Annotated in this window: 46 protein-coding genes, 1 tRNA gene and 1 pseudogene (1 of these 48 cut by a window edge); 5 read left to right on the plus strand and 43 right to left on the minus strand. The window is 63.2% G+C overall.

What is annotated here, in order from left to right; translation table 11 throughout:
* The first annotated feature begins 226 nt into the window (after positions 1-226).
* Positions 227-883, plus strand: coding sequence for an HNH endonuclease (locus GGR73_RS07325; protein ID WP_184456245.1), 657 nt, complete (start codon positions 227-229; stop codon positions 881-883).
* Between the two features lie 369 nt (positions 884-1,252).
* A complete protein-coding gene (dxs, locus tag GGR73_RS07330; RefSeq protein ID WP_160954491.1) occupies positions 1,253-3,169 on the plus strand; it encodes a 1-deoxy-D-xylulose-5-phosphate synthase in 1,917 nt (638 codons plus the stop codon).
* Between the two features lie 136 nt (positions 3,170-3,305).
* On the opposite strand, the gene GGR73_RS07335 is transcribed toward dxs, so the two are convergent.
* From GGR73_RS07335 to thrS, 29 genes are all read right to left on the minus strand, one after another.
* A complete protein-coding gene (locus tag GGR73_RS07335) occupies positions 3,306-4,562 on the minus strand; it encodes a glycosyltransferase (protein ID WP_184456247.1) in 1,257 nt (418 codons plus the stop codon).
* Positions 4,552-5,163, minus strand: a complete 612-nt coding sequence (locus tag GGR73_RS07340) for a hypothetical protein (RefSeq protein ID WP_184456249.1) — start codon at positions 5,161-5,163, stop codon at positions 4,552-4,554. Before GGR73_RS07340 ends, GGR73_RS07335 begins: the two co-directional genes overlap by 11 nt.
* Positions 5,141-6,295: a glycosyltransferase gene (locus GGR73_RS07345; protein ID WP_184456251.1), complete on the minus strand. Its 1,155-nt coding sequence runs from the start codon at positions 6,293-6,295 to the stop codon at positions 5,141-5,143. The genes GGR73_RS07340 and GGR73_RS07345 overlap by 23 nt, the downstream gene beginning before the upstream one ends.
* Positions 6,286-7,245, minus strand: a complete 960-nt coding sequence (locus GGR73_RS07350; protein WP_184456253.1) for an NAD-dependent epimerase/dehydratase family protein — start codon at positions 7,243-7,245, stop codon at positions 6,286-6,288. Before GGR73_RS07350 ends, GGR73_RS07345 begins: the two co-directional genes overlap by 10 nt.
* Positions 7,242-8,090: an MBL fold metallo-hydrolase gene (locus GGR73_RS07355; protein WP_065031736.1), complete on the minus strand. Its 849-nt coding sequence runs from the start codon at positions 8,088-8,090 to the stop codon at positions 7,242-7,244. Before GGR73_RS07355 ends, GGR73_RS07350 begins: the two co-directional genes overlap by 4 nt.
* A 35-nt stretch (positions 8,091-8,125) precedes the next feature.
* Positions 8,126-9,157: a 3-oxoacyl-[acyl-carrier-protein] synthase III C-terminal domain-containing protein gene (locus tag GGR73_RS07360; protein WP_184456255.1), complete on the minus strand. Its 1,032-nt coding sequence runs from the start codon at positions 9,155-9,157 to the stop codon at positions 8,126-8,128.
* Positions 9,158-9,292: 135 nt separating this feature from the next.
* A complete protein-coding gene (locus GGR73_RS07365) occupies positions 9,293-10,312 on the minus strand; it encodes a TraB/GumN family protein (RefSeq protein WP_184456527.1) in 1,020 nt (339 codons plus the stop codon).
* Positions 10,313-10,404: 92 nt separating this feature from the next.
* Complete coding sequence (locus tag GGR73_RS07370) at positions 10,405-10,866, minus strand: cupin domain-containing protein (protein WP_184456257.1); 462 nt, start codon at positions 10,864-10,866, stop codon at positions 10,405-10,407.
* 35 nt (positions 10,867-10,901) lie between these two features.
* Positions 10,902-11,696, minus strand: coding sequence for a WecB/TagA/CpsF family glycosyltransferase (locus GGR73_RS07375; protein WP_184456258.1), 795 nt, complete (start codon positions 11,694-11,696; stop codon positions 10,902-10,904).
* 4 nt (positions 11,697-11,700) lie between these two features.
* Positions 11,701-12,495 carry a polysaccharide pyruvyl transferase family protein gene (locus tag GGR73_RS07380; RefSeq protein ID WP_184456260.1) on the minus strand — a complete coding sequence of 265 codons (795 nt, stop codon included), beginning with the start codon at positions 12,493-12,495 and terminating at the stop codon, positions 11,701-11,703.
* A 36-nt stretch (positions 12,496-12,531) separates the two neighbouring features.
* Positions 12,532-13,731 carry a glycosyltransferase gene (locus tag GGR73_RS07385; protein ID WP_184456262.1) on the minus strand — a complete coding sequence of 400 codons (1,200 nt, stop codon included), beginning with the start codon at positions 13,729-13,731 and terminating at the stop codon, positions 12,532-12,534.
* Positions 13,732-13,795: 64 nt separating this feature from the next.
* Complete coding sequence (locus tag GGR73_RS07390) at positions 13,796-15,280, minus strand: lipopolysaccharide biosynthesis protein (protein ID WP_024937923.1); 1,485 nt, start codon at positions 15,278-15,280, stop codon at positions 13,796-13,798.
* A gap of 17 nt (positions 15,281-15,297) precedes the next feature.
* Positions 15,298-16,347 (minus strand): glycosyltransferase, encoded by a 1,050-nt coding sequence (locus tag GGR73_RS07395; RefSeq protein WP_126965996.1) that lies wholly within the window; start codon positions 16,345-16,347, stop codon positions 15,298-15,300.
* Complete coding sequence (locus GGR73_RS07400; RefSeq protein ID WP_126965995.1) at positions 16,344-17,486, minus strand: glycosyltransferase family 4 protein; 1,143 nt, start codon at positions 17,484-17,486, stop codon at positions 16,344-16,346. The genes GGR73_RS07395 and GGR73_RS07400 overlap by 4 nt, the downstream gene beginning before the upstream one ends.
* A gap of 67 nt (positions 17,487-17,553) precedes the next feature.
* Positions 17,554-18,642: an acyltransferase family protein gene (locus GGR73_RS07405; RefSeq protein WP_126965994.1), complete on the minus strand. Its 1,089-nt coding sequence runs from the start codon at positions 18,640-18,642 to the stop codon at positions 17,554-17,556.
* Between the two features lie 13 nt (positions 18,643-18,655).
* A complete protein-coding gene (locus GGR73_RS07410) occupies positions 18,656-19,747 on the minus strand; it encodes an acyltransferase family protein (RefSeq protein WP_104568279.1) in 1,092 nt (363 codons plus the stop codon).
* Entirely contained in the window at positions 19,744-21,030 is a 1,287-nt protein-coding gene (locus tag GGR73_RS07415) for a polysaccharide biosynthesis protein GumE (protein ID WP_184456529.1), read from the minus strand. The genes GGR73_RS07410 and GGR73_RS07415 overlap by 4 nt, the downstream gene beginning before the upstream one ends.
* A 94-nt stretch (positions 21,031-21,124) precedes the next feature.
* Positions 21,125-22,579 (minus strand): undecaprenyl-phosphate glucose phosphotransferase, encoded by a 1,455-nt coding sequence (locus tag GGR73_RS07420; RefSeq protein ID WP_046343239.1) that lies wholly within the window; start codon positions 22,577-22,579, stop codon positions 21,125-21,127.
* 243 nt (positions 22,580-22,822) lie between these two features.
* Entirely contained in the window at positions 22,823-24,262 is a 1,440-nt protein-coding gene (locus tag GGR73_RS07425) for a GumC family protein (protein WP_179465573.1), read from the minus strand.
* Positions 24,244-24,942 carry a polysaccharide biosynthesis/export family protein gene (locus GGR73_RS07430; protein WP_016903310.1) on the minus strand — a complete coding sequence of 233 codons (699 nt, stop codon included), beginning with the start codon at positions 24,940-24,942 and terminating at the stop codon, positions 24,244-24,246. The genes GGR73_RS07425 and GGR73_RS07430 overlap by 19 nt, the downstream gene beginning before the upstream one ends.
* Before the next feature lie 473 nt (positions 24,943-25,415).
* A tRNA-Pro gene (locus GGR73_RS07435) sits at positions 25,416-25,492 on the minus strand.
* A 60-nt stretch (positions 25,493-25,552) separates the two neighbouring features.
* Positions 25,553-25,909 (minus strand): MerR family transcriptional regulator, encoded by a 357-nt coding sequence (locus tag GGR73_RS07440; protein WP_005995911.1) that lies wholly within the window; start codon positions 25,907-25,909, stop codon positions 25,553-25,555.
* Positions 25,890-26,189: an integration host factor subunit alpha gene (locus tag GGR73_RS07445; protein ID WP_002811076.1), complete on the minus strand. Its 300-nt coding sequence runs from the start codon at positions 26,187-26,189 to the stop codon at positions 25,890-25,892. The genes GGR73_RS07440 and GGR73_RS07445 overlap by 20 nt, the downstream gene beginning before the upstream one ends.
* A gap of 21 nt (positions 26,190-26,210) precedes the next feature.
* Positions 26,211-28,589, minus strand: coding sequence for a phenylalanine--tRNA ligase subunit beta (gene pheT / locus GGR73_RS07450; protein WP_184456264.1), 2,379 nt, complete (start codon positions 28,587-28,589; stop codon positions 26,211-26,213).
* Between the two features lie 115 nt (positions 28,590-28,704).
* Positions 28,705-29,700, minus strand: a complete 996-nt coding sequence (pheS, locus tag GGR73_RS07455; protein ID WP_016903312.1) for a phenylalanine--tRNA ligase subunit alpha — start codon at positions 29,698-29,700, stop codon at positions 28,705-28,707.
* A 262-nt stretch (positions 29,701-29,962) separates the two neighbouring features.
* Positions 29,963-30,322 carry a 50S ribosomal protein L20 gene (gene rplT / locus GGR73_RS07460; RefSeq protein WP_003484828.1) on the minus strand — a complete coding sequence of 120 codons (360 nt, stop codon included), beginning with the start codon at positions 30,320-30,322 and terminating at the stop codon, positions 29,963-29,965.
* Between the two features lie 10 nt (positions 30,323-30,332).
* Positions 30,333-30,530, minus strand: coding sequence for a 50S ribosomal protein L35 (gene rpmI / locus GGR73_RS07465; RefSeq protein WP_002811096.1), 198 nt, complete (start codon positions 30,528-30,530; stop codon positions 30,333-30,335).
* A gap of 239 nt (positions 30,531-30,769) precedes the next feature.
* Positions 30,770-31,312 (minus strand): translation initiation factor IF-3, encoded by a 543-nt coding sequence (infC, locus tag GGR73_RS07470; RefSeq protein WP_080591364.1) that lies wholly within the window; start codon positions 31,310-31,312, stop codon positions 30,770-30,772.
* 48 nt (positions 31,313-31,360) lie between these two features.
* The gene (gene thrS, locus GGR73_RS07475) at positions 31,361-33,265 is read right to left on the minus strand and encodes a threonine--tRNA ligase (RefSeq protein ID WP_046343264.1); all 1,905 of its coding nucleotides are present in this window, start codon (positions 33,263-33,265) and stop codon (positions 31,361-31,363) included.
* A 325-nt stretch (positions 33,266-33,590) separates the two neighbouring features.
* Between thrS and GGR73_RS07480 the strand changes: the two genes are divergently transcribed.
* Entirely contained in the window at positions 33,591-34,712 is a 1,122-nt protein-coding gene (locus GGR73_RS07480; RefSeq protein WP_179465570.1) for a LacI family DNA-binding transcriptional regulator, read from the plus strand.
* Between the two features lie 427 nt (positions 34,713-35,139).
* Here the strand turns inward: GGR73_RS07480 and GGR73_RS07485 are convergent, their stop codons facing one another.
* From GGR73_RS07485 to GGR73_RS07495, 3 genes are read right to left on the minus strand one after another with little or no spacing between them, the layout of a single operon-like run.
* Entirely contained in the window at positions 35,140-36,801 is a 1,662-nt protein-coding gene (locus GGR73_RS07485; protein WP_184456531.1) for an alpha-amylase family glycosyl hydrolase, read from the minus strand.
* 11 nt (positions 36,802-36,812) lie between these two features.
* A complete protein-coding gene (locus GGR73_RS07490; protein WP_184456266.1) occupies positions 36,813-38,291 on the minus strand; it encodes an MFS transporter in 1,479 nt (492 codons plus the stop codon).
* Positions 38,288-40,474: an alpha-L-rhamnosidase-related protein gene (locus tag GGR73_RS07495; protein WP_184456268.1), complete on the minus strand. Its 2,187-nt coding sequence runs from the start codon at positions 40,472-40,474 to the stop codon at positions 38,288-38,290. The genes GGR73_RS07490 and GGR73_RS07495 overlap by 4 nt, the downstream gene beginning before the upstream one ends.
* Positions 40,475-40,716: 242 nt before the next feature.
* On the opposite strand from GGR73_RS07495, the gene GGR73_RS07500 reads away from it, so the two are divergent.
* Both GGR73_RS07500 and GGR73_RS07505 read left to right on the plus strand, forming a co-directional pair.
* Positions 40,717-42,795 carry a glycoside hydrolase family 97 protein gene (locus tag GGR73_RS07500; protein WP_184456270.1) on the plus strand — a complete coding sequence of 693 codons (2,079 nt, stop codon included), beginning with the start codon at positions 40,717-40,719 and terminating at the stop codon, positions 42,793-42,795.
* 312 nt (positions 42,796-43,107) lie between these two features.
* Positions 43,108-45,867, plus strand: a complete 2,760-nt coding sequence (locus tag GGR73_RS07505; protein ID WP_184456273.1) for a TonB-dependent receptor — start codon at positions 43,108-43,110, stop codon at positions 45,865-45,867.
* An 813-nt stretch (positions 45,868-46,680) separates the two neighbouring features.
* Here the strand turns inward: GGR73_RS07505 and GGR73_RS07510 are convergent.
* The 11 genes and pseudogenes from GGR73_RS07510 to GGR73_RS07555 form a co-directional block, all read right to left on the minus strand.
* Positions 46,681-48,297, minus strand: coding sequence for an alpha-glucosidase (locus GGR73_RS07510; RefSeq protein WP_184456275.1), 1,617 nt, complete (start codon positions 48,295-48,297; stop codon positions 46,681-46,683).
* A 274-nt stretch (positions 48,298-48,571) separates the two neighbouring features.
* A pseudogene (locus GGR73_RS20295) lies at positions 48,572-48,930 on the minus strand (hypothetical protein); the annotation flags it as partial.
* 39 nt (positions 48,931-48,969) lie between these two features.
* Positions 48,970-50,265, minus strand: a complete 1,296-nt coding sequence (locus GGR73_RS07515; protein WP_184456277.1) for an XVIPCD domain-containing protein — start codon at positions 50,263-50,265, stop codon at positions 48,970-48,972.
* 105 nt (positions 50,266-50,370) lie between these two features.
* On the minus strand, positions 50,371-51,174 hold the full coding sequence (locus tag GGR73_RS07520) for an XAC2610-related protein (RefSeq protein ID WP_456362928.1): 804 nt from the start codon (positions 51,172-51,174) through the stop codon (positions 50,371-50,373).
* Between the two features lie 21 nt (positions 51,175-51,195).
* Positions 51,196-51,690, minus strand: coding sequence for a DUF4189 domain-containing protein (locus GGR73_RS07525; protein WP_166770841.1), 495 nt, complete (start codon positions 51,688-51,690; stop codon positions 51,196-51,198).
* Between the two features lie 22 nt (positions 51,691-51,712).
* A complete protein-coding gene (locus GGR73_RS07530) occupies positions 51,713-52,786 on the minus strand; it encodes a type IV secretion system protein (protein ID WP_184456279.1) in 1,074 nt (357 codons plus the stop codon).
* Between the two features lie 88 nt (positions 52,787-52,874).
* Entirely contained in the window at positions 52,875-53,624 is a 750-nt protein-coding gene (locus GGR73_RS07535) for a hypothetical protein (protein ID WP_104600356.1), read from the minus strand.
* Between the two features lie 64 nt (positions 53,625-53,688).
* On the minus strand, positions 53,689-56,142 hold the full coding sequence (locus GGR73_RS07540) for a VirB4 family type IV secretion/conjugal transfer ATPase (RefSeq protein WP_184456281.1): 2,454 nt from the start codon (positions 56,140-56,142) through the stop codon (positions 53,689-53,691).
* Positions 56,143-56,243: 101 nt separating this feature from the next.
* Complete coding sequence (locus tag GGR73_RS07545) at positions 56,244-56,555, minus strand: type IV secretion system protein VirB3 (protein WP_166770838.1); 312 nt, start codon at positions 56,553-56,555, stop codon at positions 56,244-56,246.
* Positions 56,548-56,955: a TrbC/VirB2 family protein gene (locus GGR73_RS07550; RefSeq protein WP_166770837.1), complete on the minus strand. Its 408-nt coding sequence runs from the start codon at positions 56,953-56,955 to the stop codon at positions 56,548-56,550. Before GGR73_RS07550 ends, GGR73_RS07545 begins: the two co-directional genes overlap by 8 nt.
* 59 nt (positions 56,956-57,014) lie before the next feature.
* A protein-coding gene (locus GGR73_RS07555; RefSeq protein ID WP_166770973.1) for a lytic transglycosylase domain-containing protein crosses the window boundary here: on the minus strand, positions 57,015-57,671 show its 3' portion. It continues 168 nt past the right edge of the window; 657 of the gene's 825 nt are visible here — the last part of the coding sequence; the start codon falls outside the window, past its right edge; its stop codon occupies positions 57,015-57,017.

A 57,671-nucleotide genomic window follows, 5' to 3' on the forward strand; every position in this document is an offset into this window, starting at 1 on the left:
GCCGTCGTAGGAGCGGACCTGGCCGCGACGAGGCACTACCGATCGGCGAGACGTCGCGCCCAGGTGCGCTCCTACACGGCTAAGCAAGGCCTGCAAGGCGTCAGAACATGGTTGCGCAGCGGGGCGGCTGCGCGGAGACGTGCCGACCGATGATTGCAAGACGCGCACCAAAGCCGTTCGCTGCGATACACAAACTGTCAACGATCGGGTATAAGCTGTTTTCCCGATGGAGACAGACACGCACGTAGGTGATGTGATCTTCCCCGGAGGCTCTTCTGCTCCGGTCGCGGGCAGCGCTGTCGCTGCGATCCAGCAACTTCCCACCTTGCGCCTGCTGTCGCTCGATGCGCATGGCCGCGTGCTGGACTGGATCAATTGGCAGGATGCAGCCTGTCTGTACGCACGCGATGCGGTGTCCTGGACGCTGGGCGAGCCCTGCATGCAGATCCATGGCGGCATCTCGCGCCTGACCGGCGAGCGCAGCGTGATGGAACTGCATCCCATCATCGCCGCACGCGGGCACGCGCGTTCGCGTGCGCTGGACCCGACGCCGACCCTCAGCAACACCGCCCTGTTCGCGCGCGACGCGCAGCTGTGCATGTATTGCGGCCAGCACTTCAGTCGCCCGCAGCTGACCCGCGATCACGTCATGCCGGTCTCCAAGGGCGGCCGCGACAGCTGGGAAAACGTGGTCACCGCCTGCTTCCAGTGCAACTCGCGCAAGGCCAACCGGACGCCACAGCAGGCGCATATGCCGTTGCTGGCCGTGCCGTACCGGCCGAGCTGGATCGAACATCTGATCCTGTCCAACCGCAACATCCTCTCCGACCAGATGGCGTTCCTGCGCGCGCAGTTGCCCAAGCGCTCGAAACTGTCGCTGTAGTCCGCCATGCCGGCTCGGCGCGATGTTGCGAGCGCCAAACACGACCGTTGGCAATGGCCGATCGAGAGAGAGGCATCGTCGACGGTGTCGAGCGTATCGGCTCACGACGGCGCATTGCCCCGCATGGCCTCCTACCCGTTCTCCCCTGTGCGCCGGCTTCACCCGCGAGCCATACGACGGCCAGGCAACCCTGACCTATCCCCAGGCCACTGACCCAGGTGCGGCAGATTGCCGCAGCCCTGGAAACCCGGCGCGCCCGCCTGCGCTGCCAGCGCGCTCGGCCATCACTTCCCGCTGACAGCTGAACCGGTTTGCTTGCCGGGCCTTCGCATGGGGAGGACAATACGGCTTCAGAACATTGACACGATGATGATCGACTCCACCCGCTATCCGCGCCTGTCCCGCATCCAGACCCCCGACGATCTGCGCACTTTCGACGAGGCCGATCTGACCGCGATCGCCGAAGAGCTGCGCGCCTACCTCATCGAATCGGTGGGCAAGAGCGGCGGGCATTTCGCGGCCGGACTGGGCGTGATCGAGCTCACCGTCGCCCTGCACTACCTGTATCAGACCCCGGTCGATCAGCTGGTGTGGGATGTGGGCCATCAGACCTATCCGCACAAGATCCTCACCGGCCGTCGCGACCAGATCCACACGGTCAAGCAAAAGGACGGCGTGGCGCCGTTCCCCAAGCGCGAAGAGAGCGTCTACGACACCTTCGGCGTCGGGCATTCCTCGACTTCGATCTCGGCCGCGCTGGGCATGGCGATCGCCGCGCAGCGCAGTGGTGACGAGCGCAAGGTGGTGGCGGTGATCGGCGACGGCGCGATGACCGCCGGCATGGTCTACGAGGCGCTCAACCATGCCGGCGGCATGGACCCGGAGCCGAACCTGCTGGTGATCCTCAACGACAACCGCATGTCGATCTCCGAAGCGGTCGGCGGGCTGACCAAGATGCTGGGGCGTGCCAGCGGCAGCCGCACCCTCAACGCCATCCGCGAGGGCGGCAAGAAGATCCTTGGCGACAAGAAGAACAACCCCACCGCGCGCTTCGTGCGGCGCTGGGAAGAACACTGGAAGGGCATGTTCGTGCCGTCCACGCTGTTCGAGGAAATGGGCTTCCACTACACCGGCCCGATCGACGGCCACGACCTGCCCGGCCTGGTCGGCGCGCTGAAGACCCTGAAGACGCTCAAGGGCCCGCAGCTGCTGCATGTGATCACCACCAAGGGCAAGGGCTACGAACTGGCCGAAGGCGACCAGATCGGTTACCACGCGGTGGGCCCGTTCGATCCGAGCAAGGGCCTGGTCGCCAAGGCCGGCGCCAAGAAGCCGACCTATACCGATGTCTTCAGCGACTGGGTCTGCGACATGGCCGCGGCCGAACCCAGGCTGCTGGTGATCACCCCGGCGATGCGCGAGGGCTCGGGCCTGGTGCGTTTCAGCAAGGAATACCCGCAGCGCTATTTCGACGTGGCGATCGCCGAGCAACACGCGGTGACGCTGGCTGCCGGCATGGCGACCCAGGGCGCCAAACCGGTGGTGGCGATCTACTCCACCTTCCTGCAGCGCGGCTACGACCAGCTGGTGCACGACGTGGCGGTGCAGAAGCTCGACGTGCTGTTCGCGATCGACCGCGGCGGCGTGGTCGGCCCGGATGGCGCCACCCACGCCGGCAACCTGGACCTGAGCTTCCTGCGCTGCGTCCCGCACATGGTGGTGATGGCGCCGGCCGACGAGGCCGAATGCCGTCAGATGCTCACCACCGGCGTGCATTACGAAGGCCCGGCGGCAGTGCGTTACCCGCGCGGCACCGGCCCGGGCAGCGCACTCGATGCATCGCTCACCAGCCTGCCGATCGGCAAGGCGCAGCTGCGTCACAGCGGCACACGCATCGCCCTGCTGGGTTTCGGCGCCAGCGTGGATGCCGCAGAAGCGGTCGGCCGCGAGCTTGGCCTGACCGTGGTCAACATGCGCTTCGTCAAACCGCTCGATAAAGCCATGCTGCTGGAGCTGGCCAAGAGCCACGAAGGCTTCGTCACCATCGAAGACAACGTCGTTGCCGGCGGCGCCGGTTCCGGCGTGGCCGAGCTGCTCAACGCCGAAGCGGTCACCATGCCGATGCTGCACCTGGGCCTGCCGGACAGCTTCCAGCATCACGCCAGCCGCGAAGACCTGCTGGCCGAAGCCGGCATCGACCAGGCCGGCATCCGCGCCGCCGTGCTCAAGCGCTGGCCGCAGCTGATGGCAGGCAAGCCGCCCGCGTTGAATGCCGCTGCAGGCTGAGGCCTGCGCGGGTCACACACGGCGGCAGTTGCGGCAGGCGGTTACAGAATCGCCTGCCTGTGCCAGCAATGACGGATGCCGCGTGCTGACGCCGATGTAATGACCCGCAACACGACCGATCCCGCGCGATAACGCATCAGACCTGCGGCACCGCCCCGGTGCGTGCAAACGCCTCCACCAGCCGCAGGATGCGCGCCTGCGCATCGATGTCGTGCAGCTCCGTCTGCAATCTGCGCACGCCCGCCGGCAGCTCGGTGGCGGCCAGTGCCGCGCGCAACAGCGCAGGCAGGCCGTCCAGCTCGCGCAGCCACCACGACGCACCTGCGCGCTGCAGGCGCGCGGCATGGTCGAACTGATCGTAATCCAGCGGGTAGACGATCGACGGCAAGCCCGCGGCCAGGCAGGCATACAGGATGCCGGCACCGCCATGGTGGACGACCAGGTCGTAGCGATGCAGCTGCTGTGCGTAGTCCACGTATGGCAGGCGCTGGTAGTTGCCGTGCGTCTGCGCTGGCGGCGCGGCGGTATCGCCATCGCTGAAGTGGAAGATCACCTGCGGAAACTGCACTGCGACGGCACGCAGCACCTGGTCCATCCGCTGCTTGACCCATTGCAGATGGGTGCCCAGCGTCACCAGCACATGCCGACGACCGGGGACGAACTGCGGCGGCGCAACCGCCGCGGGCGGCGTGCACAGCTGCGGCCCGACGAAGCGCACCGCCGCCGGCCAGCGCCGTGCCAACTCGAACGACGGCAGCCCCAGGGCCAGGATGCAGTGCGGCGAATACACCGCCTCGCTGCGATCGCTGCGATAGATCGCCGGCAATCCGGATGCGCGCATCTGACGGCGGTAACACAGGTGCAGGCTCCGTTTGAAGCCACGCGTCAGCCGCCGCGCCATCGCCTGCCAGATCCGCTGCGCTGCCGTGGATGGCGGAAGCAGGCCGCCGAAATACGCCGGAGGCCCGTCGCCGGTTTCGATCACGCATGGCGACGGCATGCTGGTCCACCAGGCGATGCCCATCGCCTGCGCTGCCAGCCCCGCGCTGGGCAGGGTGAAATCGGCGATCACCAGGTCCGGCCTCCGCTCGCGCCAGCGCTGCCGTACCGCATCGCCCACCCGCGCCATCAGGCCAAGCGCGCTGTGTAACTGTCGGCGCAGCCGCAAGGGATTGTGGCCTACAGCATGCGGTGGATTGGCGATATCGAGCAACTGCCGGTCGGCTTGTGCATCCAGCACGCTGACCGCGCTCAGTCCGCATGCACGGATGCGCGCCAGTGCCGCCGGCGTGCTGATGACCTGGACATCGTGATGTGGCGCCAGCTGCCGGGCGATCGCCAGGATCGGATGCAGATGCCCGCTATACGGCGGCGCGATCAGATCAATGCGCATGTTCCCTCCCCTGCACTGCCTGCTCGACCTGGGCGATGAAGGCCTGGCACTCGGCCAGCACTGCCGCATCGCACAGATAATGCAGATGCCCGCAGGCAGGCGTCAGATCTGGCGCACCGGCGAACAGCGCGCGCGAGATCCAGTCGCCGCTGCCCTGGACGACGCGCAGCTGCCCGAACGTACCAGGCGTATTGCACACCGGGCCATAGGCGAACACCGCAAGACGCGTGCGCAGCGCCTGCGGCAGCCGTAAGGCTGTCAGCAGCTGCAGGCCACAACTGCCGGCCAGCAGCACCGTCGTCGGCACCTGCTCCAGCAGCGCCACCACGCGCATGCGATCTGCATCGGCAACGCGTGCGGCGCGCGCGGCCAGATACTGGCGCGCATTGGACACGCTGGCACGCCACAGCGGCATGTGCCGGTAAGTTGGACTAGCGGAACGATACGGATAATTGCAGTCGATCAGCCGCCGGCCCGGGCCTTGCAGCTGCTGCAGAAAATGCTGCTGTTGCATGCTCAATGCGCAACTCTCCGGATCGCTTTGCCCGGTGAGGAAGGCGATCTGCAGGCTGGCGCTGTCAGTCCGCACGAAAATGCCCATCCGGCAACACGCGATAACGCCGGGTGCGCCAGCGGATCGTGCGCACCAGCGCGGCATGCAGCAGATGCAGCGGCTGCAGGCACTCCGCAACGACCGACAGCAATGGACGGTGGCGAACCGCGCCGCTCACCCGCCATTGCACCAGGCACAGCAGCAGCGCACGCAGCAGCACGGTGCCCAGCACCCAGGCCAGCGCCGGCCAGCTCGCCTGCGCGCAGGCACAGACCAGCAAGGCCAGCAGCAGCAACGGCGGCAGCCCCTGCAGCACGCCGATCGCCGAACACACGCCGACGGTCTGCCGACGCAGCAGGATCAACGCGAACAGCATCCATCGATGCATCTGGCGTGCGTAGCTGGCCAGATCCGGCATCGCGGTGCGCATCGCCACCGGCGCAACGGATTGGCGGAGTCGCCCGCCGCGCTCACGCACCAAGGTGGCAACGGCCAGATCGTCGGTGAGCTGCTGCAGTAGCGCAGCAAACCCGCCCCAGGCACGCAGCTGCTCGGTACGCGCGGCATAGCACATGCCGTTGATGGTCAGCGGCGCGGCGAACGGCAGCCAGCCCAGATAGGTCAGCGCCGCGTTGTTGTTGACGAACTGCGACAACAGCCGGCCTGGCAGCGTGGTGCTGTCCTGGTAGTACGGCAGCGCGGTGACCATATCGGCGTCGGTCAGATCCTGCAGCAGGCGCGCGAGCGCGCTGGCGCTCAGCTGTGCATCGTCGTCGAGGATCAGGCTGATCGGCGCGCGCACATGCGCCAGCGCGTGCTCGAGCTTCCAGGCCTTGGGGTTGATGCCGGCTGGCGCGGCCGGCACCCGCATGCGCTGGATGCGTGCATGCGGATGCAGCGCGACCAAGGCATCGGCAACGCTATTTCCCGGAATATCGTCTGCATCCAGCAACCAGACAAACTGCGCGTCCGGCAGTGCTTGCAGGTTGGCCGCAAGCACCTGCTGCAAATGCGCATCGCCCCCCAGCACCGGCTGCAGGATCGCCACCTCGGCCTGGGTTGCGCTGGCGCCACCCGCTGGCAGTGTGCGCGCACCACGCAGCACCCACAGCACTGCAGCCGTCTTGACCATCAGCACCGCCAGGTAGGCAATTGCCATTATCGGAACGACTACGCCCACTGCGCCGCCTGCCAACGCACGAATGCCTCGATGCCTTGTTCCAGACTGACGCTGGGCGGCCCGAGATCGGCGAGCGTGCGGCGTGGGTCGAAGGTCTTGGAATAGGCAAACGCGCCCACGCCGAAGCGCGTGATCGGCGGCTCGCCGCGCAGGCGCAGCATGCGATACGCCGCCTCCACCACGCTGGCCATGCGCAGTGCGGTGGCGATGCGCACCTCGCGTTGCGGCAGCGGCAGCTGCAGGCGCGTGAGCAGGTCCAGCAGCAACTGCTGCAGATCCACCGGCTGCGCATTGGTGAGGTTGTAGGCCGGCTGCAACTGCGGCGCGGTCGCCGCGCGATAGAGGTAATCGCACAGCGTATCGATGTAGATCAGGTCGCCGATCACCGGCTGCGTCTGGCCGACGAAGCGTGGCAGCGCACCCTTGCGCGCAGCGGCGATCACGCGCGGGAACAGCACCGTGTCTCCCGGCCCGAACACCGCACGCGGGCGCAGCACGGATTTGTCGCCCGGATACTGCTGCAGCAGCGTTTCGCCAAGGTATTTGGTCTGCGCGTAGGTGTTGACGAACGCCGGCCCGATCGGGCTGTCCTCGCTGAGGTCGTATTGATGCTCCTCGCGATAGAACACCGAACTGGACGACACATACAGCAGACGCGGGCAGCCATGGCGCTTGCAGAAGTCGATGACGTTGGCGGTGGCCTGGACGTTGTGCAACTGGAACTGCGCACGCGTGCCCCACGGCGAGGCCAATGCCGCAGCGTGGATCACCACATCCGGCTGCCACTGCAACGAGAACGGCTGGCTCAGATCGATGCGATGGTAGTTGGGCAGATCGCTGGCGCGGCGCCCGATGCCGTGGATCTCCACGCCCGGCTGCCCCTGGAAACGTCGCAGGAAGGAACCACCGACAAAGCCGGATGCACCGGTCACGAGAATACGCAGGCTCATCGCCACTCCGGTTGATAACGGTCAAGACTGGGTTGGCAATGCGACGGCAGGATGGTCAACTCCGGGTGTGCATGCGACAGCGCGTGCAGCTGCTGCACGGTGCGCCGGAACGCGCGCCAATCGTGCATCAACAAACGTGTGGGCCAGGCAGGCCACTGCAGCGCAGACCAGGTCGCCGACGACCACACCGCGTCGGCGCACAGCAATACCTCGCGGTCGTGTTGATCGCGCAACCACAGACCCATCTGCCCGGGCACATGCCCGGGCAACGGCACGGCCAGCACGCTGCCGTCCTCGAACAGATCGTAGGCCGCGCCCAGACCTTGCCAGGCGCCGGTCAACGCACGCAACGGCGCCTGCTCGGCAAACTGCAGGCGCCGATCGAAATCCTCGGGGAGCAGCTGCGGCAACAAGGCACGCCGCAGTCCGCCGAGGCGCGAACAACTGCGCAGCTGTTGATAGTCGGCACGCAGGCACAGGAAGCGCGCGTTGGGCAGATCGCGCAGACCGCCGACATGGTCGGCATGGAAGTGCGAAATCAGGCACCAGGCGATCTCCTCCAGCTGCACGCCACGGCGTGCCAGCTGTGCGCCCAGCGTTTCGTGCGCGGGCAGGTGCACCGGCGTGGTCCAGCGATACAGGCGCTCGGGCCAGGGATCGGTCGCGCGGAAAAAATGCTCCGCATACCCGGTGTCGTACAACAGCGCGCCGCGCTGCGGATGCCGGATCAGCACGCTCAACGCGGGAAATTCCACCGCATGCCAGTGGCCGTCCGCACGCACCATGCGCTCGCAGTGGCGGCAGTGGCCGATGCGCAGCAACTCGAGCGACACGCGCGGCGGCATCAGGGCGCGACCTGGTCGGAACATGCGCACATGCCCTAGTACCGCAACACCATGCCACCGATCGCCAACCCGGCACCGGTGCCGAGCAGCGCAACCAGATCGCCACGCTGCATGCGCTGTTCGATCCGGGCGTGATGCAAGGCATGCGGCAGCGAGGCGGCGACCTGGTTGCCGGTGGCCTGCAGGATGCGAATCACCTGATCGGGGCGCAGCCCCAGCGCCTGCACCACATGATCCAGGCCGCCACCGGAGGCCTGGTGCGGGACCAGGCAGCGCAACGCTGCCGTGGTGGTGCCGGCCTCGCCCAGCAACCGTTCCCAGAATGCAGGCAGATGGCGCGCCGCGAACCGGTAGGCACCGCGCCCATCCATGCTGAAGCTGCGCAAGGCCTCGGACGACTGTTCTTCGCCGCGTGGATAGCGGGTGCCGCCGCCGCGAATGCGGCACAGCTCCGCGCCATCGCCGTAACTGGACAGGCGGCTGGACAGCAGTGCCGAGCCGTCATCGGCGGCGCTGCGCCCCACGACCACCGCGGCCGCGCCATCGCCAAACAGGCCGGCGGTGGCCGGCGTCGATGCATCCAGCCCGCCCGATGCCACCTCGCTGGAAACGATCAACACGCACCGGTAGCGCCCGAGCGCCAACGCATTCGCGGCCATGTCCAGCGCCACCAGAAAGCTCAGGCAGGTCGCATTGACGTCGAAGGCCGGAATACCCGAATCGCCCAGCCCGAGCGCGCGCTGGATCAGCACCGCCTGGCAGGGAATTGGCTGCTCCATGACGCTGCAGGCCGAGATCAGGCAATCGATCTGACCGGGGTCGATGCCCGCGCTTGCCAGCGCCTGGGTCGCCGCCGCCGCACCCATCGACGAAGCCGTCTCGCCCTCGCCCACGTAATGGCGCGTGGCCACTCCCGAGCGCGCCAAGGTGGTGCCTGCCGGCAGCTGCCAGCGTTGATCCAGCTGTTGCGAGGTCACCTCCGTGGCGGGGACATGGCGCCCGGTGCCCAGAATGCGCAGCGGCAATGCGTTCAACACGGAGGTCTCGTTGGACAAGGCGCGCAGCATACCGTGGCTGGCGTGGGCCGAGCCGATCGATCGCCGAAGCGCGCAATGCGCATCGCCCGCCTGCGAGGACGGCGATCGGTCAGTCGATTGCCACCGCGTTCCAGACCACAACCGCCGAGCAGTCGTGCCGACGTGTCAGGGCGCTTCCACCGCGTATCCCAGCGCCTGCAAGCGCGCCAGATAGCCATCGGCTGCGGTCAGTCGGCTGATCGGCAGCACCGCGAAGGTGCTGCGATTGCGTTGCAGCGCGGTGGTGGCGATGCTCAGCCAGTGCTCGCGCATGCGCCGTTCCAGATCGTCGATGCCGCGCTTCCTGGCGGCGCCGGAACTGGCCATGGCGCTCATGCAGGCGGCCTGCGGATCTTCGCGTGGCAACTGGCGCAGTGCCTCGATATCGCCCACCGACCAGGCGTTGGCGCGCTCCACCATCGTGGGCAGGTCGCGCTCGACGGTGACCAGGATGCTGCGGAAGCACGCGGTATCGTCCATGCCACCGGCGCGGAACTCCTTGATGGCCTGGCGCGGGTCGGCGATCTTGTAATCCAGCGCGGTGGGGGTCGGCTTGATCCCGGCGCGCTTGGCGGCACGCTCCACCACCGACCAGATCACCGGCGAGCGCGCCAGGCCGGAGCGCTTGATCGCCGCCTGATACAACTCGCCGGCGGCAAGCATCGGGCGCTTGCGCTCCACCCCACGGTCGCTGCCGAGATAGCGCGCCTTGGCAACCGACCAGCGCGCATACAGATCGGCCGGCAGCAGCTCGCGCAGTTCGCGGCCGTCCTCGTTCTTCATCGCCTTCATCGCCGAGGGCAACAGGGTCAGTTTGCCGAAGAACCCCATGTCCGCATCGATCTGGACGGTCGGGGCCATCAGCACCTGCTGCGATTGGCCGATGATCGTTTCCACCTCGGCCGACTGCCACTGCAGCCGCTTCGGCAGCGGCGACACGGTGCCCAGGATCCACAGCACATGATCGCCCTTGCTGACCTTCCACAGGCCCGGGCCGGGTTGCACGCCGCGCACCACCATCGCTTCCAGATCGACCACGGCCGGCGGCGATGGCGCGGCCGGCGGCGGCGGCGTGCCATCGCTGGCCGACGCCAGCAACGACACCAGCATCATTCCCACGCCCCACCCCACCCGCTGGCCTCGCATCACGTCTCGCCCCCTGTGTGAGAACGCGGACACTACGCCAAGCCGGCCATGGCCGCGTTAGGGAAATGTTCGCCGCCGCAGCCGCCGATGGCTCAGCGTGGATCCAGGCTGGCCAGGTGCGCAGCCAGTGGCGAGCCGCCGTCGAGCAGCGCGAATCCTTCCCAGACGAATCCCGGCGAGACCGTGCAGCCCACCAGGGTGAAATCACCAAGCGACCGCGCCGCCTGCCAGCACCCTGCGGGCACCACGTGCATCGGCTCACCGCGCTCGGCAGCATCCAGGATCAGGCGTTGCAGCTGTCCGCTGGCCTCGTCGTAGATCGACAACTCCAGCGCATCGCCCTGCTGCCAATGCCAGCTTTCTTCCGCATCGACGCGATGCCAGGCGCTGCATTCGCCGGCAGCGAGCAGGAAGCGGATGGCGGTCAACGCCGGGCGCGGCTGGCCGCCCTCTGTGACCTGGCGCGCAGACGCATACACGCGACGGAAATGCCCGCCCTCGGGATGCGGAGCGAGTTCGAGCGAATGGATCAAGCTGGCGGCGGTCGGATGCATGCCTACATGCTAAGCCAGCCAACGCCGCGCATGCATCACGGCAGGTGCTTGCCCGCACGCAGGCAGGTGCGGAAGAACACCAGCAGATCCCAGCTATAGCGCTTGAGCAGGCGACGTGGCTCGTTGAGCAGCCGGTACATCCATTCCATATGCAGGCGCCGTACCCAATCCGGCGCGCGTTTGGCGGTGCCGGACAGGAAATCCAGCAACGCGCCGACCCCGAACACCAGCGGCACGTTCAAGGCCTGGCTGTGATCCAGGATCCAACGCTCCTGCAGCGGGTTGCCGAAGGCCACCAGCAGCACATCGGCGCCCGAGCGATTGATGCGCTCGGCCAGGCCCTCGCCGGCGGCGGCAAATTCGCCGTAGCCGTCGCACATGCCGACCACCTGCTGGCCCAGGGTTCCAGTCAAGGTCGCGGCAGCGGTCTTGCCCACGCCCGGACGACCGCCGAGCAGGAAGAACTTGAGCGGCTGCGCGGCCTCGCGACACAGATACGGAATCAGGTCGGTGCCATTGAGGTTGCCGGCAAAGCGGCGGCCATGGATCAGGCGCGCTGCCAGATCCATGCCGATGCCGTCATTGACGATGCGCACGCTGGGCTCGCGCATCCGCAGCCGCAGTGCCTGGCATTGCACGATGAAATTGGTATTGGCAAAAAATACCCGGCGTGGTTGCCGGGCGGCCAATGCGTGAAACAACTCCAGTGCAAACGCTTCCTGCGTGGTGGAGAGCACCGGAAATCCGCCAAGCGGAATCACCACGCCCTGCGGCATTCCCGTGTTGGCGGTTGCTGTCGTCTCCGTATCCACCTGCCGGCCGTGCATCATCGAATCACCAAAGGTCGTAAGGAAACGCGGCCAGCAGCCCGGCCTGCAGTTTCTCCAGGTCGAAATCGCCGTTGCCGCCAAGCTTCAGGCACTCTTCCACGCTGTTGCCCGAGTGCCACTGCATGCGTCCGGTGCCGTTGTAGTAGTCGTCGTACTTGAAGCGATCCTCGCCGTTGCCCCAATCCAGGTACACCGCCGGAATCCCGTACGCCTCGGCAAGAATCAGCCCGTGCAGCGAACTGCTGATCACCAATTCGGCGCCCAGCAACGCACTCATGAACGTTGCAGGCTTGACGTTCGGAAACACCAGATGGTCCGCGTACGCGCTGTACTTCTCGACCGGCTCGTTGAAATGCGGAACGATGGCGAAGGGGCGCTTGTTTGCCATTCCCAGCGCATCGGCGGGGAAAAACATCGGTGTAAGCAGACCGGGGTCGCCATAGACTTCCGGCACCGCGATTCCGCGGTCGAGCAGGAATTGACGCGTCTTCGGACCACGCACTGCACGCACATCGAGCGTGCTGAAGGTATTGCGCTCGGCGGGAATCTTGCCGTTGATGCCGCTGCCCCAGACGGTGTCGCCGTCCTTGGCAAAATGCAGCACCGACCCGATGGCGATCAGTTTCTTGCTGAGATCACGCTTCTCGATCAGCGTCTTGTCCTGCAAGGAGAGCACACAGGACACAATCACCTTGGACAGATGATCTCCCATGTTGACGCCAGCGTTCTTCGGCTGCCACCAGAACAAGGCACGGCGTTCCGCATGTTCGATCCATTTCTGCAGCAAAGCATTGGCCATAACGAGCAGTCTCCTTCTAAAGTTGGGTGCGCTGCATCAGTGCGAGAGCGCGGCCTCCGAAGAAGCACGCACCGCTGCGCCATCTTGCTGCGGGTACAAACGGGTTTCCGGATACGCACCTGGATTCAGTACGCGGTCGGTGGTGTCGGACCAATTCAGGCATTGGCGGTAACGCACGCGCGGTGCTTCCAGCGCGCGACTGATGGCCGCAATGACCGACTCACCGTTGCCGGGAGTGTAGCCGAAACGCGATTGATACGGCCCCACGACGGCATTTGGACACACCGCAGGCAGGCCGAAGAAATCGTATTGCAGCAACTTCATCGAACTATCGGCCAGATACACCGGCACCTGCTCGGATGCATAAGGTGCGATCCCGAAACGGGCGTGCTTGATGTAGCCGATGGTCTCGGCGTGCTTCATCTCGCCATAGACGATCACATTGTCGCCATAGCCGGGATGCCGGCCCATGCCCGAGCCGATCACATGGAACGTGACCTGCGGGAACGCCTTGCTGGCAACCACGAAGAAGTCCGGATCGAACAACATCGAGCCCACCGCAACCGCATGGATGCCCTCGCCATACGGCGACGGGTCGCCCAGCTGATCCAGGTTGTGATCCACACCGTGGCCGACGTGATACACGTTGTCGCGGCTTGCCACTTCCTCCGCCATTGCCGGCGACACCAATGCGATCACATCCAGCGTCGGTGCAACCCGATCGAACTCGCGCTCGATATAGGACGCGACATTGATCGTGCTCAGGCCGTCGGAAGCACGATAGACCAGCTTCGCTGCCGGATTGATGCGCTTGGCCAGCTCGATGAAGGCCACCGCGATACCGCTTTCAAACACGATCACGTCCGCCTCGCGCATCCAGTCCAGCAACTGGCGTGGCGGATGCGCGGCATACCAGCGGAACATCGCATCTTCGACAGAACGCAGCCAGGCGCGGCGCGTGTTGAACGGATGCACCGTCGTGCGCCACAGGTAGCACTCCACGCCCTTGTGCGACACCACGGTGTTTGCGGTGTCGTCCAGCGGCAGCCGCATGTCGCCCTTCATGCGCGATAGCCGGCTATAGCGCAGCGAGAAAAACCGCGTGGTGCCGCGCAGCGCAAGCTGATCGGTGATGAAGTGGATATTGGCGCGCCGTGGCGTGCGGTAATCGTGGGCGGACACGACCAGATAGCAAGGCCGGCGAATGCCGGAAGCGGCGGCGGGTGTATCGCTCATGGGCCGTGTCCTATGAATGAGTGGGAGAAAGCATGCAGGAACGCAGGCGAAGACGATGTCGATCTCATTGGCGTGCCTTGGCCTGCTTCAGCAACTTGCGGATGTTGAGGATGGCAACGACATCGCGGCGGAACGCCGGCCAGATCGCCAACGCCAGCAGACAGACCGCCGCCATCGCGGCCGCACCGACAGCCAGCTGCTGCCACAGCGGACCACCTACGGTGATGGATGCGTAATACGCGCACACCCCCGCCACGCCATACGCGGTCATCGCACGCACCGCATTGGTGAACAGTGCAACCACCGGTGCGTCGGAGATCTTGCCGACCCAGACCAGCGACAACGGCCAGGTCACCAGCAGGCCGAACGAATAACCGATCGCCACGCCCATCGCGCCCCAGCGCGAGCCGACGAAGATGCAGCCGATCAGCACGATGCGGCTAACCAGCGAGAACAGCAACTGCGCGCGCATCAGGCCCCTGGCAAGAAACACCCAGTAGGTTGCATAGGACGCGGTCTGGAAAATACCGCCCAGCGTCAGCACCTGGAACAGGGGCACCGCCTCGCGCCACTGCTCGCCTAGCACCAGCACGATCAGCGGCATGGCCAGCGCGCAGGCGAAGGCGAACAGCGCGACGATCAGATGCACCATCACCGTCTGCCCGCGCAGCAGGAAGGCGCTGAAGCGTTCGCGGTCGTCCTGCAGCTGCGACAACACCGGCAACGCCACGCTGGTGGCCGGCGCGTTGATCTGATTCAACGGCATCATCAACAGCTGAAACGCACGGTTGTACAGGCCCAGTGCGTCCGGGCCGGTGCGCCAACCGATGATGACCTGGCCAACGTTGCGGCTGGCATAGCCCAGCAACTGCGCAGCCATCAGGTTCCAGCCGAAGCTCATGAAGTCGCGCATCGGCGCCGAACGTTGGTACCCGCCCGGCAACCAGCGTGCACAGCTCGCCGCGATGATGAAATTGACCACCGCCTGCACCACCTGCTGCACCACCAGCGCCCAATAGCCCCAGCCCAGCAAGGCGGCAGCGACGGCCGCGCCCAGGCCCAGCACCTGCGATCCCACATCGCTGAGCGCGACTTGGCCAAACCGCAGCCCACGGCTCAGATGCGCGCGGTACTGCGTGGTCATGCCGTTGATCAGGAAGGTCACCGCCAGCGCCTGGGAGATCGTCACCAGCGCCGGCTCCTTGTAGAAGTTGGCGATCACATGGGCAGAGGCGTAGACCATCACCGACAGCGACAAGCCGATGCCGCTGTTGATCCAGAACAGGTTGTCGCGCTGCTCGCGGCTGACATGCTTGGCCTGCACGGCAGCGGCAGACAGGCCGAAATCGCGCAGGATCTCGGCCGCACCGACAATCGCGGTGACCATCGCCATCAGGCCGTAGTCGTAAGGCGTGAGTAGGCGCGCCAGCAGGATGATGCCGCCGAACTGCACGACCATCTTGGCCGACTGGCCGATCATGGTCACCGCTGCGCCGCCGGCGGCGCGCGAACCGAGGCTGCGCTGTGGCGGCGGCGTGGGGGAATTCATCGTCGGGATCTCTGCGGTCACAGCGCGGCGTCTCCATCCTTGCCGAGCGCTTCCAGGTAGGTGCGGTAGTGCAGCTGTCCGATCCGTGGCCAGTCGCGTTGCGAGAGATCCGGTGCAGGGCCGCGCGGCGCGGCACGCACCTGGTCCAGCATGCCGGTCAGCAGCGCCGCATCGAATTCGCCGTCATAGAGAAACACCCAGCCCGGCCCCACTTCTTCGGCAATCGCCGCATTGGATTCGCTCCACGGTGCCAGCACCGGGCGCGCCAGCGACAACGCCAGCAACAAGGTGCCGGAGTTGTGCATCTGCCGGTACGGCAGCACCACCAGCTCGGCCTCGCTGACTTCGCGTGCCAGCACCGGCTCTTCGACATAAGCCAGCAAGGCACTCACACGCGGATCCTGCGCGCAGGCCTCCTCCACCAGGCTGCGCATCTGCGGCGTGGCCGGGTTGCCGACAATACGCAGCTTCAGGCGCGGATCGTCGACCTGACGCATCACCTCCAGCAGCGTTTCCACGCCCTTGTACGGGCGGATCAGACCGAAATGCAGCAGCCGCCCCGGAACCGGCGTGCCTTGCGGCATCTTTGCAAACCACTCGCGATAATGGCCGTGCAGGATGGTGTCAGTGAATGGCGGTCGCGGCGGCGTGGTCGCGTTGATGCGGATCCAGCGACGCGTCAGCCGATCGATCCAGCGCAACAGGCCGCGCTCGCGCCAGCCGCGATCCTCGTGCGGTGCCAGGTTGTGCAAGGTGCGCACCACCGGCGTGCCGGTCAGCTGCAGCTTGAGCAGCAACAGCGCCGCACACATCTGCTTGGCCAGGGTGCCGATCGCGCTGGGATGGCGCAGCAGATATTCCGGCCAATGCAGATGCAGCACGTCGTAGCGCGACAACAGCGCATCGCGCATCGAAAAGAAGCGCGGCTGCACTGCAGCGGGCAGCGATGCGTAAAGCTGGGTCAGGTACGGATTGGTGCTGGCATTGGGCTTCTCGGTGGAGAACAGCACGGTGACCTGCGGCTGCGCGGACGCACGCGCACTCGCTGCCGATGCAGGCGCGCTCATCGCACTGCCTCCTGGGTACGGCGGGTGCCCAACGCGGTGTGGTATTCGTCGACGTAGCGCCCGACCACATGCTTCCAGTCGTAGCGGCTCACATACGCCATGGACGCTGCACGACGCGTATCGAAATCGGCATCCGCCTGCAGCGCTAGCGCCTGTACCTGGTCTGCGGCCGCGTCGATCCGGTCGCGGTTGACGATCACGCCCTGCCCCGATTCGCTGGCAAGACGCACGAACGGCGGGATGTCGCTGAGGATCGGAATCAGGCCGGCACTCATCGCCTCGACCGCAGCGATGCCGAAGCCTTCATGGCGCGACAGGCAGACGAAGAACTGCGCCTGCTGCATCAGGCTGCGCAGCTGCTCCTGCGACGGCGACATGCTGAGCTGGACCTTGTCCTGCAAGCCCCGCTCGGCGATCGCCTTGCGCAGGTCGGCCTCGTTCAAATCGTATTCGCGCCCGGCAATGATCAGGCGCCACTGCGGATCGCGCTGCAGTACCGCCTGCAGCAGCTCCAAGGTTTCGATCAGGCCCTTGTTCACCGACCAGCGGCCGAAATACATCATGGTCCGCCCAGGCGTCGCTGCGCCCTGCGCTGCGTATTTCTCCACGTCCACGCCGTTTTCGATCACCCGCAAGCGCGCCGGCGACACCACCTTGGCGAACAGCTCGCCGTCGTTCTCGCTGGTGGCGATCACCCGCGCATACGCCAATGCCGAAGTGCGGGTGAGCGTTTGAAACCATAGCTGCTTCATCCGCGAGGCATACGCGGTGTGGAAGAAGCCGCCGTGCGTGGACACCACCATCGGCTTGCCATGCAGCGGCCTGGTCAGCGCCAGATAGTCGTAGAAAAAATCGATGCCGTGCAGGTGCACCAGATCGGCCGAGCGGATCGCGCTCAGCACGGACGGCGCCAACGGATAACGCGACGAGCCACGATAACCGATGCGTCGGATCGGCAAGCCCTGATACATCTCCTGCTGCGCAAGCTGCGCGCCCGGATCGGTAAACACCCGATCCAGCGTCACGACCTCCACCGTATCGGCACTGGTGGCCTGGTGTTGACGGGCCACATTGAGAACGACTTCCTCCATGCCTCCGATCGAAGGATGGAATTGGCGGACGACATGCACCACTTTCATTACGCCAATCTCCTGTGCCAGCGACGCAGACACATCTGCATGCTCGGCTGATCATTCTGGAAGCTCGTCATTTGCGTTTCAATCCCAACATCCACGGTGCAACGCGCACCAGCACCGCGCGCATCGGCACACTGACCGCGACAGCGAACGCGCTCAGGCCCATCGCCCAGGCCGGTGTGCCGATCAGGCTGCGAGCGATCACACCCGTTCGTGCCACCACACTGGTGAGCACCAGAAACACCAATGTGTGCGTGCACAGGATCAGCAAGGTATTGCCACCGATCCACTGCAGCCAACGCCACTGTCGGACGAAATACGCCACGCACAAAGTCATTGCGGTACCCAGCAGGCTGACCAGCAGGAACACCGCGGCGGAATGCCCGAACTGCAGATTGTTCACATCCACTTGCCCGTTCCATCCGGCCAGCCACCACCACGCTGCTGCCAGCACCGGCAGTGCCAATGCCCATGCCGAGGCGCGAAGCGCGCGCAGTGCATCGGCGTAGCGCGACAGCCATCCGCCCACGGCGATGAAGAACAGCGCGACAGGCAATACATCCAGCGCCAACGGAAGCCGCAGGTGCAACGACGGAAACCAGCCTGCCCATGCCAAGGCGAGCAACAAACTGACTGCCGCCAGGGCCGCCGTCGTCAGGCGCGTGCGCAAGGCGATATAGGCCAGCGTGGAGACGAACAAGGCCGGCAGGAACCACAACGCCGGAAGCACGTACAGACGCGTCCCGTTGGCCCAGAACAGGCCGATAAACGGATCCCACCACGGCAGCACATGCGATGGATGCGCCGCGCGGCTGGTCACTCCCATCAGCAGCCAGCAGGCGTAGGCCACCAGGAAAAACGCGACATAGGGAACCAGCAACGTGCGCGCCAACTTCGCAATCGTCGCCACCGTCATTGCGCGGTGGCCGAAGCGCTCGCCGACCCAGCCGGACAACACGAAAAACAGCGGCACATGAAAACTGTAGGCGAACAACTTGTAGGCGGCCGGCATGCCGTTGGCATGCCCCAGCACCACCAGGACGATCGCCAGCGCCTTTGCTGCATCGATCTGCCAATCGCGGGTCAATGCAGGCGCCGGCGCAGCCTTGGCACCCAGACCGTCGTGCCGGGCCGCGTTGGAATACGGTGCGGTGGTCATGGCGCAGCGCCGCTCATGCCGCCACCGGGCGGGCACCCAGGGTCCACGGCGCAAAACGCATCAGCAACCAGCGCAGCGGCACGCACGCGAGCAGCGCAAACACCGTCACGAACACTGCCCAGCCCAGGCCCGGGCGCGAGGCAGCGAATCCGCCAGCCAGCGCCGCCACACCGGAGAGCACGAAGAACACCAGCATATGGGTGCACAGGATCAGCAAGGTATTGCGGCCGATCCACTGTATCCAGGCCCAGCCCTGCACCAACCGTGCGGCACAGATCACCATCAGTGAGCCGAGTACTGCGCTGACCACAAACCCGGCGTGGTTGCGGCCGAACTCCAGCATGTTGACGTCGATGCGGCCGTTACGATCGGCCAGCCAGGCCACCGGCAACGCCAGCAGCACCGTCGCCAGCGCGCTGACTGGCAAGGAGCTCGGCAGACGTGCGGAAACGTGGATCAGCAAGGCGCCCAGCGCGTAGAAACACAGCGACACCGGTAGAACGTCCAGGCCGAAAAAAAGCCGTACCTGCTGGCCCGGAAACCAGCGCATCCAGCACCAGGCCAGGATCAACGACGCCACCGCGATCACCACCGGTGACAGCCAGCGCCGCAGTACTACATAGCTCAGCACCGTCACCAGCATCACCGGCAGGAACCACAGCGGAGGCTGCACATACAGATCCGGGCCGATGCCGGTGAACATCGCCACGATCGGCTCCCACCACGGATGGCTGCCCCAGCGCGCCGCCTTCTCGCCGATATTGCGCGTCAGCAACCAGTACGCGTAACCGAGCAGGTAAAACGTCACATACGGCAGCAACAGGCTGCGTGCCTGCTTGCTGATGGTCTGCGGCAAGCCGGTGGTCCGCGACGCATAGCCCGCCGCCAGCCAGCCGGACACCATGAAAAACAGCGGCACATGAAAGCTGTAGGCAAACAACGTCATCGCATGCGGCACGCCCTTGGCGTGGCAGAACACCACCAACAGAATCGCCAGGGCCTTGGTGGCATCGATACGCGGGTCGCGGCTGCGCCCGCCGGTGGCAACGGACGCACCGACGACCGGTGCCACCGGTTGTGGTGCTTGCGTTGCCGCCACACTCATCGCGTACCTCCCGCGGGCAGTGGCAATCGCGCATCCTCGTCGGCCGGATCCTGTCTGGGCAGCTGCGTAGCACTGGTAGCAGACCAGGTCGGCCGCATGTGCCACAGGCAGCCGCACACAAACCACCACAATGCCGACGTCTTGATCGAGAAGTAGCCGTTGGACACCAGCAGGCTCAGCGCGAACGCAAAGATCGCCAGGTTCTTGAACAACTGCCCTTCCTTGCTCGGCATCAACAACAGGAACGAATACGACAGCAGGAAGGCGAGCACGCCGACGATCGACTGCGATGCGATGAAGTAGGCAATGCCGCTGTCGAAGTAACGGTACGCCTGCGCAAAATCCAGGCCCATCCACGAGTTGAAGGACAGGTTGTTCATCGAATTGACGGTGAAGAAGATCCGGCCCATCGTGTTGTCCTGATAGGCCGTGATCCCGGTGATCCACACCAGCAACCACGCCGTCATGATCACGAGCAGGAAGACCAGGAACGCCAGCCGTTGATCCAGGCGTTTCAACAGCGGCGACAGCAGCACCATCAGCACGCAGGTGCCCGCCGCAAGTCGGCCGTCGGAGGCCACGACCATGAAACCGATCAAACCGACCGACAGGATCAGCATCGCCGGCCGCATCCAGCGCCAGAACACCAGCACGATCGCGGTAAAGAAGCAGATGTAGTTACCCATCGTCACCGGCTCGATGAACATCGAGGAGGCGCGGGGAAGATTGGAGCCCGGCAGGAAGTTGCGCTCGCCCGGTCGCGTGGCGCTGACGAACAGGTTGCTGTCTTCGTTCCAGAACCCTTCCGCGCTCATGCCGCGCGCGTTGACGAAGAAGCTCTTCGGGTTGACCAGATCGCCGTAGGCGCTGGGCATCGCCAGTTCGAACGCCGCAACCAACGACACGATGATGGTCATGCGCACGAACAGCTTGGGCACCGACCCGGTATAAGCCGAACCAAGCACCACGAACGCAAACACCACCAGCGCGTCGCGGAAGAACTTCGGATCGATCTGCCAGTTCACCAGGAAGCGCACGAACATCAAGGTGACGATCAGCCCCAGGCCGCTGATGATCAATGCAATGCGCTTGCGGCTCATCGAACCCAGGCCGAGCAGGAAACACGCGGCGTAGATCATGAACTCGACTGCGTAAGTGATCACCGGACGTACGGTGAACACGTTCGCGTTGATCAGCGCCAGCAGCAGGTTGTAACCGACGCCGACCAGCAGCGTCAGCTCGATCAGCAGGTTGTGCCAGCGAACGCGGGCCTCGTCGCTCATTCGGATCAGCATGCAGACGCCTGCTTGAAAGGGGCGGCTGCGATGCAGCCGCCCGCGGCGCTCGGCGCGCCAGGTCGCACACTCCCCGCCATCATCAGTACGCGGTCTTCTGTCCGAGCACACGCACTGCGGTCAGCACGATGATGCGGATATCCAGCCACAGCGACCAGCGACGGATGTAGTCCAGGTCGTACTGGATGCGCTTCTTCATCGTGCGCAGCTCCGGGGTTTCACCACGGAATCCATTGACCTGCGCCCAACCGGTGATGCCCGGCTTGACGTAATGGCGCTGCATGTAGTGATTGATCAGCTTTTCGTAATGGGTGTTGTGCTGCGCGGCATGCGGGCGCGGCCCCACGATCGACATGCTGCCACCGAGCACGTTGAAGATCTGCGGCAACTCGTCCAGGCTGCTGCGGCGCAGGAACGCACCGAAACGGGTGATACGGGTGTCGTTCCTGGTCGCCTGCTGGATGGTGGTGCCATGGTCGTCATGCACACGCATCGAGCGGAACTTGAACATGTAGAACTCGCGCCCACCCAGGCCATGACGACGCTGGCGGAAGAACACCGGGCCCGGCGAACTCATCTTCACACCGACCGCAATCGCAGCCATCAACGGCCACAGGCCCATCAGCGCAACCACGGCCAGGATCTTGTCCTGCAGCGCCTTGGCGACCACGAAGTAGTTGTCGCGGTCCACACCGCCCTGGCGCAGGTTGATCACCGGCACGTTGCCGATCTGCTCGCCGGACTGGTTCAACAGACCGAAGTCGAACAGGTCCGGCACCAGCTTCACGTTGATCGGATAGCGATCCAGGCGCTGCAGCAACTGCTTGATATGGTCACGTTCGCCCAGCGGCAGCGAAATCCACACCTGCTCGACCTGGTTGTCCTTCAGGTACTCGATCAGCGCGTCCGGATCGCCCAGGCACGGCAGCGACTGGCGTTGCTCGGTCACGGCGATGTCGTACGGCGTGCGGAAATAGCCGACCAGGTTCATGCCGACCCAGGGGTTGCGGCTGAGGTAGTGATTGATCTTCATCACCGGGTGGCGCAGACCGACCACCACCACCCGCTGCACATCCACGCCCTGGGTGCGCAGGTGATTCAGGAAGCCGCGCAGCACCGTGCGGGCCGCCACCAGCGAGGCCAGCCCACCGACGAACCACAGGCCGATCCAGCCACGCGAGACCTGCTCGCCGACCTGCACGATCAGCGCATGCACCGCGAACAGCGCAAACACGCCGCCGAATGCACCGCCCAGCACCATCAGCTCGCTCAACAGCCCGCGACCGCGCCAGCTGCGATACAACGGAAACAGCGCAAAGCAGATCACCGAGTACAACAGCGTGGTGGCGATGGCGACCCGGTACGGTGCCGCAGGCACCCAGGAGCCGAAGACGATGCGATAGGCGATCAATCCGGAGACCACGACCATGGTGAGGTCGAAGACGCGCAGGACCAGATCGGCCGCAGCCGAATACTTGGACAACAATCGCGGCGAGGATGTGGTGTAAGTCGCGCTACTCAAGTCTGCCAAAAGCATGGGGATGTCCTCCAAACTCGATACGGCGCATGCGGGGGAACATACGAAACGCACGCGAGCTTTCAATCATCTCCGTCGAACGATCACCGCGGTAATACCTACCGACCCCAGATCGCACGACAGCCCTTTGTTTCAACAGAGACAAACTTTCAAACGAAGGAGCCCGAAACATACGGGATCCAACCTTTTCCACGCTGAATCAGTTGTCACTTCAATTAACCATCGTTGTGCAACACGACGATGTCAGTCCAACCGCGTCTGCGCTGCCGTGCCACGCAGGAAGTAGCGCACCAGTGCCACAGCCACACCCAGGAATACGCCAAAGATGAAGCCCAAAGCGAGGTTCAATTTGAGTTTCGGCGAAGTCTTAGACGTAGGCACGTCTGCGGTATCGATGATGGTCACGTTGTTGGCGCCGACGTTGCTCGCCACACCGATCTCCTTGTAGCGCTGCAGGAGCGCATCGTAGAGCTGGCGGTTGGTATCGACGTCGCGCTTGAGCATGTTGTAGCGGATGCTGCGGCTCTGCAGATCGAGCTCATCGTTACGCAATCCGGCGATGCGCTGGTTGAGCAACTGCTCCTGATGCACCGACGCGTCGTAGGTCGCCTTCAGCGACTGGCGGATATTGAGGACCTCGCCATTGATCTGGCGACGCGACTCTTCGATCTGCGCCTTCAGACGCTGCATTTCCGGATAGTCCGGCTTGAAGGTCGACAGCTTCTGCTGATATTCGGTGTTCAAGCGGATCTGCTCGCCGCGCAGGCTCTGGATCAGCGGATTGCTCAGCACTTGCGGCAGCGACATCGCGTCACCGCTGCTGACCTGACGCCAGGCTGCCTCGGCCTTGATGCGGGCGTCCTGCGCCGATGCCAGCATCGCATTGAGGTCGCTGAGGTTCTGCGCCGGAAGCGATGGCTTGTCGTCGCCCACCGACACGATCTGCTCGTCGGTGGAATAGGAGACCAGATTCTTCTCCGAGTCCTCCACCTTGTCGCGCAACTGCTCCAGGCGCTCGGCCAGGAACTTGGTCGCGAACGAGGATGCCTTGATGCGGCGTTCCTGCGTGCTGACGATGAAGACCTTGGTATAGGTGTTGGCGATCTTGGCAGCCAGCACCGGGTCCGGCGAATCGTAGTTGACGTAGACCAGGCGCGAATTGAGGATCGGCTCGACCACCAGCCCGGCCAGCAGCGTATCGGTCAGGCTGCGCTCGATGATGGCCTGGCGCGAGTCGACCGACTTGCCGGCTTCCGGATTCTTGGCAGCAGCCTTTTCCAGTGCTTCGTCGACCTGCTGCTTGAACGCCGGCTCCTGATCGAGCTTGGCTTCGCGGATCACCGCACGGGCCAGCGAGCGGCTCTGCAGCAGCTGGTACTGGGTCTGGTAGAAATCGCGATCTTGCGGCGATTCCACCGGCATCAGGTTGTCGACATTCACCACGTTGAGCGAGTCGCGCTCGATCTGCAGCGTGCTGGTGGCGCGGTACTTTTCCGGCATCAGCAGGGTGACGCCAAACGCCAGTGCCACTGCCCCGACGGTGATCAGAATGATCAACCAGCGCTGTGAGACCAGCGCGCGCCAGTAGTCGAGCAAGCCAACGTCGGCCAGCTCGAGATGCCCATGACGATGAGACGGGGAAGAACGATTGTCTGAATTCATACTCATCGGTAAGCGCGCCACACCATCACAAGGGGGGTCAGTTCCAGCATGGTGCGCAGCCAGACGCGTGCGTCGGAGCGGTACACCACAACGATGTCGCCGCCGTAGATCTCAGGGTCCGGGTTGGCCCCCTTCTCGATCTGGGTCAGATCGAATCTGGCGATCATCTTTTGACCGTTGACGGTGCGAAACACGATGACGTTGCCGCGGCTGGCCACGGTGCTGACGCCCTTGGCCTGCGCGATGGCCTGCTGCAGGGTCAGGTTGGCGCCGATCACCGGATAGATGCCCGGCTCGTCGACCGCACCGGTCACCGTGACCCGGCGACCATTGGATTCCTGCACGAACACCGACACCTGCGGCTGCTGCAGATAACCGGCGGCGTAGCGTTCTGCCACCAGCTTTTCCAGCTCGCCGACACCCAGGCCGGCTGCCTTGACGTCGCCGATCAACGGCAGCGAGATGTGGCCGTTCTGATCGATGCGGACCTGCCGCTCCAGATCGTCGACCTGGAACACCTTGAACAACAGCAAGTCGCCTGGGGCAAGTCGATACTCCGGTTGCACGGCGGACATCGCGAGCGGATCCGGAAGCGGCAGCGAATCGGCCATCTTCGGACCGGTGCTGCATGCGCCCAGTGCCATCGAGCAGATCAACGCCAGGCTGAGGCCTTGGCAAAATCGTCCGATCAGTTTTTTCATGCGTGTGGCTGGCTGCCTCGGTTGGGTGGGACAGGACCTCGCGCAGCATTCAACCGGCCAACACGCCAGCAAGAACGTACGACAGAGAAATTCATCCCAAGACGCTTGGGATCACGACAGGTGTGACGTGTTGCAGTGCACTATGGCATAGAACCAACGCATCGCAAGACGCTGCTCGCCATTTTTTTGACGGCGTTGGCCTATTGATTCAAGTTCGTCGTTGCAGCGTTAACAAAACGTGATCCAAGTACGAATCCGCCGCCAATGATTTGGAGCATTTTCGGGGACTTAGCGACATTGCGTGACCCAGGTCCATAGCGAACAGAACCGCAACCAAACGGGCTCGGCCAGGCAATTCATGCTGCTGTGCAGTATGCCGATGGACATATCGTGTCAGGCGTATGACAGACCGCCGATCGCATTGTGCGACGCAACAAAAAAGCCCATGTCCGTGAAGACATGGGCTCCGTGTTTGGTCGGGGTAGCCGGATTCGAACCGACGACCACTAGTCCCCCAGACTAGTGCGCTACCAGGCTGCGCTATACCCCGAAGATGTTGCGTCCGCCGCGAGGGCGGCCTGCGATTATAGCGGCTTTGTGAAACGTTTTCCTAGCGGCGCAGCAGTTGCAGAACCTCTTCCAGCTCCATGCGCACCTGTTTGATGATCTGGTTGCTCAGCGCCGACTCGCTCTTGGCGCCATCGCCTTCAAGACGCAGGCGTGCGCCGCCGATGGTGTAACCCTGCTCGTACAGCAGGCCACGGATCTGGCGCACCATCAGCACGTCGTGGCGCTGGTAGTAGCGCCGGTTGCCGCGCCGCTTGACCGGTTCCAGGCTCGGAAACTCGGTTTCCCAATAGCGCAGCACATGCGGCTTGACGTCGCACAGCTCGCTGACTTCGCCGATGGTGAAGTAGCGCTTGGCCGGGATTGGCGGTAGTTCGCGATTACTGCCCGGATCCAGCATAAGCCTCCACCCGCTCCTTGAGCTTCTGGCCCGGACGGAAGGTCACCACCGTGCGGGCCGAGATCGGAATTTCCTCGCCGGTCTTGGGATTGCGACCGGGCCGTTGATTCTTGCGCCGCAGATCGAAGTTGCCGAAACCGGACAGCTTCACCTGACGGCCCTGCTCCAGCGCATCGCGCAGCACATCGAAGAACGCGTCGACAAATTCCTTTGCCTCGCGCTTGTTCAGACCGACCTCGTCGAACAGACGTTCGGCCATCTCCGCTTTCGTCAATGCCATGCCAATCCCCTGGTTACCGCCTCAACTCCGGATCCGGGCGCGGTGTTCGCGCTCGATCACGGTCACCACATCGGCAACGACTGCGTCGACGTCCCGGTCGGTGAGAGTGCGCGAGTTATCCTGCAAAATCAAGCCCATAGCCAGACTCTTGAAACCTGGCTCGACCCCCTGCCCGACGTAGCGGTCGAACAGCTGCACCTCGCGCAACAACGGTCCGACGGTGGTGCGCACGCTGCTCGACAGCGCCGCCCAGCTCACCTCTTCCGGGACCAGGAAGGCCAGATCGCGACGCACCGAGGGGAACCGCGACAGCTCGCCGGCACGCGGCAGCGCACGCTTGACCAACGCCGTCAGCTGCAGTTCGAACGCGATCACATCCACGTCGATGTCCAATGCCTTGGCCAGGCGCGGATGCACCTGCCCGATCCAGCCGATGCACACGCCATCGCGATGGATGTCGGCCGACCGCCCCGGATGCCCGAAGGGCTGGGCAGAGGGCTGGAACTCCAGCACCGCGCCACTGGCCGCGGCCAGCGCCATCAGGTCGCCCTTCAGATCGTGGAAGTCCACCTTGCGCGCGGGCTCGCCCCACTGCAGCGCCAGGGCATCGCCGCACACGGCCGCGGCGACATGCTGCGACTCCTGCGGGGCGGCGCCGGCATCAGACGCGGCCGCGAACACCTTGCCCAGCTCGAACAGGCGCACCCGCCCGGCCTGGCGGGCGGCATTGCGGCCCAGCGTCGCCACCAGGCCCGGCAACAGGCGCGGACGCATGATCGCCAGCTCGGCGCTGAGCGGATTGGCCAACGGCACCAGGCCGTCGGTCAGCTGCCAGCGCTCCAGCAAGGTGGCGTCGACGAAGGCGTAATTGATGGTTTCCTGCAGCTCGCGCGCCACCAGCTGGCGCCGCACGCTGAGCTCATCGAGCTGGGTTTCGCTCGGCATCGCAATCCGGCTTGCGCCGCCCGGCAGCGTGGTCGGCACGCGGTCGTACCCGTGGATACGCGCCAGTTCTTCGATCAGATCCTCTTCGATGGCGATATCGAAGCGACGGCTCGGCGCCATCACCTGCCAGCCTTCGGCAACCGCCTCCAGCTGCATGCCAAGCGCACCCAGAATGCGCACGACCTCGGCATCGTCAATCTGGATACCGAGCACGCGCGCAATCCGCGCACGCCGCAGCAGGATGGGCGCCGGCTGTGGCAGATGCTCCGGCAATTGCGCATGCACCACCGGGCCCGGCGTACCACCGGCCAGTTCCAGCACCAGCCGCGTCGCCACTTCGATCGCCTGTGGCGGCAATGCCGGATCCACACCACGCTCGAAGCGATGACCGGCATCGGTATGCAGACCGAACTTGCGGCCACGCCCCATGATCGCCGCAGGATCGAAGTACGCCGACTCCAGGAACACGTTACGCGTGGTGTCGGTGACGCGGGTATCCAGGCCGCCCATCAGGCCGGCCAATGCGACCGGGCGGTCGGCATCGGTGATGGTCAGGAAGCTGTCGTCCAGCGTGACCTGACGCCCGTCCAGCAATGCCAGCTGCTCGCCGCTGCGCGAATGGCGCACGCCGATCGGGCCTTGCAGGGCGTCCAGATCGAACGCATGCATCGGCTGGCCAAGTTCCAGCATCACGTACTGGGTGATGTCCACCAGCAGCGAGACCGGACGCACGCCGCTGCGACGCAGCCGCTCGGCCAGCCACACCGGCGTTGTTGCGGCCGGGTCGATACCTTCGATCACCCGTCCGCAATAGCGCGGCGCAGCGTTGCCGGCATGCAATTCCACCGCCAGCGTGCGCGTGGACACCGGCGCCACTGCATCGGCTTCAAAGGCCACCACTGCGCTGGCACAGGCGGCCGCCACATCGAAGGCGATGCCGCGCACGCTGAAGCAGTCGGCGCGATTGGGCGTCAGCTTGATCTCGATGCTGGCATCCGGCAGCCCCAGATACTCGGCCAGCGCCCGACCCACCGGCGCATCGTCGGGCAGCTCGAACAGGCCGGACGCATCGCTGTCCAGCCCCAGTTCCTTGGCCGAGCACAGCATGCCGTTGGACGCCACCCCGCGCAGCTTGGCCGCAGTGATGGTGAGCGCGCCGATCTGCGCACCGACAAGCGCCAGCGGTGCCACCAGACCGGCACGCGCATTGGGCGCGCCACACACGATCTGCAGCAACTCGCCCTGCCCTGCGTCGACACTGCAGACCTGCAGACGATCGGCTTCCGGATGACGCACCGCCTCGACGATACGCGCCACCACCACCTGCCCCAGCGCCTCGCCCAGTGGCGTGACCTCTTCGACCTCCAGACCGATCGCCGTCAGCGTCGCGGCAAGCTCGTCGCGGCTCGCCTGGATGGGAACGTGGCTGCGCAGCCAATTTTCAGAGAATTTCATGAGGAGCCGGGATTGGGGATTCGGGATTGGGGATTAGCTAAAACGCGTCGGCGGGATCTGGGGCGGACCGGGGCGCCGTTGCGAATCCCCAATCCCGAATCCCCAATCGCCGCCGTCAGGCGAACTGCCTAAGAAAACGCACGTCGTTTTCGAAGAATGCGCGCAGGTCGTTGACGCCGTAGCGCAGCATCGCAAAGCGCTCCACGCCCAGGCCGAACGCGAAGCCGGTGTAGCGCTCCGGGTCGATGCCGACGCTGCGCAGCACGTTCGGGTGCACCATGCCGCAGCCGAGCACTTCCAGCCAGCGCGTGCTGCCGTCCGGCTGCTGCCAGGCGATGTCCACTTCCGCGCCCGGTTCCACGAAAGGGAAATAGCTGGGGCGGAAGCGCATCTCGAAATCGCGCTCGAAGAACGCCCGCACGAACTCGGACAAGGTGCCCTTGAGATCGGCGAAGTTGGAGTGCTCGTCGACCAGCAGGCCTTCGACCTGATGGAACATCGGCGAATGGGTCTGGTCCGAATCGGAGCGGTACACCTTGCCGGCCGCGATCATGCGCAGCGGCGGTTTGTGCGCATCCATGTAGCGCACCTGCACGCCGGAGGTATGGGTGCGCAACAGGCGGCCATCGCCGAAATAGAACGTGTCGTGCATTGCGCGCGCCGGATGGTGCGGCGGAAAGTTCAGGGCTTCGAAGTTGTGCCAGTCGTCCTCGATCTCCGGACCATCGGACAACTCATAGCCCAGGCGCGCAAAGATCTCGACGATGCGCTCGAGCGTGCGCGTAACCGGGTGCAATCCACCGCGTTCGCTGCGACGCCCCGGCAAGGTGACATCGATCCGCTCCCCGGCCAGACGTGCGTCCAGCGCGGCGTTTTCCAGCGTGTGCTTGCGCTCGGACAACGCCGCGGTCAGCGCATCACGCGACAGGTTGATCGCTTCGCCAGCGGCCTTTCGCTGATCGGCCGGCAGCGTGCCGAGCTGCTTGAGCTGGGCGGTGATGCTGCCGCTCTTGCCGAGCAATGCGACGCGCAAGGCTTCCAGTTGGTCCGGCGTCTGCGCGGCGGCGACATCGGCCAGCGCACGCTCGGTCAGGGATTGAATCTCACTCATTGCACTCGCGCCTCAACTGCGTCTACCGAACGGTGTTTCCGGATGCACCGGAACGCATTGCCACTCAAATCTGGTCTTGCCCGGCATCCAGTCAGCAATGCCGGCCATCTAAAAACGCAAAAGGGGAAGGACTCGCGCCCTTCCCCCTGCATATCTGCTTGCCCTCGCCGGAGGCCTGTACACGAATGCGCAAACCCCTTCGAGACGCTATCCCTTCAAAAGTCCGCACATGGATGTGCGGGCTCTTGCGAGGGACTCGCACCTATGCCGCCAGCGCGCCCTTGGCCTTCTCCGCCAGCGCGGCAAAGCCGGCGGCGTCGTGCACAGCGATATCAGCCAGCACCTTGCGGTCCAGGGTGATGCCAGCCTTGAGCAGGCCATTCATGAAACGGCTGTAGCTCAAGCCGTTGATGCGGGCAGCCGCATTGATGCGGGTGATCCACAACGAACGGAAGTTACGCTTCTTCTGCTTGCGGCCAATGTAGGCGTACTGCTGCGCCTTGATGACTGCCTGCTTGGCAACGCGGAAGACCTTGCGGCGAGCGTTGTAGTAACCCTTCGCCAGGGTCAGAATTTTCTTGTGGCGGCGACGCGCCTGTACGCCACGCTTTACTCGTGCCATGGGTCAGTCCTCAGAGGTAGGGAAGCATACGATCGAGACGGCCAGCGTCCTCGGCACGGACGTGGTTCGTCTGCCGCAGGTTGCGCTTCCGCTTGGTCGCTTTCTTCGTGAGGATATGGCTACGGTTTGCGTGGCCGCACTTGTACTTGCCGGAGGCGGTCTTGCGGAAACGCTTGGCCGCCGCCCGGTTGGTCTTGATCTTGGGCATTGCAATGTCCTTGATGGTGTTTTGTCACTGACCCGGGCGGCAGTCTTGCGACCACGCTTTCCATCCTTGCCCTTGCCTGCTTGTAAGTCCTTGATCGAACACGATCCGGACAGGTCCTGTACCGCTTGCGCGGCGCCCCGGCAAAACCGGGCCGCGCAGTATGCCCGTTGCCGGGGATTCTTGCAAATGGATGCTGTCGCCGGCCAGGACGGGCCCGTCGGGCCCACCCTGGCGCGGGATCAGATCTTCTTCTTCGGCGCGATCATCATGACCATCTGGCGCCCTTCCAGGCGCGGACGCGACTCGATGACGATGTCGTCGCCCAGGTCGGCCTCGATCCGGGACGCCATTTCGCGCCCCAGCTCCTGGTGGCTCATTTCACGGCCACGGAAGCGGATATTGACCTTGACCTTGTCACCCTCTTCCAGGAAGCGGCGCATGTTGCGCAGCTTGATCTGGTAGTCGCCCTCGTCGGTGACCGGACGGAACTTGAGTTCCTTGATCTCGACCTGCTTGGTCTTCTTCTTGGCCTCGTTGGCCTTTTTCTGCTGCTCGAACTTGAACTTGCCGAAATCCATGATCTTGCAGACCGGCGGGTCGGCCTGCGGCTGGATTTCGACCAGATCCAGGCCTTCTTCCTCGGCCTTGGCGAGCGCTTCGTCGCGCGACAACACGCCGACCATCTCACCGTCACTGCCGATCACGCGGACGCGCGGCACACGGATTTCTTGGTTCTTGCGGTTCTGTTTGTTGTCAGGGGTACTGATATTGCAATCTCCCAGGGGAATCGAACCGGCGCATCCGGATCATCCAGACCGGCCGGGGTTGGCTCACGCTGCCTGCTCTGCCTGCAGACGTTCGATGAAGGCCGAGACCGTCATGGTCCCGAGGTCCTCTCCCGAGCGTGTCCGCACGGCGACGGCGCCGTTTTCCTTCTCGCGGTCACCGACGACGAGCAGATAAGGCACGCGTTGCAGCGTATGCTCGCGAATCTTATATCCGATCTTCTCGTTACGCAAATCGGCGCTCACACGGAAGCCTTGATTTGCAAGGGTTTTCCGAACCGAGTCGACATAGTCTGCCTGGGCGTCGGTGATATTTGCGACAACGACCTGGACCGGGGCGAGCCAGGCGGGGAAGGCGCCGGCGTGGTGTTCGATCAGGATGCCGATGAAACGCTCCATCGAGCCGACGATCGCCCGGTGCAGCATGACCGGATGCTTCTTCTGGCTGTGCTCGTCCACGTACTCGGCGCCGAGGCGGCCCGGCATCATGAAATCGACCTGCATGGTGCCCAGCTGCCAGGTACGGCCGATCGCGTCCTTGAGGTGGTACTCGATCTTGGGGCCGTAGAAGGCGCCCTCGCCCGGCAGCTCCTGCCACTCCACCCCGCAGACGCCCAGCGCGCTGCGCAGCGCGGCTTCGGCCTTGTCCCAGGTGACGTCGTCGCCCAGGCGCTTTTCCGGACGCAGCGCGATCTTGATCTCGATGTCCTCAAAGCCGAACGCGGTGTAGACCGCCAGTGCCTGCTGATGGAACGCGGTGACTTCGGCTTCGATCTGCGATTCCAGGCAGAACACATGCCCGTCGTCCTGGGTGAAGCCGCGCACGCGCAGGATGCCGTGCAGCGCGCCGGAGGGCTCGTTGCGGTGGCAGGCGCCGAACTCGCCGTAGCGGATCGGCAGGTCGCGGTAGCTGTGCAGGCCCTGGTTGAACACCTGCACGTGACCCGGGCAATTCATCGGCTTGACCGCATAGGTGCGCTTCTCCGACTCGGTGAAGAACATCGCGTCCTGGTAGTTGTCCCAGTGGCCGGATTTCTGCCACAGCGACACGTCCAGGATCTGCGGGCAGCGCACTTCGCCGTAGCCGCTGTCGCGATAGACCTTGCGCATGTACTGCTCGACCACCTGCCACAGCGACCAGCCCTTGGGATGCCAGAACACCAGGCCCGGCGCCTCTTCCTGCAGATGGAACAGGTCCTGCTGCTTGCCGATGCGGCGATGGTCGCGCTTGTCGGCTTCTTCCATGCGCAGGATGTAGGCGTCCAGCTGCTTCTTGTCGGCCCAGGCGGTGCCGTAGATGCGCTGCAGCTGCTCGTTCTTGGCATCGCCGCGCCAGTAGGCGCCGGAAATACGGGTCAGCTTGAAGGCCTTGAGAAAGCGCGTGTTGGGCACGTGCGGGCCGCGGCACATGTCCACGTATTCCTGGTGGTAGTACAGGCCCATCGCGGTGATGTCGTCAGACATGTCCTCGATCAGGCGCAGCTTGTACTCCTCGCCGCGCTGGGCGAACACCTCGATCACCTCGGCGCGCGGGGTGACCTTCTTGATCACGTCGTAGTCCTGCGCGATCAATTCCTGCATGCGCTGCTCGATCGCGGCCATGTCGTCCGGCGTGAACGGGCGTTCGCTGTAGATGTCGTAGTAGAAGCCTTCGGCGATGACCGGGCCGATCACCATCTTGACCTCCGGGTACAGCTGCTTGACCGCATGCCCGACCAGATGCGCGCAGGAGTGGCGGATGATCTCCACGCCTTCGGCGTCCTTGGCGGTGATGATGCGCAGGCTGGCATCGTGGTCGATGACGTCGCTGGCATCGACCAACTGGCCGTCGACCTGGCCGGCGATGGTGGCCTTGGCCAGGCCGGCGCCGATCGACTGGGCGACCTGCATCACCGAGACGGGGGATTCGAATTCGCGGCGGCTGCCGTCGGGGAGCGTGATGTTGATCATGGGCAAGGATGAGGTCTGTGCTGGCTGCAGCGCGGCGGCTGCAAGGGAGATCTGCCCGTTGCGGGACAGGCTCGGATAAGGGTATGGCGAGAGGTGGGGCGGAAAGAACGCGGCGCGGGCGCCCTGCGGACTGGCGCGGCCGGAATCAGCGGTGGGCGGTGGTAGTGCTCATGTCGCACGCTGGGCCGGCGCGGGGCGCGGGCCACCTTCTCGCAAGGGGTCTTGGAAGCGAATGGTAAACCAATCAGCCCGCTGTTGCGCATGCCGGCACGGGGCCGGCGGGCGCGTGGCATGATGCCGGCCACCTGTGCTGCCAGTGCCGACCATGACCATCAAGGGTAAAGCCACCTCGCTGGATATCGCCTACCTGGCCGGCGTGTCGCAGCCGACCGTGTCGCGCGCACTGCGCGGCAGCCCGATGGTCAACGAAGAAACCCGCAAGCGCATCCTGCGCATCGCCAAGGAATTGAACTACAAGGTCGACAAGAACGCCTCGTCGCTGCGGCTGCGCAATGCCGGCACGCTGGCGCTGCTGTTCTTCGAAGACCCCACCGCCGACGATTCGCTGATCAACCCGTTCTTCCATTCGATGCTGGGCTCGATCACCCGCGCCTGCGCGCTGCAGGGTTACGACCTGCTGGTGTCGTTCCAGCAGCTGTCCAAGGACTGGCAGGCAGATTACGAAGACAGCAACAAGGCCGACGGCATCATCCTGCTCGGCTACGGCGATTATCAGCAGTCGCGCCAGCGGCTGCAGTTGCTGGTCGAACAAGGTACCCACTTCGTGCGCTGGGGCGCGGCGCTGCCGGGGCAGCCGGGCATCTCGATCGGCAGCGACAATTACCAGGGCGGGCTGGATATCACCGAGCATCTGCTGGCGCAGGGCTGCCGCCGCATCGCCTTTCTCGGCCACGCGTCCAACCACTATCCCGAGTTCGAAGAGCGCTACCGCGGCTACGTGGCTGCGCTGAATCAGCAGGGTTTGGTGGCCGATCGCGCGCTGCAGTTCGACGCGATCACCACCGAGTCGTCCGGCCATGCCGCGTGCCTGGCGCTGCTCGACAGCGGCAAGGCATTCGATGCGGTGTGCGCGGCCAGCGACCTGATTGCGATCGGCGCAATGCGCGCCTTGCGCGAGCGCGGCCTGCGGGTGCCGCAGGATGTGGCGGTGAGCGGCTTCGACGATATCGCATTGGCGGCGTCGGTGGCGCCGGCGCTGTCGACGGTGCAGCAGGACACCAAGCAGGCCGGCACGCTCCTGGTGGAAAGCCTGGTGGCGCTGATCCGCGGTGAAGCGGCCCAGAGCCGCACGATTCCAGTGAAGCTGGCGCTGCGTGATTCCTCGCGCAGCAGTGGGCTGCAGCCACCGTTGGGCTGGAGACCGTCCGGCTCGGAGACCGGCGAGGCGGTGCTTGGCCGGGCCGCTGATGGGGCTGTCAGGCGTTGAGTCGGGAATCGGGAATCGGGATTCGGGAATCGGGAATCGGGAATCGTTAGAGCATACGTGACGGGCTGCGCGGGGTCAGCCGCAGCCATTGACGCCTCGTAGGAGCGCACCCGGGCGCGACGGGGCGTTCCCGGCAACGCCCATCGCGCCCGGGTGCGCTCCTACCTGTTGCGGGCGGCCCCGTGCTGTCGCGGCCCGCAGCGTGACCAGGATCGAAATCAGCGTCGGCCGGATTCGGGATTCGGGATTCGGGATTCGGGATTCGGGATTCGGGATTCGGGATTCGGGATTCGGGATTCGGGATTCGGGATTCGGGATTCGGGATTCGTTGGAGCGTGCGCGAAAGTCCCCGATCTGATGCCTCGTAGGAGCGCACCCGGGCGCGACGGGGCATTGCCGGCAACGCCCGTCGCGCCCGGGGGCGCTCCTACCGGTTGCGGGCGTCGCGCGCGGCTTGCTCGGCCATCTGCGCGTCGAGCTGCCTGCGCAAGGCCGGGTCGGTGATCGGCGCGTCCGACAGCAGCACCCGCACCCCATGCGCGGGCACCGCCGCCAGCAGCCGACGCTGCACCGGCACCTGCTCGCCACTCATCGCGTCGCGCCAGGTGCCGGGCTGCAGAAAACGCGTCACCTCGATGTTCGCCGCCGCATCGCCCTTGTTGAGCAGCACCAACGCCGTCTGGCTGGCGCCCGCATGCTGATAGACCCGCAAAAATGCCGCGTGCTCCCCGCGTAGCAGCACATCCACCTGCACGCCGCGTTGCAATGCCGGGGTATCGCGACGCAGCCGCGCGATCTGCTGCAACGGGCCGAAAATCGGGCTGTGCGGTGCAGTGCGGATGCGCTCGGCACCGAAGTAATTGCGGTTGCCTGCATGTTCGGCGCGCCCGCGCATGAAGCCGGTCTCCGAGCCGTAATAGATCACCGGGATACCGCGCGCGGTAAACAGCCAGTTGTGCGCGTCGATGAAGCCGGTGTCGCTGGCATCCAGGCGCGCCATGTCGTGATTGTCGTAGAAGCTCATCAGCTCGTACGGATTGGCATACGGCCCCTGACGCAGAAACAGCGGCGCGGCAAGCTTCTCGAACCCGGCCTGCTCATGCCCGAAGACAGCGGACAGCTGCTGCTTCAATGGGAAATCCAGCACGCTGACGCCGGCATTGCGCGCCCAGGTATGCCCGGCAATCTTGCTGGCGTCGTAATCGAAGGCTTCGCCGAACATGAAGAACCCCGGACGCTTTTCGCGGATGCGCGCAACGAAGGCATGCCAGAAACGGTCGGGCATCCAGCCGATGGTGTCGATACGGAACGCGTCGGCGCCCTGCTCCATCCACTGCAGATACGCGCCAGCCAGATAATCGAGCACGGCGGGATTGTTTTCGTTGAGATCGGACAACTCGGCCAGGCCGCCGCCGGTGTTGTAGAACGCGTGCAGCGGAACGTGCTGCGGATCCAGCTGCGCCGGTGGCAGATTCTGGTGATCGGCGACCAGTCGGCCATCGGCGTCGTACAGCTTGCCGAAGCCCGGCTGCGCCACCGGCATGCTGTAGGCCGGCGAGCCGTGATTGCCCACGATATCCAGCACTACCTTCAAGCGGTTGGCATGCATGGCGCGGGTGAAGCCGGCAAAGTCCAGGCCCGGACTGGGCAGATGCTCGTCGAGCTTGTAGAAATTCACGCCCCAGTAGCCGTGATAGCCGGTCTTGCCGTGGTCGCTGAGCGTACTGCCGCAGCTGATCGGCTTGCCGCCGGTGAAGGCCTCATCCGGATTGTCGACAATCGGCGTGATCCATACCGCGCCAAAGCCCATGTCGCGGATGTAGTCGGCATGTTCGACGATGCCCTTGAAGTCGCCCCCCAGGTAACCGATGTTGTCGCCGACTCCATCTGCGCAAGGCGTCGGCACATCGAACGTGCGATGCGCACCGCCCTGGTCACGCTGGTCGTTGCCGGGGTCGCCATTGACGAAACGGTCGGTCACCACGAAATACACCGCGTCGGCAGCGAACGGTTCCAGCGTGCCGTAGTAATCGCCGGGTGCAGCCGCCGCGCTCGCCGCCCCTGCAGATACGATCAATCCAGCCATCATCACATGCCGCATCACTGCCCTCCCGAGGCCATTGGAACCCGCACCACGCACACACCGGCAATGAGCAAACTGGCGCCACCGATGGCCAGCGCATGGATCGGCTGACCGCCCAGCCAGACGCGCAGCACGAAGCCCAGTGCGCTGGCCGCGACCAGCTGCGGAATCACGATGAAAAAATTGAAGATGCCCATGTACACGCCCATCTTGGCGGCGGGCACGCTGTCGGACAGCAAGGCATAGGGCAGCGACAGGATCGAGGCCCAGGCAAAGCCGACACCCAGCATCGACAGCAGCAGCCACTGCGGGTCGCGGATCACCAGCATCGACAACAGCCCGGCCGCACCCAGCCACAGGTTGCACAGATGACTCCAGCGCAGGCCGATCGCACGCACCAGCAGTGGAATGACCAATGCCGCCAACGCCGCAAATCCGTTGTAGGCGCCAAACAACACGCCCACCCAGTTCGCACCTTCGTTGTAGGCTGCCGATGCGGTGTCCTTGGCACCGAAGTGCACCTGGGTGACTGCGGCGGTGGTGTAGATCCACATCGCAAACAGCGCGAACCAGGAGAAGAACTGCACCCAGGCTAGGCGTCGCATCGTCAGCGGCATGCTGCGCACGTCCTGCACGATCGCCACCAGCATGCCGGTCGATGGCAGCACGCGCGCCAACGCAAGCAGCGCACCGTAGGCGATGCACAGGCCGGCCAGCACGTAGAGCATGCGGTCGCCGTGCTGCCAGGCGATCGCAGCGGCGAGCAGCACACCGATGCCGCACCAGAGCGCACTCGCACGTTGCGGCGGCAAGGTGCCGGCGATCGCTGCAGCCGCTACAGGCGGATGCGCATCGTCGAAACCGGCCAGCTGCTGCGGGCTGTATTCGCGCGTGCGCAGCACCGTCCAGCTGATCGACAGGAACAGCACTGCGGCACCGAGGTAGAAGGCGTAGCGCACGCTGTCGGGCAACTGCCCCGGCGGCGCGGTATTGGCCACGCCCCAATGCGTGAGCAACCACGGCAGGAAACTCGCCACAATCGCGCCGACCCCGATGAAGAAGCTCTGCATCGCATAGCCGGTGGGCCGCTGCGCCGGTGGCAGTTGATCGCCGACCAGGGCGCGGAATGGCTCCATCGAGATGTTGATCGATGCATCCAGCACCCACAACGTGCCGGCGGCAATCCACAGCATCGGCGCGTTGGGCATCACCAGCAAGGCCAGTGTGGTGAATACCGCGCCGACCATGAAATACGGACGTCGGCGCCCGCATGGCGTCCAGGTGCGGTCGGACAGGTAGCCGATGATGGGCTGCACGATCAGACCGGTGAGCGGTGCGGCGATCCACAGACCGGGCACATCGTCGACCTGCGCCCCCAGGGTCTGGAAGATGCGGCTGGCGTTGGCGTTCTGCAGCGCGAAGCCGAACTGGATACCGAGAAAGCCGAAACACATGTTCCAGATCTGCCAGAAACTCAGGCGTGGCTTGGCGGTCATTGCGCAGCCTCCGTGCTCGCTGCGGGGCCGACCAGCAGCGCGCTCACCTGCGCGGTGTTGACCACGCCATCGCGACCACCGCGGCCGCCGTTGTACTGCGCAAAATGCGCGAGTGCGCTCATGTTGAAGCCATCTTCCAGCCGGAACCTGCACTGCTGCCCGGCCACCACAGTGAAGCTGACCTGCGTGGACAGCTGCTCGCCCACGCTATGCGGCATCACCACGACCTGCGACTGCGTCGCCTGCCCCGGGCATTCCAGCAGCAGCCGCTTGACCGCCGCAGTGACGCCGGTATTGATCGGCCCGTTGGGGTTGCGATAACGCAGCGATACGCGATGCTGGCCCGCGCGCGTGGCAGTCCAAACCCAGGCCTCGCTGCCCGCGACCTCCTGCAACGGGCCGAGCGTCAACGCGGGACTGTGCAGCGACTCCAGGCCATCGGCGCGGCGGGTCAGGCTGAGCACGTGCAGCCGGCCGTCCTCGCGCAGGTCTAAGTGCTGCGTGGCGTCCAACGCATGCCCATCCATGTACAGCGTCGTCCCAGCCGGAATCACGATGCGGTGGCCGTCGCCCTGCCGTTGCGCGACGGGCGCCTCCGGCGTGCTGGGTGCGAACACCTGGCCTGGCTGCGGCGGGGCGGTGGTATCGGCCTTGCGACCGATCAGATGCACCAACGTGGTCTGGCCTTGTTGCTCGACCTTCCCCGCCACCAGCAACTCACCCGCACTCGCCGTCGGCCGCTGCAGCACATAGCGTCGGGCGCCCTGTTCAAGCACGATCTGCTGGCGATCGCCAAACAACAACGGCACCAACGTACGCGGCAGTTTCGGCGTCACACTGCCATCGGCGCCAATGCCGAACACGCCTTCCAGCACCGCGGAGAGATAGCCGGCAACCGACCACAACTGGCGCGGCGAATTCACCACCGGGCCACTGCGGGGCCCCTCCTCCACATGCACCGCCAGGCTCTGCATCTCGTAGTTTTCCATGTTGGAGCCAGCCAGCGCGCTGCCGCGCATCAACGACTGCAGCTCCAGCGCAATGCGCGGCGCGTCGTCCAGCTGGCGTGCGGCGCGTAGCGCGTACGCACTGACGAAGGGCCAGACGGCGCGATTGTGATAAATCGGCTGTTCGGCGTCCTGCGGCCACACCACCGGGCTGCCGCCGGCAACCAGCGGATACCCGCGCAGCGCGGCACGCGCACGCTCCTTCGGAAACACCTCGGCCAGCACGCCAAGCGACACACCGAGCAGATCGACCTTGGCATAGCGCACCGGATGCGCCGCATTGCCCAGATAGCTCACATACTGATTGCTGGGCGCATCCCAGAAGCGCGTGGCGATGGCCTGACGCAGCGCATCGGCCCACTGGGCGTACCTGGACGCACGCGCATCGCCATGCTGGCGCGCCAGCTGCTCGGCCAGGCGCAGGGCCTGGTAGTGCAACACGTTGGTGGACAGGGCGAAGGACTCGGCAATGAAGCGCACATCCTGGCGCGTCCACTCCGGGTAGGTCTGCTCGCGCCAATCCAGAAACGAGGTTTCGCCGCGGTAGAGGCCGATCTGCGCATCGAAGACCGCGTCACGATCCTGCGCGAGCGTGGCCTGCAACGCTTCCCAGACGTCTTCAGCGAACGCCTTGTCATCCAGCAGGCCGCGCGCGGCAAGAAACCACACCACGCGGTCGCTGCTGATCGGCCAGCTGCCACCGGAGCCGGTGTCCTGCGCAACAAACACCCCTGGCGTCTGCCCGTCGCGCGCCGCCGACAGCTTGAAGCGCAGCGCGTTGCGCGCGCGCTCCGGCTCCAGCCGCGCCAACGCCAGATCGGCGGCGAAGCTGACATCGCGCGTCCATACGTAAGGCCAGCGCTCACCGGTTTCGAAACACGCGCAAGGCACCGGCTTGCCGTCGTTGAAGGCCGGATCGCGGATCGCCTCGACGCGGTCGTCGGCCATTTCCTGCTGCGCCATGGCGAACAGGGCGTCGAACAACGGACTGGCGGTATGGGTACGCATCGGCTGCGGCCCGATGCGGCGCTCGCCCTGCGGCCAGCGCAACACGAAACCGCCGTCTTCGAGCGCCTGCGCTTGCGCACGGCGGCCCTGGAATTCCAGCTCATCGGCCAACACCGGCGAGCTTGCCGCAACGCCGAGCGTTGCAGCCATGCAGATCATCTTCAGCATCGAAGCGGCCAGACGGCTTGCACCGTCGGCCTCCCTCCCTCGTTGCACGCGTTGTAGTGCGCGGCACTGGCGTGCCACGGGCGCGGACCCTCCCAGGTGCCGTGACGCCATGGTAGACGCGCGCTCAGCGGTTCCGCATCAATGCATACGTATTCATGGCAATGGCCGCAGTGCAGCATGGCTCATCCACGCCACAGCGCTGCATAGTCGCCGCTGACGCAACGGCCGCCTTGGGAGGGGATATGCCGCTGGTTTCACATCGCGTGCGTTCGATAGCGCGCGCCGCACGCAGTGCGCCACTGCTTGTCCTGTTGCTTGGCAGTCTTGCGGGCATCGCGCAGGCCGAGCGCATCGCCATCAGTGCCGATTCGCCTGGCAACGTCCTGCAGGTCACGCTGGAAGTGGACGGCGGCACGCCCTACTACCGCGTGCAACGCCTGGGCCAGCCGGTACTGGAACGCTCGCGCCTGGGTTTCCAGTTGCGCGACGGCCGGCTGGACCGCGGCCTGGTCGTCCTCTCGCAAGCACGCCAAGCCCATGACGATACCTGGGAACAACCCTGGGGCGAGACGCGCCTGGTGCGCAACCACTACAACGAACTAAGCGTCAGCCTGGGCGAAAGCAGCGGCGCGCAACGCCGCTTCGATGTGATCTTGCGCGTGTACGACGATGGCATCGGCCTGCGCTATCACTTTCCCGAGCAAGCGGGATTGCGCGAAGCCATCATCGACGAGGAAGTCACCGAATTCGCCATCGCGCAACCCTCCGAGGCATGGTGGATTCCGGCAGGCGAGCCGATCCACTACGAATACCTGTATCAGCGCACGCCGTTGAACCAGGTCGCGCTGGCACATACGCCGCTCACCTTGCGCACCGAGAGCGGGCTGCATGTCGCGCTGCATGAAGCGGCGCTGGTCGACTACGCCGGCATGTGGCTGCGCCGTACCGAAGGCCGGCGCCTGCGCGCGCAGCTGTCGCCCGCCGCCGAAGGCTGGAAGGTGCGGCGCAAGCTGCCGTTCGATACGCCGTGGCGCACGCTGCAGATCGCCGACCAGGCCACCGGGCTGGTGGAGTCCAACCTGATCCTCAACCTCAACGCGCCCAACGCCCTGGGCGATGTGAGCTGGGTCAAGCCGTCTAAATACGTCGGGGTGTGGTGGTCCATGCATCTCAACCAGCAAACCTGGGCGACCGGGCCGACACACGGCGCCACCACTGCCAACACCAAGCGCTATATCGACTTCGCTGCGGCACACGGCTTTCGTGGCGTGTTGGTGGAAGGCTGGAATCCGGGCTGGGACGGCGAATGGTTCGGCAACGGCGGCAGTTTCGATTTCACCCGGCCGACACCGGATTTCGACCTGCCCGCGCTGAGCAAATACGCCGCCGGCAAGGGCGTGCATCTGATCGGCCATCATGAAACGGGGTGCGCAGTGGATCATTACGAAGACCAGATTGCCGAAGCGATGGACCTGTACGCCCGGTTCGGCGTGGACTCGGTCAAGACCGGCTATGTCTGCGACGACGGCCAGGTGGAACGTCGTAACCCGGCAGGCGGCACACCGCTGCGCGAATGGCACGACGGCCAATGGATGGCACGCCATCATCTGCGCGTGGTGCAGGAAGCTGCCGCGCGCCACCTTGCAGTCAATGCGCACGAACCGATCAAGGACACTGGCCTGCGCCGCACCTATCCCAACTGGATCTCGCGCGAGGGCGCGCGTGGCATGGAATACAACGCCTGGGGCCAGCCACCGAATCCGCCCGAGCACGAGGTCAACCTGGTGTTCACCCGCCTGCTCGCCGGGCCGATGGATTACACGCCCGGCATCCTCAGCCTGAAAGGCCGCAACGGCCAGGCGATTCCCAGCACGCTTGCGCGCCAGCTGGCGCTGTACGTGACGCTTTACAGCCCGATCCAGATGGCCGCCGATCTGCCCGAGCATTATCTGCAGCACCGCGATGCCTTCCGCTTCATCGAGGACGTGGCGGTGGATTGGGATCAGACCCGCGCCTTGAATGGCGAAGTCGGCGACTACGTCACCATCGCGCGCAAGGATCGGCATAGCCGCGACTGGTTCCTGGGCAGCATCACCGACGAGCATGGCCGGCTGCTGCAGGTGTCGCTCGGATTCCTTGAGCCGGGCATGCGCTACACCGCGCAGATCTATCGCGACGGCGACGGTGCGGACTATGTCAGCAACCCATTCGCCTTTGTCAGCGAACAACGCCAGGTCAGCAGTGCCGACACGCTGGAACTGCGTCTTGCGCCAGGTGGTGGGCAGGCGATTCGCTTCGTGCCGGTGGATGGCAGGCGCTAATTTGGTCGCAACGGGCTGAAGAGACCTTCAACACGACCGAGTGCATCACGCAACGGCACCGCAACCGCTGCAGATTGCGCATTGGCGTTGCCTTACGACAGGCCAGGAGCGTACCGCGCCGCAGCAAAGCCGGCGTGGAATCGATTCCAGCGCAATCAGCCGGAGTGAATACGTATGCAGTGCCCGTTTGCACCCAGGTGCCGTGTCTACCATACGTCGCAGTCGTAACGTCCGTCGTGGCGCGCGATGCGATGCATCCAGGCGTCTGCCGGATCGAAAAATCAAAGAACAACATGTACCTGGGAGGGGAAAATGTTGAAGCACAAGCGCTCTGCGCTGAGTATCGCCCTGGCCGTTGCCATGGCACCGACGTTGGCCGCCGCGCAATCGGCGACACCGGCGCAAGCAACCGACACCGAACAAACCGCCGGCGCGGTGACGGACTTGGACAAGGTCCAGGTCACCGGCCTGCGCCGCGCGATCGAAGGTGCCATCTCGGTCAAGCGGGACTCGACCTCGATCGTGGAAGCCATTTCGGCCGAAGATATCGGCCGGCTGCCCGACGTCAGCATCGCCGAATCGCTCGCGCGCCTGCCTGGCCTGGCGGCGCAACGTGTGGCCGGTCGCGCACAGGTCATTAGCGTGCGCGGGCTGTCGCCGGACTTCTCCACCACCCTGCTCAACGGCCGCGAAGTGGTCAGCACCGGCGATAACCGCAGCGTGGAATTCGACCAGTACCCGTCCGAACTGGTCAGCGGTGTCACCGTCTACAAGACGCCCGACGCCGGCCTGGTCGGCCAGGGCCTGTCCGGCACCGTCGACATGCAGACTGCGCGCCCGCTCAGCTACAACGAGCGCGTGATCGCCATCGGTGGCCGTTACCAACGCAATTCGCTGGGCAAGGCCGCCAACGTCGATCCTTACGGCAACCGCTTCAATGTCAGCTACATCGACCAGTTCGCCGACCGCACCATCGGCCTGACCATCGGCTACGCACACACCGACATGCCGATCCAGGAAAATCAGGTCGGCTTGTACGAACCATGGCAGCCGGTCAACGCACAACGCCCGCGCCCCGGCGTGGCCGACGGCGTGTATTTTTCCGACGGCATCAAGGCATTGCGCCGCACCGGCAACCAGAAGCGCGACGGCGTCATGGCCACCTTGCAATACCGCCCGTCCAACGCCTGGACCAGCACGCTCGACGCCTTCCACACCAAGGCCGAGCAGATCGACACCGCCAACCAGTTCGAGCTCAACCTGAGCAACTACAACGGTGGCTACACGCCGGGCCTGAACATCAGCAACGTGCGCGTCAACGACAGCAACAGCTTCACCGGCGGCGACGCCAGTGGCGTCTATCCGCTGGTCCGCGGCATGTACAACAAGCGCGAAGACACCATCGATGCATTCGGCTGGAACAATGAGATCACTGCCGGTGCGGTCAAGATCACTGCCGATCTCAATTATTCCAAGGCCACGCGCGACGAACTGAACCTGGAGAATAATCTTCAGCGTGCGCCCATGCCGCAGCTGGATACCGTCGGCGTAACGGTTGTCGGCAACGGTTTCTCCCAGCTTGCGCCCGGAATGGATTACTCCAATCCCGATCAGCTGTTTTTGACCAACACCATCTACGGCTCCGGCTACGGCAAGGTGCCGAGCGTGGAAGATGTGCTCAAGGGCGCACGCCTGCAGGCCAGCTTCCCGATGCCCGAAGCGCTGAGCTGGTTCTCGGATCTGGATGTGGGCGTCAACTACGCCAATCGCGAAAAACAGAAAACCCAGCCGGAAGGCAACATCACCCTTGGCGCGCAGGGCGAATCCACCATCGCACCGGACCTGCAATACGCGCCGGTCAACCTGGGCTTTGCCGGCATCGGTACCCTGCCCGCCTGGAACGTCCCGGCGGTGGTCTCGCGTTACATGCTGTTCAATCCCAGCGACGATGCCTCGTTCCTGGTGTCCAAGGCCTGGACCGTGGAAGAAAAGATCACCACCGCCTGGCTGCGCGCCAATCTCGATACCGAATGGGGCGATGTGGGCGTGCGCGGCAATATCGGCGTGCAGCTGCAGAGCGCCGACCAATCCTCGCACGCAAATTATTGGGACGCGTCGCAGCCGGCAGGCAGTGAAGTGCGCCCGATCGACGACGGCAAGACCTATCGCGACTGGCTGCCCAGCCTGAATCTGGCCTTCCAGTTCCCGTACGAACAGACACTGCGCTTTGCGATGGCAAAGCAGGTCGCACGCCCACGCGTGGATCAGCTGCGCGCCTCGCTGGAATTCGGCGTCGACACCTCCACCGGCCGCCCCGGCGCCAGCGGCGGTAACCCGATGCTGGATCCCTGGCGCGCGAACGCCATCGACCTCTCCTACGAAAAGTATTTCGCCGAGCGCGCCTACGTGGCCGCCGCGTTCTTCTACAAGGACCTCAAGAGCTACATCTACACCCAGAGCCGCGACAACTACGATTTCTCCGCGTTGGTGGCCGGCTATGTGCCACCACCGGGCTCGGCGCCGGTATTGACCACCGGCACCTTCAGCGCTCCGTTCAACGGCAAGGGCGGCACCCTGCGCGGCGTCGAACTCACCGCTTCGCTGCCGCTGGATCTGGTCTTCGCTCCGTTGGAAGGTTTCGGTATCCAGGCCAGCGCCACCTTCAACGACAGCGACGTCAAGATCCGCGACCCGGAGAGCGCCTCCAGTGTCGGTGATGGCGAAATCAGCCTGCCCGGCCTGTCCGAACGCGTCTACAACCTCACCGCCTACTACGAGCACAAGGGCTTCGAAGCACGCGTCAGCCAGCGCCGCCGCTCGGACTTCATCGGCGAGATCGGCAACTTCAACGGCAACCGCACGCTGCGCTACGTGGTCGGCGAAAACATCACCGATGCGCAGATCAGCTACAGCTTCAACGACAGCAGCGATCTTGCCGGCCTGACCTTGCTGCTGCAGGCCAGCAACCTCAGCAACTCGCCCTACCGCACCTATGCCGAAACCAAGGACCGTCCGCTGGAATACATCGAATGGGGCCGCACCTTCGTGCTGGGCGTCAACTACAAGTTCTGATGAGCTGTGAACTGCAAACGATGCGCTGATTGGCTACATCTTTGGCTGTGGCCACATCGCTAACTGCGGCTACGCTACCTACGTGACAACCGGCGCATCACCTGGCTGGCCGGCCCCGGTGCCAGCCCTCTCCACCGGGACACCAAAGCCCCTCTCCCACCGGGAGAGGGGTTGGGGTGAGGGTTCGGCACAAGCGCAACGCGCGCCAATCAAGTAGTACCAGTTCTGCTCTGTCGGGCTCCATGGGCCGTCATTCAAGATGCCGCCTCTAACTAGAAGAACCGAATGCTCTCCTGATCAAAACGACAACATCGACCAAAGAAAACCCGCCGATGTGACACCGGCGGGTTTTCTTTTGATCCAAGATTTTCAAAATCCAAGCTTGCATTGCCCTTCGCAAAGCGCACAGGATCGACCGCCACCTGCGCATCAGCACCTCCCTGCGCATAACATTCGCCTGTCGCACCGGAACGGGGCCAATCTCCCGACACCATCAGCGCCTGCCTGCACCAACACGAATCCAAGCCGTTGCTGCAGGGCCGCCGGCAACGCTGACGTCCTCGCAGCCCATTGCCATCCACGTTCAGCCTTCTGGTCAGACCACTCCGACTGGCATGGAGAACAGCACACCCTGCCTCATCCAGAGAGCAAGGACCTGATCGACTGGGAATAGCCGCACAGCTGGCGTAACGCTATAAATGCTTGGCAAACCAAGCAATCGTCACTACAAAAAAAAGCGAGGCATTCCCCCAAGGAATGCCTCGCCGCGTTCCAGACAATCACGCACAGACAGCTAGCTGGCGCGACACACCGTCAGCGAACTTCGATCGCACAAACCACTGCATGCCCGGCCAAGCGCAGGCGATCATGTTCGATGGCTCCGCGCTCCACGCCGGGCACATCGACCTGCTTCCACGCGCCAGCCGGCAGCCCAAGCTCAGCTGCATCGGCCGACAGATTGAATGCCAGCAACATCACCTGGCCGGCGTGCTCGCGCCGGAACATCAGCACAGGTTCGGCGGTTTCGTAGAACGTGATCGCGCCCTCGCGTAACGCAGGCTCGCCCCTGCGCCAAGCCAGGAACTGTCGCACCGCACTGAGCACGGACAACGGATCGTCCTGCTGCACGCTCACCGCAGCCGCACGATGCTCCTCAGCCAGCGGCAACCACGGCTTGCCGCTGCTGAACCCTGCCGACGGCGCATCCGTCCATGGCATCGGCGTGCGGCAGCCATCGCGACCCTTGAAGGTTGGCCAGAAGGTGATGCCATACGGATCGCGCAGATCCTCGAACGCCACATCCGCCTCGCCCAGGCCCAGCTCCTCGCCCTGGTACAGGCAGATCGAGCCACGCAGCGAACACAGCATTGCAACCACCATTCGCGCGAACGCCAGCGACGCATCGGCCCCGCCCCAGCGTGTCACCGCGCGCACCACGTCGTGGTTGGAAATGGCCCAACATGGCCAACCTTCCAACATCGTGGCTTCGAGCCGGCTCACCGTCTCGCGGATATAAGCAGCACTGTAGTCCTGCACCAGCAGCTCGAAGCTGTAGCCCATATGCAGGCGGCCATGGGCGGTGTACTCGGCAGTGGTCGCCAGCGAGTCCTCCGACGAGATCTCGCCAAGGCTCACTGCATTCGGATAAAGATCCAACAGCCCGCGCAAGCGCTCGAGGAACGCTAGATTTTCCGGCTGCGTGTTGTTGAAGTAGTGGTACTGATACGCGTAAGGGTTGTCGGCACTGAACCCGCGCCCCACCCGCTTGTCGGCCGGCTTGGCCGGATTGTCACGCAGCTGCGCATCGTGGAAGCAGAAGTTGATCGCATCCAGGCGGAACCCATCCACCCCGCGATCCAGCCAGAAGCGTACGTTATCCAGCGTCGCCTGCTGCACCTCGGCGTTGTGAAAGTTGAGGTCCGGCTGATCCACCAGGAAGTTGTGCAGGTAATACTGTTCACGCCGCGGCTCCCATTGCCACGCCACCCCACCGAACAACGACAACCAGTTGTTCGGCGGTGTCCCATCCTCGCGCGGATCGGCCCACACATACCAATCGGCCTTCGCATTGGTCCGATCCTGGCGGCTTTCCTGAAACCAGGCATGTGCGATCGAGGTGTGGCTCAACACCTGATCGATCATCACCTTCAAGCCAAGGCCATGCGCCTTGTCGAGCAACCGATCGAAGTCATCCAGCGTCCCGAACAGCGGATCCACCGCACGGTAGTCCGCGATGTCGTAGCCGAAATCGGCCATCGGCGACTTGAAGAACGGCGAGATCCAGATCGCATCCACGCCCAACCCTGCGATGTAGTCGAGCTTGGCGATGATGCCCGGCAGATCGCCCACCCCATCGCCGTTGGAATCGAGAAAACTACGCGGATAGATCTGATAGATGACGGCCCCGCGCCACCATGGTGTCTGCGACATGTACGCCCCTCCCGGGCCAATGCGGGTACACGAAGGAGCACCCAGCCAAGAGCGTTAGCGTAGCGGCGTAACAGACCTAGAGCATGCTCGTGCATACGTATTCATGAGCAGCCACATGTGCGACGACTCAGCGGCTTTTTGCCCAGGTCACGCAGTTAATGAAGCGGCGTATGCGGCATAGGAGAATCGTCTGCGCGCCTGAAAATAGACATATTCTGCACGCTGAACGATATACACGGACAACCAAGTAATGGTTCACCAACCACAATAAACGGATCGCCTCATAAGGACTCTCAGAGTCACCGACACTGTCACCGTCTGCGTGATCACCGAGCTGATCCCGTCGGTCAGCGTCCAGTACAACTGCGGAGAGCCTTTGGCCATGCTAGTGGCTAATCCGATGATCAGCGCCGCCCGCAGTGCCGTCACCACCAACCCCATCGCCGCTTCGCACGACTAGCCGATCAAGATGCGGTAGCCACGGATGAAGATCCGAAGCGTCAGTACGTCAATGACACCATACCGACGCAGGCGGTCGTGCGCTGCAACAACTTCCTATTGAAAGATGGAAATTTCGTCGCGCAGGTCGCAGGAAATAGAGCCAAGGCGGACATTCCTGACTGCCTTGGCGATTTACCAGATCGCTGAAACGCAACGACCAACACGCCCGATTTACATGGACATCGAACGTGAAGCAGTTTCCTGTGCCTGCACCTGAGTGGCCTGACGCTGGCTTTCCTCGGCTGCTTGCCGGCTACTGTTTTCCAACGATTGATTCTGCGCTTGGTTGCGATCCACAAAAATCCGCTGCATTGCCGGGTCGGTCATCTCGCCCTGTACTGCGAAGAAGCCGTCGCCGTTCTTATTGGGCACCACATGGTCGATGCGCTGGAGACCGCTGACCTTGGACTCGAACACGATTTGCCCGGCTGCCTGCTCGAGTTCTTTACGGTTGGCAAAACCGCCACGTTCACCCAGCGCTTCGAGCTTGCTCACTGCGCCGTTGTACATCGCGTTGTCGGGATGGCGCGGGTCAGACAACAAGGGGCTGGATGCTGCCTGTGCCGGCGCAGCAGGAGCGGGAGTGTGCTCAGCTTGCTTGGGTGTCGCCTGGGTCAACACCTTGGCCAAAGCGGCCTGAGTCTGTTGACCTGCGACGCCGTCTATCTGCAACCCGTGCTCGCGCTGGAATTGCTCGACCGCGTGCTTGGTGTTGCCGCCGAAGTCGCCGTCAGGTTTCAAGGGTTTGCCATCGCGACCAACGGCACCGAGTTGCGCAAGTTGGCCTTGCAACTGCTTCACTTGCTCGCCGCGCTCGCCTTCTTCGAGCTTGCCATCATTGGACTTCGAAACTTGATGGGATGTCGAACCAGACGTCACGCTGTGCTTAAGGTCGACACCATCGCGCTTGACGCTTTCTATCAAATCGGGAACGCGACGTTCCCAATTGCCCGCATACTCCTCGCATTCCTTGGCTGCCTTCACGCTCCAGGGTTTGCTAGGAGTAACTCCGTTGACGACGCGTCGCGCGTTGTAGACGTCGTGGCTATCATTATCGATGTAGCGATCAAGAGGCTTGCCTGTAAATAAGCCGTCACGCATACCTACAACTAGAACCTTTGCAGCGATTTCCGGTTGCTTGGCCATGTCCGGGTTGCGGACCATTTCACCGTTAAGGCCTAGCAACTTATCGAACTTCGCATAGTTGTAGTCGTGGGTAAGATGTACGTAACCACGGCCATAGAACTCCTCGCCGCCGCTATATCCAAGCTTGCGCGCTTGGCTGCGTCCGAAATCTTCTTCAGGCGCCTGAAAATTACGCGTCTCATGTTGAGCCGTCGCCAACATGTACGATATTTGCTTTGGATCTGTCACACCGTTCTCAAGAGCGGTTTTGACGATCAACCTAACAGAAGACTCCCGATCCACACCAAAGCCTTCGGTGCTCCGACCACGTCCATCGCTCATAGTATTCTCCGTACGTGCATATCATTAGAATTTGTTGTTGCATCTACCGGCATTGCAGACCCGAAGATGCGTTGCATGTACTCACTAGCAATTACCAATCACTTCCTAGTTGGACACCTCCTTCATTTCACCGTCTTGAAGCCGCTCGATCTTTTTCTTCGGATTAGCCGGATCATTCGTATCTTCGGTTAACCGCTCTATCAGCACTGCTTCGTTATCTTTAAGCTCATAGGTATCAAAGATGTGGATACAACATCCATCGCCAGAAGTAGACGCCAACACATTCCCTTTCAAGGAGAATAGGCCGTTGGCCATTACCGTAATATCGGATAGCGACTGATTGAAAACAAGGCTTTTCTGCGCAGCATCGAAAAGATAAACACTGTAAGAGGGACCACCATAATTACCCTCTTTGCCAGACCACACCACTACATCTTCGTGCCCATCGCCATTGATATCGGTCAGAATGACTGAGTGGCGGTTCTTCTTGTAAGTGTCGTCTAGCTGACCATGATAGAACGTGGAATTACTATCCACGTACAAAGCCTCAGGCTCCAGTGCAATCGGCTTGGCTCCGGGGAATGTCACCTCCACGACCGGCGAACGGTTACATAGCATGATCCCTGGACTATCTTCGCTACAGCCCTGCGCCTTGATTGAAACAGCAATGCCACTGATATCTGCGTTTATCTCGCCCTGATCGTTGAGCTTGGCATTGACAGTAGATGGCATTTTCAAGTCCTTTTGCGTCGAGGATTCAGGCTTTTTGCCAGTTTGATCTCGATCGGATAATTTCGCTCCGTCAGCCTCTGCGGACGGAGTATTGCCAGGACCGCACGCTGTAATCGAGATAACACAAGCTAAATACAGCGCTCCCAGGACCGCTCTTGCTAGTGTACGCTCCACCATGTAAAACCCTTCCAATTCAAATCAATATTTCTTAAATACCGGCTCCGTACAATCGGAATACATCAATTTACAGGAGCCAGTTCCACTTTTTTCGCAATTCTTTTTCGCTAATTCGGTCGCCACCTCTTTACTTTCAGCTGCTTGGAAGAAAGTATCTGAATGAGAAGCTGCAAATGAAGCACACTGATTTCTGTAGACTAAATGGACTTTACAATCCGATGCGCCACCCAAGGCGCATTGGTTAATAGCGGAATTTCGAGCATCTTTTTCCGAAAACTTATTGACTGCTGTGCCAGCCTCACCGGTCGACTCAGATGTAGCAATTGCCCCCCATGTCTTAAGCCATTCTCCTGTAGGTCGAGGGGGAGGAATCGAGAGATCGCCTCTTGATGTGCCAGAGTCAGGCCCACATTGCGGGCTACCGGCAGCGACTCCTGAAGGGCATGCCGTCTGAGAGAGAACTGGACTAGCGCTCGCTGCTAAAAATAAGAATAATACCAAATAGATAAATTTCATTCAGCACCCCTTAAGGTTGCGCCTAACGCTGTGCAAGACCGCGGTTCCCGGATTCCTGAGGAGGAGGAGAATCAGAACGGACTCCTGTATCTGATCGAACTATGTTATCCGCGCCACCTCTAGCATGACTGTCGGGGCGACCTGAATCTTTAGCAGGCGCCCCAGGCTCATAAGGCCGCCCAGCTGCCGGAGACTGACCTGCCCGATCCAGCTGCCCCAGCGCCGAGTACGCCGTGAACTGGCCTAGCGTGCCCTGGAAGAAGGCTGCTGCCATTGGTGGTGCCGTGATGATCAACGTCGTTAACACCAGTCCTAATCCTCCCTGCTGCAGCGCCATGCTGCTGATGCCTTCACCCGTAAATCCGTTCATTGCCCACTTTGCGACGAAGGCTGCGCCCACTGCGCCGACCACCTTGGTCGCCAAGCTCACCGTGAAGGTCAACACCGACAACGAAAACACAGTGCCCAATCCGTATAGCAGCCACTTGCTGAACAACGACTTCGTCGCCTGAAACAGCAGACACAGGATGAACAGAGGCCCAAATCCTACTACCAGCGCCATTGCCAGTTTGTTGAGTAGCAACATCGAGCCGGCGACAACCCCTGGACCGGCCATTCCGAGGCCGGTGAACCACCGAGCCCGGTCTTTTTCGTCTTTGCTCTCCTCGTCACCGCCCGTCTTGATCTGATCCAACGCCGACATCGCCACTTGCATCAGCATCAGATTCTTGTCGATCGCCTCGTAGGGACTCTTTGAGCTGCCCGTCACTGTCCGGGTGATCGCCGAGCTGATCCCGTCTGTTAGCGTCCAATACAAACGCGGAGAGCCTTGCGCCATGCTGGTCGCCAATCCGATGATCAGCGCCGCGCGAAGCGCCGTGACCACCAAGCCCATCGCCGCCTCGCGCGACTGACCGGTCACGATGCGATAACCTTGGATAAAAATCCAAAGCGTCAACACCGTCAGGGACACCATACCCACCCAGGCCGTTGTGCGCTGCAACAACTCCCACTGAAAAATCGCAATCTCATCGCGCAGGTAGTTGTTGATCAGACGAAAAAATTCGTAGTTGGCGATGTTCGTCAAAAAATCCATATGTCACCACATCCACTAGACGGCTGCGCCGTGGGGCAGTCGCTGCCCCGGGGTTGATTACGTTGCATGATCCGGTCGTGCCATATCGTCAGTCTTTATCGATTGCCAACGGCGGTTCCATGCCAGATGGCTTGTCACTCTTGATCGCCTCGAGCGCGCCCTTCATCACTGCACCGGCCGCAAGCGTTTTACCTAGACTCAGCACATCGTCGGGCACCCAATCCGGCACCCAACTCCAACGATTGCTTTTTGGTGGTTCCTTGCCGGCCATTGCCGCCTTGGCCGCTGCTGTCTGCTGCCCAGTCAGGTAGGCAATGCGCTTGTCATAGGCAAACATCGCCGACTCCATCTGCTGGCGGTCGATATCCATCATCGCTTTCAGCGCGAGCAGCTTGTTGGTATTGCTCTCCAATTCGCCGATCTTTTGGTCGCCGATCTTCTTGCGTTCATCCTCGATCGTGCGTAAACGTTCAAGACGCTTGGTGGTGATCTCATACATGGCGACCATGTAGTTGTATTGAGAATTGAGAGTGCGTTGAATCAACTCGCACGATTCCTTCTGCGAATCGGACACGGGCGTTCCTTTCGTTGAAGCCGCGCATGCCGCCACACCTTGGTCATCGGGAATCTTCTCGATCTTTTCCTTCGGCTTCTCTACTTCCTTGCCACTGGATTCCTTACCATCGCCATTTTTGATGGTCTGGTTCTTGCGAATCTGCTCCACCTTCTCATTCAACTTCTTGTCTTCCACTTCCCACTGCGCACTGGCGGCTCCGGCCATGCAGAGCAGCACCAGTCCCGTGAACACGCGAGAAAAATGTCTGAACTTGGTTGCCATGGTGTTTTTGCCTCCTGACACAGATGAAGTTGATGCGTGGAAAGTGTGCTGCCGATGATGAGGACTACGCATCCTCGGCCTCCTTGTCTTTGACGGCTTTGCGCTTACCCGAGCCCTTGCGGTTGGCATAGAAATCGCTCAGCCACTGCTCCGGCGTCAGCTGATCGACGGTGACGCCCAACTTGCTGGCCTTGCCGGCCAGGATTTCATGCATGATCTCGATGTTGTCGGTCGAGGACGAAATGACCGACAGTGCGTCGTCCATACCACGCAGATTGAGCTGGCATACCGCAGAGGCGTGGCCTTGCTTGACCAGGAAGCAGCGCGAGCGCTCGTCGAGCGAGACCACCACCTGGTACTCGGCATCGGTCAGCTTGAGGCCTTCGATGTAATCGTCGCGACTGGCGTTGGGGTTGGGCAGCAGCACCATCGTGGCGGTCTGCTCGATCAGCGCCGCGGCGATGTCGCTGGCTAGGGCGTCTTCCGGGCTCTGCGTGGCAAAGATGCCCAGGCCGTTTTGCTTACGGATGGTCTTCTGCTTATTCTTGGCGAACTCCTTCAGGCCGCCCTTGCCGTCCAGGATCTTCCAGAACTCGTCCATCACGTAGATCAGCGGGCGGCCGTCGATCAGCGCCTCCAGGCGGTGCAGCAGATAATTGATCACCGGCACGCGCACTTCGGCGTTGTCGATCACGTCGGTGTAGTCGAAGCCGATGATCGAGGCGCGCGTCAGGTCGATGGTATCGACCGGGTTGTCGAATACCCAGCCCAGCGAGTTGCCGGCGGTCCAACGACGCAGGCGCGCATACAGCCCGTCGTCGCCCATATTGGGCAGGCTCTTGCGGAAGTTGCTCATGTTGCGCAGATGCATCGGCGTGTCCAGCATGCCTTCCACCGCGCGGTAGATGTCTTCCTCCTCGCGGGCGCTGTACTCGGCCTTGCCACCGAGCACCTTGATCAGCTCAGCAAGGAATTGGGTATTGGCCTCATTGCGCTCGCACTGAAACGGGTTGAAGCCGGTCGGGGAGCCGTTCTCCAGCGCCAGGTAGTTCCCGCCACAGGCACGCACGAAAATCTCCGCGCCGCGGTCCTTGTCGAAGAAGAAGATCGTCGGGATTGGATCGAACTTCTGCACCTGGCTTAGCAGGAAGTTGATCAATGCCGTCTTGCCGGTACCAGACTTGCCGATGACCATCGTGTTGCCGATCGCCTTTTCGCCCAGAGAATTCTCGGCCGGGTGCGTGGCATGAAAGTTGAAGTAATACGGCTGACCGTTAGTGGTCTGCAGCGTCGTGACGCAATCACCCCATGGATTGTTGTGCTGCTTGCCCTGGGCGAAGTTGTGCAACGGCGACAAACCGAGGAAATTGAGCGAACTCAGGTTGGCGATACGCGTGCGGAAGCGCCAGTTACCCGGCAGCTGGGCATAGAACGACGAGGCGATCGCCAGATCCTCCTTGGCCGAGACGAAACCGGCATTGGAGAGCTCTGCTCGCGTCGTCGCGATCTGCCTTGCCAACTTCTCCTGGCTGTCGGCATACACCGCCAGGGTGAAGTGGTACTCGCCCAATACAAAATTGCCGGAGGCCACGTCATCCATCGCCAGGTCCAGGTCGCGGATCTGACTGGAGGATTTGTCGCCCGACGAAATCATCATGCCCTTGGTGCGTTCCAGCACCTTTAGTGCATCGTGGCGACCGACCGGGCTGAAGGAATGCGTCATCACATACTCAAAATCGAGATACTTCAAACCATTGAGAATGCCGGGATAGGTTCCATCGGCATACTCCTTGACATTGAGGATCGCACCGAAATGATTGATGCCGTCCGGCGTGCGAATGACAAAATCGCCGGTCTTGTTGGCAAACATGTGCTTGCTGACGGGCAGATACGCTGGCACTGGGGCTTGCAGCACCGGAACAGGCTCGTCGATCCGGTTGAGCAGGTAGCCGAGAAACTCAAGCGTCTCGGAAAACACCACACCATTCTTGGCCTCATACATGCCAAGCCGGTAAGGTGAATAATCCTTCAGTACCGCCTCGACGTTAGTGGCTAACTCGACGATCTTGGAGATAGCCTGCTCTTCCTCGGCGCGGATTTTGTCAGGATTTACAGATTTTTCGACCAGGCGCCGCCCCGTCACCACCGGGCGATAGATCATGCTGAAGTACAACTCGTTCTGCATGATTTTTTGCGAGGATAGCGCCGCGTAATACTCGTCGGACAGCGTCTGATTGAACGATTGCTTGAAGCGCCCGCCGGTACCGATCTTGCGACGACGGCGAACGTCATGAACCCAGAACGCGATATTGGCGAAATCCGGTGCACGCAAGGTTTGCAATAACCGATTGAACGTATTGTGCCGCTGCTCAAGTTCAAATTCGTCCCGCCCAACGAAGGGCAAGCCAGCCAAATGCCAGATCAACAGATAGTCGCCACCTGTCGTCTTGACGACGGACGGAGCGACATGTGTCGAGATGGAAACAAATTCGCCGATCGGACTGTCTGGACTGAACATGGGCATTACCAGGTAAGAGGAAAAGCATCACACCAAGAACCAGCTAAAACACCAACCCCATGCGGATTGAGCGCATGGGGCTGGCTGACCTTTTCACGTGCTCATCGCGGCGTGCCCGGGGGCCCCTTGCGATACTCGTTGGGAGTGAATACCCACATCCCGGAATAGCGCTGAAGGTTTCGGACGCGCATTCGGAAAAGCCAGCGCAATCCAAGCAACCTGAAGATCATTTCGTCCCTCTTTGCCATTTGCTGCATGCCAAAGATGATGACGGGGATGGTGAACAGGTACCAAAGATTGATATACATCCCCAGCAGCAAGCCACCGCCCGCACCGATGAAGAAAGGGATATACGGCACCCCCAGAAACATCGCCGGACGGGTGCAGCCGCGGAAGAGTACGTCTTTATGCATAGTACTGAGCGATCTGCAGAAGCGAAGTGGTGAGCGTCGAGCACTCCTGAGCGCCTCCCTCCTTATTCTGAAGGATCATATTCGCAATCTGCCCAGCCGCACCAATCAGTACGCCACCAATGAGGATCGGGGAAACTTCGGAAATGCGCTTGTGCGCAAATGCGATCTGGTAGCCGGCCACGATGACGGCGATGGTGACGACAGCGATCGAGCCCATGTTCAGCAGCTTGGTCACATTGTTCAGGAATCCGCAGACGCGGGTATCCGTGCCGCCGAGTTCATTCGTCGCACCAGCGCCGCCCGCCGCCAGCAACAACGAGGTGAACAGCAGCGCCTTCACTGCCTGCGTGCCGACCATCTTGGCATCCGCAACTGTCTTCTTGTCGATTTCAAACTTCATGTCTAACTCCTTGGGAACAGAGGGGGTCCAGCAGCCATAATCCTTGGCGATCTTCCATCCTAAAAAACAAATGCACTATCTGTTTGCGGAGCCGCCTGTGGTGCACGCGGCACGGAGACGGGGTTTATGGGTTGTTCGGTCTGCGTCGAGGCTTGCGGCGCGACAGAGGGCAACGCTACCCCACGCCCTTGGCCCGTTGGCTTTATCACATACAACTCGTTCTCCGCCGCTGGGGCCACGGGGGTGGCGCGACTTGGCAGAGAGTAAGGTGCTGAAGGTGCCGATAGCATAGGCCCCGACGGTGAAGCCACCGTGTTGCCCGTTCCGGCTAGATCCTGAATACGACGCGCCACGATCGCATCTGCCAATTCGGCGGCTGCCTGCTTGAGCGGATTGGCAGGCCGTAACTGCACCTGGCGCGTCGGCACGACCGCGATGGGCTCGGCTCCAGAGGATGCTACCGACTGACGAATGGATGCATAGATCTTTTGGACATAACCATGCTTGAAGCCGGTCTCGAAGTTGCCGGAGTAGTAACAGCTGAACGACTTGCCCCAATTGGCGCCGGAGCGTGAATGGCACTCCGCCAGAATCCTCGAAGCAGCCACCAGATTGGGGCATTTATCGAATGCCATCTCATAACTGGTGAGTCCGTACTTCTGCAGATTGTAGCGATTGACCTGGCCCAGTCCGAGGGAGAAGTTGTAGCCCTTCTG

The organism is Xanthomonas sp. F14, assembly GCF_014199865.1.

Excerpts from the sequence above, each read along its gene's own strand:
- GGR73_RS07535 (WP_104600356.1), bottom strand. The coding sequence starts at position 53,624 with ATGGCAACCAAGTTCAGACATTTTTCTCGCGTGTTCACGGGACTGGTG.
- GGR73_RS07410 (WP_104568279.1), bottom strand. The coding sequence starts at position 19,747 with ATGAGTGTGGCGGCAACGCAAGCACCACAACCGGTGGCACCGGTCGTC.
- GGR73_RS07540 (WP_184456281.1), bottom strand. The coding sequence starts at position 56,142 with ATGTTCAGTCCAGACAGTCCGATCGGCGAATTTGTTTCCATCTCGACA.
- dxs (WP_160954491.1), top strand. The coding sequence starts at position 1,253 with ATGATCGACTCCACCCGCTATCCGCGCCTGTCCCGCATCCAGACCCCC.
- GGR73_RS07380 (WP_184456260.1), bottom strand. The coding sequence starts at position 12,495 with ATGGCCAATGCTTTGCTGCAGAAATGGATCGAACATGCGGAACGCCGT.
- thrS (WP_046343264.1), bottom strand. The coding sequence starts at position 33,265 with ATGATCAACATCACGCTCCCCGACGGCAGCCGCCGCGAATTCGAATCC.
- GGR73_RS07440 (WP_005995911.1), bottom strand. The coding sequence starts at position 25,909 with ATGCTGGATCCGGGCAGTAATCGCGAACTACCGCCAATCCCGGCCAAG.
- GGR73_RS07325 (WP_184456245.1), top strand. The coding sequence starts at position 227 with ATGGAGACAGACACGCACGTAGGTGATGTGATCTTCCCCGGAGGCTCT.
- GGR73_RS07415 (WP_184456529.1), bottom strand. The coding sequence starts at position 21,030 with ATGAGCGACGAGGCCCGCGTTCGCTGGCACAACCTGCTGATCGAGCTG.
- GGR73_RS07530 (WP_184456279.1), bottom strand. The coding sequence starts at position 52,786 with ATGGATTTTTTGACGAACATCGCCAACTACGAATTTTTTCGTCTGATC.
- pheT (WP_184456264.1), bottom strand. The coding sequence starts at position 28,589 with ATGAAATTCTCTGAAAATTGGCTGCGCAGCCACGTTCCCATCCAGGCG.
- GGR73_RS07545 (WP_166770838.1), bottom strand. The coding sequence starts at position 56,555 with ATGCATAAAGACGTACTCTTCCGCGGCTGCACCCGTCCGGCGATGTTT.
- GGR73_RS07340 (WP_184456249.1), bottom strand. The coding sequence starts at position 5,163 with ATGGGCATTTTCGTGCGGACTGACAGCGCCAGCCTGCAGATCGCCTTC.
- GGR73_RS07495 (WP_184456268.1), bottom strand. The coding sequence starts at position 40,474 with ATGCTGAAGATGATCTGCATGGCTGCAACGCTCGGCGTTGCGGCAAGC.
- GGR73_RS07400 (WP_126965995.1), bottom strand. The coding sequence starts at position 17,486 with ATGAAAGTGGTGCATGTCGTCCGCCAATTCCATCCTTCGATCGGAGGC.
- GGR73_RS07365 (WP_184456527.1), bottom strand. The coding sequence starts at position 10,312 with ATGCGAGGCCAGCGGGTGGGGTGGGGCGTGGGAATGATGCTGGTGTCG.
- GGR73_RS07505 (WP_184456273.1), top strand. The coding sequence starts at position 43,108 with ATGTTGAAGCACAAGCGCTCTGCGCTGAGTATCGCCCTGGCCGTTGCC.
- GGR73_RS07550 (WP_166770837.1), bottom strand. The coding sequence starts at position 56,955 with ATGAAGTTTGAAATCGACAAGAAGACAGTTGCGGATGCCAAGATGGTC.
- GGR73_RS07490 (WP_184456266.1), bottom strand. The coding sequence starts at position 38,291 with ATGACCGCCAAGCCACGCCTGAGTTTCTGGCAGATCTGGAACATGTGT.
- rplT (WP_003484828.1), bottom strand. The coding sequence starts at position 30,322 with ATGGCACGAGTAAAGCGTGGCGTACAGGCGCGTCGCCGCCACAAGAAA.
- GGR73_RS07370 (WP_184456257.1), bottom strand. The coding sequence starts at position 10,866 with ATGCATCCGACCGCCGCCAGCTTGATCCATTCGCTCGAACTCGCTCCG.
- GGR73_RS07355 (WP_065031736.1), bottom strand. The coding sequence starts at position 8,090 with ATGCCGCCGCGCGTGTCGCTCGAGTTGCTGCGCATCGGCCACTGCCGC.
- GGR73_RS07390 (WP_024937923.1), bottom strand. The coding sequence starts at position 15,280 with ATGAATTCCCCCACGCCGCCGCCACAGCGCAGCCTCGGTTCGCGCGCC.
- pheS (WP_016903312.1), bottom strand. The coding sequence starts at position 29,700 with ATGAGTGAGATTCAATCCCTGACCGAGCGTGCGCTGGCCGATGTCGCC.
- GGR73_RS07375 (WP_184456258.1), bottom strand. The coding sequence starts at position 11,696 with ATGATGCACGGCCGGCAGGTGGATACGGAGACGACAGCAACCGCCAAC.
- GGR73_RS07510 (WP_184456275.1), bottom strand. The coding sequence starts at position 48,297 with ATGTCGCAGACACCATGGTGGCGCGGGGCCGTCATCTATCAGATCTAT.
- GGR73_RS07430 (WP_016903310.1), bottom strand. The coding sequence starts at position 24,942 with ATGAAAAAACTGATCGGACGATTTTGCCAAGGCCTCAGCCTGGCGTTG.
- GGR73_RS07385 (WP_184456262.1), bottom strand. The coding sequence starts at position 13,731 with ATGAGCGATACACCCGCCGCCGCTTCCGGCATTCGCCGGCCTTGCTAT.
- GGR73_RS07420 (WP_046343239.1), bottom strand. The coding sequence starts at position 22,579 with ATGCTTTTGGCAGACTTGAGTAGCGCGACTTACACCACATCCTCGCCG.
- GGR73_RS07405 (WP_126965994.1), bottom strand. The coding sequence starts at position 18,642 with ATGACCACCGCACCGTATTCCAACGCGGCCCGGCACGACGGTCTGGGT.
- rpmI (WP_002811096.1), bottom strand. The coding sequence starts at position 30,530 with ATGCCCAAGATCAAGACCAACCGGGCGGCGGCCAAGCGTTTCCGCAAG.
- GGR73_RS07485 (WP_184456531.1), bottom strand. The coding sequence starts at position 36,801 with ATGATGGCTGGATTGATCGTATCTGCAGGGGCGGCGAGCGCGGCGGCT.
- GGR73_RS07350 (WP_184456253.1), bottom strand. The coding sequence starts at position 7,245 with ATGAGCCTGCGTATTCTCGTGACCGGTGCATCCGGCTTTGTCGGTGGT.
- GGR73_RS07525 (WP_166770841.1), bottom strand. The coding sequence starts at position 51,690 with ATGAAATTTATCTATTTGGTATTATTCTTATTTTTAGCAGCGAGCGCT.
- GGR73_RS07515 (WP_184456277.1), bottom strand. The coding sequence starts at position 50,265 with ATGAGCGATGGACGTGGTCGGAGCACCGAAGGCTTTGGTGTGGATCGG.
- GGR73_RS07360 (WP_184456255.1), bottom strand. The coding sequence starts at position 9,157 with ATGCTGCGCGCCTTGTCCAACGAGACCTCCGTGTTGAACGCATTGCCG.
- GGR73_RS07480 (WP_179465570.1), top strand. The coding sequence starts at position 33,591 with ATGACCATCAAGGGTAAAGCCACCTCGCTGGATATCGCCTACCTGGCC.
- GGR73_RS07445 (WP_002811076.1), bottom strand. The coding sequence starts at position 26,189 with ATGGCATTGACGAAAGCGGAGATGGCCGAACGTCTGTTCGACGAGGTC.
- GGR73_RS07395 (WP_126965996.1), bottom strand. The coding sequence starts at position 16,347 with ATGAGCGCGCCTGCATCGGCAGCGAGTGCGCGTGCGTCCGCGCAGCCG.
- GGR73_RS07500 (WP_184456270.1), top strand. The coding sequence starts at position 40,717 with ATGCCGCTGGTTTCACATCGCGTGCGTTCGATAGCGCGCGCCGCACGC.
- GGR73_RS07520 (WP_456362928.1), bottom strand. The coding sequence starts at position 51,174 with ATGGTGGAGCGTACACTAGCAAGAGCGGTCCTGGGAGCGCTGTATTTA.
- GGR73_RS07335 (WP_184456247.1), bottom strand. The coding sequence starts at position 4,562 with ATGCGCATTGATCTGATCGCGCCGCCGTATAGCGGGCATCTGCATCCG.